Annotated in this window: 51 protein-coding genes (1 of these 51 only partly in view); 19 read left to right on the forward strand and 32 right to left on the reverse strand. The window is 73.7% G+C overall.

Annotated features, from left to right (window positions below; translation table 11 throughout):
- Together ACYVO2_RS29305 and rarD are read left to right on the forward strand one after the other, a co-directional pair.
- On the forward strand, positions 1–693 hold a 693-nt coding region (locus ACYVO2_RS29305; RefSeq protein WP_461011050.1), incomplete at its 5' end, for a thiamine pyrophosphate-dependent enzyme.
- A 153-nt stretch (positions 694–846) separates the two neighbouring features.
- Complete coding sequence (rarD, locus tag ACYVO2_RS29310) at positions 847–1833, forward strand: EamA family transporter RarD (RefSeq protein ID WP_461011051.1); 987 nt, start codon at positions 847–849, stop codon at positions 1831–1833.
- A gap of 35 nt (positions 1834–1868) precedes the next feature.
- Here rarD and ACYVO2_RS29315 read toward each other — a convergent pair whose 3' ends face one another.
- Complete coding sequence (locus ACYVO2_RS29315) at positions 1869–2519, reverse strand: TetR/AcrR family transcriptional regulator (RefSeq protein ID WP_461011052.1); 651 nt, start codon at positions 2517–2519, stop codon at positions 1869–1871.
- 203 nt (positions 2520–2722) lie between these two features.
- Between ACYVO2_RS29315 and ACYVO2_RS29320 the strand changes: the two genes are divergently transcribed.
- The gene (locus tag ACYVO2_RS29320) at positions 2723–3124 is read left to right on the forward strand and encodes a VOC family protein (RefSeq protein ID WP_461011053.1); all 402 of its coding nucleotides are present in this window, start codon (positions 2723–2725) and stop codon (positions 3122–3124) included.
- 12 nt (positions 3125–3136) lie between these two features.
- On the opposite strand, the gene ACYVO2_RS29325 is transcribed toward ACYVO2_RS29320, so the two are convergent.
- Positions 3137–3769, reverse strand: coding sequence for a TetR family transcriptional regulator (locus tag ACYVO2_RS29325; RefSeq protein WP_461011054.1), 633 nt, complete (start codon positions 3767–3769; stop codon positions 3137–3139).
- 202 nt (positions 3770–3971) lie between these two features.
- Between ACYVO2_RS29325 and ACYVO2_RS29330 the strand changes: the two genes are divergently transcribed.
- Both ACYVO2_RS29330 and ACYVO2_RS29335 read left to right on the forward strand, forming a co-directional pair.
- The gene (locus tag ACYVO2_RS29330; RefSeq protein WP_461011055.1) at positions 3972–4130 is read left to right on the forward strand and encodes a hypothetical protein; all 159 of its coding nucleotides are present in this window, start codon (positions 3972–3974) and stop codon (positions 4128–4130) included.
- A 77-nt stretch (positions 4131–4207) separates the two neighbouring features.
- Positions 4208–4534, forward strand: coding sequence for a DUF4190 domain-containing protein (locus tag ACYVO2_RS29335; RefSeq protein ID WP_461011056.1), 327 nt, complete (start codon positions 4208–4210; stop codon positions 4532–4534).
- Here the strand turns inward: ACYVO2_RS29335 and ACYVO2_RS29340 are convergent.
- The 20 genes from ACYVO2_RS29340 to ACYVO2_RS29435 all read right to left on the reverse strand — a co-directional run bounded on the left by ACYVO2_RS29340 (position 4518) and on the right by ACYVO2_RS29435 (position 27613).
- Positions 4518–5210, reverse strand: coding sequence for a hypothetical protein (locus ACYVO2_RS29340; RefSeq protein WP_461011057.1), 693 nt, complete (start codon positions 5208–5210; stop codon positions 4518–4520). The genes ACYVO2_RS29335 and ACYVO2_RS29340 overlap by 17 nt on opposite strands.
- Before the next feature lie 37 nt (positions 5211–5247).
- The gene (locus ACYVO2_RS29345; protein WP_461011058.1) at positions 5248–6540 is read right to left on the reverse strand and encodes an ABC transporter substrate-binding protein; all 1293 of its coding nucleotides are present in this window, start codon (positions 6538–6540) and stop codon (positions 5248–5250) included.
- 207 nt (positions 6541–6747) lie between these two features.
- A complete protein-coding gene (locus ACYVO2_RS29350; protein WP_461011059.1) occupies positions 6748–7650 on the reverse strand; it encodes an ABC transporter permease in 903 nt (300 codons plus the stop codon).
- Positions 7637–8620 (reverse strand): ABC transporter ATP-binding protein, encoded by a 984-nt coding sequence (locus tag ACYVO2_RS29355; protein WP_461011113.1) that lies wholly within the window; start codon positions 8618–8620, stop codon positions 7637–7639. The genes ACYVO2_RS29350 and ACYVO2_RS29355 overlap by 14 nt, the downstream gene beginning before the upstream one ends.
- Positions 8621–8637: 17 nt before the next feature.
- Positions 8638–9873 (reverse strand): LolA family protein, encoded by a 1236-nt coding sequence (locus ACYVO2_RS29360; RefSeq protein ID WP_461011060.1) that lies wholly within the window; start codon positions 9871–9873, stop codon positions 8638–8640.
- A 345-nt stretch (positions 9874–10218) separates the two neighbouring features.
- Positions 10219–11223 carry a polyprenyl synthetase family protein gene (locus ACYVO2_RS29365; protein ID WP_461011061.1) on the reverse strand — a complete coding sequence of 335 codons (1005 nt, stop codon included), beginning with the start codon at positions 11221–11223 and terminating at the stop codon, positions 10219–10221.
- 201 nt (positions 11224–11424) lie between these two features.
- On the reverse strand, positions 11425–13074 hold the full coding sequence (gene nuoN / locus ACYVO2_RS29370; protein ID WP_461011062.1) for an NADH-quinone oxidoreductase subunit NuoN: 1650 nt from the start codon (positions 13072–13074) through the stop codon (positions 11425–11427).
- Positions 13071–14732 carry an NADH-quinone oxidoreductase subunit M gene (locus ACYVO2_RS29375; protein WP_461011063.1) on the reverse strand — a complete coding sequence of 554 codons (1662 nt, stop codon included), beginning with the start codon at positions 14730–14732 and terminating at the stop codon, positions 13071–13073. The genes nuoN and ACYVO2_RS29375 overlap by 4 nt, the downstream gene beginning before the upstream one ends.
- A gap of 1 nt (position 14733) precedes the next feature.
- Entirely contained in the window at positions 14734–16680 is a 1947-nt protein-coding gene (gene nuoL / locus ACYVO2_RS29380; protein ID WP_461011064.1) for an NADH-quinone oxidoreductase subunit L, read from the reverse strand.
- A gap of 11 nt (positions 16681–16691) precedes the next feature.
- Positions 16692–16991 carry an NADH-quinone oxidoreductase subunit NuoK gene (nuoK, locus tag ACYVO2_RS29385; RefSeq protein WP_461011065.1) on the reverse strand — a complete coding sequence of 100 codons (300 nt, stop codon included), beginning with the start codon at positions 16989–16991 and terminating at the stop codon, positions 16692–16694.
- Positions 16988–17836: an NADH-quinone oxidoreductase subunit J gene (locus tag ACYVO2_RS29390; RefSeq protein WP_461011066.1), complete on the reverse strand. Its 849-nt coding sequence runs from the start codon at positions 17834–17836 to the stop codon at positions 16988–16990. The genes nuoK and ACYVO2_RS29390 overlap by 4 nt, the downstream gene beginning before the upstream one ends.
- Positions 17833–18468 (reverse strand): NADH-quinone oxidoreductase subunit NuoI, encoded by a 636-nt coding sequence (gene nuoI / locus ACYVO2_RS29395; RefSeq protein ID WP_461011067.1) that lies wholly within the window; start codon positions 18466–18468, stop codon positions 17833–17835. Before nuoI ends, ACYVO2_RS29390 begins: the two co-directional genes overlap by 4 nt.
- A complete protein-coding gene (nuoH, locus tag ACYVO2_RS29400) occupies positions 18461–19852 on the reverse strand; it encodes an NADH-quinone oxidoreductase subunit NuoH (RefSeq protein ID WP_461011068.1) in 1392 nt (463 codons plus the stop codon). The genes nuoI and nuoH overlap by 8 nt, the downstream gene beginning before the upstream one ends.
- Positions 19849–22389, reverse strand: a complete 2541-nt coding sequence (locus ACYVO2_RS29405; RefSeq protein WP_461011069.1) for an NADH-quinone oxidoreductase subunit G — start codon at positions 22387–22389, stop codon at positions 19849–19851. The genes nuoH and ACYVO2_RS29405 overlap by 4 nt, the downstream gene beginning before the upstream one ends.
- Entirely contained in the window at positions 22386–23738 is a 1353-nt protein-coding gene (gene nuoF, locus ACYVO2_RS29410; protein WP_461011070.1) for an NADH-quinone oxidoreductase subunit NuoF, read from the reverse strand. The genes ACYVO2_RS29405 and nuoF overlap by 4 nt, the downstream gene beginning before the upstream one ends.
- Complete coding sequence (gene nuoE / locus ACYVO2_RS29415; protein ID WP_461011071.1) at positions 23735–24589, reverse strand: NADH-quinone oxidoreductase subunit NuoE; 855 nt, start codon at positions 24587–24589, stop codon at positions 23735–23737. Before nuoE ends, nuoF begins: the two co-directional genes overlap by 4 nt.
- Positions 24586–25917 (reverse strand): NADH-quinone oxidoreductase subunit D, encoded by a 1332-nt coding sequence (locus ACYVO2_RS29420; protein ID WP_461011072.1) that lies wholly within the window; start codon positions 25915–25917, stop codon positions 24586–24588. The genes nuoE and ACYVO2_RS29420 overlap by 4 nt, the downstream gene beginning before the upstream one ends.
- Positions 25917–26630 carry an NADH-quinone oxidoreductase subunit C gene (locus ACYVO2_RS29425; protein WP_461011073.1) on the reverse strand — a complete coding sequence of 238 codons (714 nt, stop codon included), beginning with the start codon at positions 26628–26630 and terminating at the stop codon, positions 25917–25919. The genes ACYVO2_RS29420 and ACYVO2_RS29425 overlap by 1 nt, the downstream gene beginning before the upstream one ends.
- The gene (locus tag ACYVO2_RS29430) at positions 26627–27181 is read right to left on the reverse strand and encodes a NuoB/complex I 20 kDa subunit family protein (RefSeq protein WP_461011074.1); all 555 of its coding nucleotides are present in this window, start codon (positions 27179–27181) and stop codon (positions 26627–26629) included. The genes ACYVO2_RS29425 and ACYVO2_RS29430 overlap by 4 nt, the downstream gene beginning before the upstream one ends.
- Positions 27182–27253: 72 nt before the next feature.
- Entirely contained in the window at positions 27254–27613 is a 360-nt protein-coding gene (locus ACYVO2_RS29435) for an NADH-quinone oxidoreductase subunit A (RefSeq protein WP_461011075.1), read from the reverse strand.
- A 514-nt stretch (positions 27614–28127) separates the two neighbouring features.
- Here ACYVO2_RS29435 and yidD point away from each other — a divergent pair.
- Positions 28128–28568 (forward strand): membrane protein insertion efficiency factor YidD, encoded by a 441-nt coding sequence (gene yidD / locus ACYVO2_RS29440; protein WP_461011076.1) that lies wholly within the window; start codon positions 28128–28130, stop codon positions 28566–28568.
- Between the two features lie 55 nt (positions 28569–28623).
- On the opposite strand, the gene ACYVO2_RS29445 is transcribed toward yidD, so the two are convergent.
- Entirely contained in the window at positions 28624–31071 is a 2448-nt protein-coding gene (locus ACYVO2_RS29445) for an FtsX-like permease family protein (protein ID WP_461011077.1), read from the reverse strand.
- A 229-nt stretch (positions 31072–31300) separates the two neighbouring features.
- Between ACYVO2_RS29445 and ACYVO2_RS29450 the strand changes: the two genes are divergently transcribed.
- The 3 genes from ACYVO2_RS29450 to ACYVO2_RS29460 all read left to right on the forward strand — a co-directional run bounded on the left by ACYVO2_RS29450 (position 31301) and on the right by ACYVO2_RS29460 (position 33736).
- On the forward strand, positions 31301–32539 hold the full coding sequence (locus ACYVO2_RS29450; protein ID WP_461011078.1) for a sensor histidine kinase: 1239 nt from the start codon (positions 31301–31303) through the stop codon (positions 32537–32539).
- Complete coding sequence (locus tag ACYVO2_RS29455; protein ID WP_461011114.1) at positions 32539–33171, forward strand: response regulator; 633 nt, start codon at positions 32539–32541, stop codon at positions 33169–33171. The genes ACYVO2_RS29450 and ACYVO2_RS29455 overlap by 1 nt, the downstream gene beginning before the upstream one ends.
- Before the next feature lie 187 nt (positions 33172–33358).
- Positions 33359–33736, forward strand: coding sequence for a hypothetical protein (locus tag ACYVO2_RS29460; RefSeq protein WP_461011079.1), 378 nt, complete (start codon positions 33359–33361; stop codon positions 33734–33736).
- 60 nt (positions 33737–33796) lie between these two features.
- Here the strand turns inward: ACYVO2_RS29460 and ACYVO2_RS29465 are convergent, their stop codons facing one another.
- Together ACYVO2_RS29465 and ACYVO2_RS29470 are read right to left on the reverse strand one after the other, a co-directional pair.
- The gene (locus ACYVO2_RS29465; protein WP_461011080.1) at positions 33797–35083 is read right to left on the reverse strand and encodes a geranylgeranyl reductase family protein; all 1287 of its coding nucleotides are present in this window, start codon (positions 35081–35083) and stop codon (positions 33797–33799) included.
- Between the two features lie 149 nt (positions 35084–35232).
- A complete protein-coding gene (locus tag ACYVO2_RS29470) occupies positions 35233–35928 on the reverse strand; it encodes a demethylmenaquinone methyltransferase (protein WP_461011081.1) in 696 nt (231 codons plus the stop codon).
- A gap of 62 nt (positions 35929–35990) precedes the next feature.
- Here ACYVO2_RS29470 and ACYVO2_RS29475 point away from each other — a divergent pair, with 62 nt between their 5' ends.
- From ACYVO2_RS29475 to ACYVO2_RS29490, 4 genes are all read left to right on the forward strand, one after another.
- Positions 35991–36419: a type VII secretion target gene (locus ACYVO2_RS29475; protein ID WP_461011082.1), complete on the forward strand. Its 429-nt coding sequence runs from the start codon at positions 35991–35993 to the stop codon at positions 36417–36419.
- A gap of 6 nt (positions 36420–36425) precedes the next feature.
- A complete protein-coding gene (locus ACYVO2_RS29480; RefSeq protein WP_461011083.1) occupies positions 36426–38690 on the forward strand; it encodes a hypothetical protein in 2265 nt (754 codons plus the stop codon).
- A gap of 4 nt (positions 38691–38694) precedes the next feature.
- Positions 38695–39285, forward strand: coding sequence for a hypothetical protein (locus ACYVO2_RS29485; protein ID WP_461011084.1), 591 nt, complete (start codon positions 38695–38697; stop codon positions 39283–39285).
- A gap of 86 nt (positions 39286–39371) precedes the next feature.
- Positions 39372–40436, forward strand: a complete 1065-nt coding sequence (locus ACYVO2_RS29490) for a questin oxidase family protein (protein WP_461011085.1) — start codon at positions 39372–39374, stop codon at positions 40434–40436.
- A gap of 3 nt (positions 40437–40439) precedes the next feature.
- Here the strand turns inward: ACYVO2_RS29490 and ACYVO2_RS29495 are convergent, their stop codons facing one another.
- Both ACYVO2_RS29495 and mqnC read right to left on the reverse strand, forming a co-directional pair.
- Positions 40440–40883 carry an imidazolonepropionase-like domain-containing protein gene (locus tag ACYVO2_RS29495; protein WP_461011086.1) on the reverse strand — a complete coding sequence of 148 codons (444 nt, stop codon included), beginning with the start codon at positions 40881–40883 and terminating at the stop codon, positions 40440–40442.
- Positions 40883–42091, reverse strand: a complete 1209-nt coding sequence (mqnC, locus tag ACYVO2_RS29500; protein ID WP_461011087.1) for a cyclic dehypoxanthinyl futalosine synthase — start codon at positions 42089–42091, stop codon at positions 40883–40885. Before mqnC ends, ACYVO2_RS29495 begins: the two co-directional genes overlap by 1 nt.
- Before the next feature lie 252 nt (positions 42092–42343).
- Between mqnC and ACYVO2_RS29505 the strand changes: the two genes are divergently transcribed.
- Genes ACYVO2_RS29505 through ACYVO2_RS29525 form a run of 5 tightly spaced genes read left to right on the forward strand, consistent with a single transcriptional unit; the run spans position 42344 to position 50729 of the window.
- On the forward strand, positions 42344–44638 hold the full coding sequence (locus ACYVO2_RS29505; protein ID WP_461011088.1) for a fibronectin type III domain-containing protein: 2295 nt from the start codon (positions 42344–42346) through the stop codon (positions 44636–44638).
- A gap of 34 nt (positions 44639–44672) precedes the next feature.
- Entirely contained in the window at positions 44673–45668 is a 996-nt protein-coding gene (locus ACYVO2_RS29510; RefSeq protein ID WP_461011089.1) for an AAA family ATPase, read from the forward strand.
- Complete coding sequence (locus ACYVO2_RS29515; protein WP_461011090.1) at positions 45668–46819, forward strand: DUF58 domain-containing protein; 1152 nt, start codon at positions 45668–45670, stop codon at positions 46817–46819. Before ACYVO2_RS29510 ends, ACYVO2_RS29515 begins: the two co-directional genes overlap by 1 nt.
- Positions 46816–49176, forward strand: a complete 2361-nt coding sequence (locus tag ACYVO2_RS29520) for a DUF3488 and transglutaminase-like domain-containing protein (RefSeq protein ID WP_461011091.1) — start codon at positions 46816–46818, stop codon at positions 49174–49176. Before ACYVO2_RS29515 ends, ACYVO2_RS29520 begins: the two co-directional genes overlap by 4 nt.
- A gap of 59 nt (positions 49177–49235) precedes the next feature.
- A complete protein-coding gene (locus ACYVO2_RS29525; protein ID WP_461011092.1) occupies positions 49236–50729 on the forward strand; it encodes a serine/threonine protein kinase in 1494 nt (497 codons plus the stop codon).
- Between the two features lie 40 nt (positions 50730–50769).
- Here the strand turns inward: ACYVO2_RS29525 and ACYVO2_RS29530 are convergent, their stop codons facing one another.
- The 5 genes from ACYVO2_RS29530 to ACYVO2_RS29550 all read right to left on the reverse strand — a co-directional run bounded on the left by ACYVO2_RS29530 (position 50770) and on the right by ACYVO2_RS29550 (position 54380).
- The gene (locus ACYVO2_RS29530; protein ID WP_461011093.1) at positions 50770–51477 is read right to left on the reverse strand and encodes a hypothetical protein; all 708 of its coding nucleotides are present in this window, start codon (positions 51475–51477) and stop codon (positions 50770–50772) included.
- A complete protein-coding gene (locus ACYVO2_RS29535; protein ID WP_461011094.1) occupies positions 51474–52118 on the reverse strand; it encodes a hypothetical protein in 645 nt (214 codons plus the stop codon). The genes ACYVO2_RS29530 and ACYVO2_RS29535 overlap by 4 nt, the downstream gene beginning before the upstream one ends.
- 128 nt (positions 52119–52246) lie before the next feature.
- Positions 52247–53620, reverse strand: a complete 1374-nt coding sequence (locus ACYVO2_RS29540) for a Z-ring associated ZapG family protein (protein WP_461011095.1) — start codon at positions 53618–53620, stop codon at positions 52247–52249.
- A gap of 57 nt (positions 53621–53677) precedes the next feature.
- Positions 53678–53971 carry a hypothetical protein gene (locus ACYVO2_RS29545; protein WP_461011096.1) on the reverse strand — a complete coding sequence of 98 codons (294 nt, stop codon included), beginning with the start codon at positions 53969–53971 and terminating at the stop codon, positions 53678–53680.
- 112 nt (positions 53972–54083) lie between these two features.
- Positions 54084–54380 (reverse strand): WXG100 family type VII secretion target, encoded by a 297-nt coding sequence (locus ACYVO2_RS29550; RefSeq protein WP_461011097.1) that lies wholly within the window; start codon positions 54378–54380, stop codon positions 54084–54086.
- 539 nt (positions 54381–54919) lie between these two features.
- On the opposite strand from ACYVO2_RS29550, the gene ACYVO2_RS29555 reads away from it, so the two are divergent.
- Positions 54920–56772 carry the 5' portion of an FtsK/SpoIIIE domain-containing protein gene (locus tag ACYVO2_RS29555; RefSeq protein ID WP_461011098.1) on the forward strand. The gene runs 2536 nt beyond the window's last position, so the window shows 1853 of its 4389 coding nt (coding positions 1–1853); its start codon is at positions 54920–54922; the stop codon falls past the right edge of the window.

Consider the following 56772-nt stretch of genomic DNA (forward strand, 5'->3'; position numbering starts at 1 on the left):
AACCTCAAGATCCTGCTGTTCAACAACCGCATCTACGGGCTGACCAAGGGCCAGTACTCCCCCACCTCCGAGACCGGCAAAATCACCAAGTCCACCCCCATGGGCTCGCTGGACACGCCGTTCAACCCGATCTCCCTGGCCCTCGGCGCGGAGGCGTCGTTCGTGGCACGGACGATCGACTCCGACCGCAAGCACCTCACCAGCGTGCTCCGCGAGGCGGCCCAGCACCCCGGCACGGCGCTGGTGGAGATCTACCAGAACTGCAACATCTTCAACGACGGGGCGTTCGAGGCCCTGAAGGACAAGGAGAGCGCGGTCGAGACGCTGATCCGGTTGGAGCACGGGCAGCCGATCCGCTTCGGCGCCCCCGCCGCCGACGGCCTGGGCTCCAAGGGCGTGGTCCGCGACCCGGCCACCGGCGACCTCACCGTCGTCGACGTCACCGAGGCCGGCACCGACGCCGTCCTCGTCCACGACGCCCACTCCGCGAGCCCCACCACCGCCTTCGCCCTGTCCCGCCTCGCCGACGCCGACACGCTGCACCGCACGCCCATCGGGGTGTTCCGCAGCGTGGAGCGGACGGTGTACGACGAGGCCATGGCCCAGCAGCTCGACCAGGCGGTGACGCGCCAGGGCAAGGGCGACCTGTCGGCGCTGCTCGCGGGCGGCGACACCTGGACCATCCCGGGCTGAACGCCGGGCCGCCCGGGGCCGAACGGTTAAGCGATCCTGTAAGGACCGTTTTAGCGAAACAGCGATGACAACGGCCGCCTCGTGCTGGATAGTCTTCACCAGCGCGGGGCGGCTGCCGCGTGCGCGCGGACGCGAGGGGAGCAGGTGGTCGACATGGCGGCGGACAACGGGGGCGACCAGCGCGCCGGCCTCTGGTACGGCGTCACCGCGTACTCGCTGTGGGGGCTGTTCCCCCTGTACTGGCCGCTGCTCGAGCCGCTGGGCGCGGCCGAGATCCTCGCGCACCGCATGGCGTGGTCCCTGATCGCGGTCCTGGCCATTCTGGCGGTGCTGCGCCGCTGGTCGTGGGTGCCCGTGCTGCTGCGGCAGCCGAGGAAGCTGGCGCTGGTGGCGCTGGCCGCCGCGATCATCTCGGTCAACTGGGGCGTGTACATCTGGGGCGTCAACAGCGGCCACGTCGTCGAGACCTCGCTGGGCTACTTCGTGAACCCGCTGGTCACCATAGCCTTCGGGGTGCTGCTGCTGCACGAGCGGCTGCGCCCGGTGCAGTGGGTGGCCGTCGGCACGGGCGCGGCGGCCGTGGTGGTGCTCACGGTGGGCTACGGCAGGCTGCCCTGGATCGCGCTGGTGCTGGCGTTCTCGTTCGCCCTGTACGGCCTGATCAAGAAGAAGGTGGGCCTGGGCGGCCTGGAGTCGCTTTCGGTCGAGACCGCGGTGATGTTCCTGCCCGCGGTCGGCTTCATCGCCGTGCTGGCGGCGCGCGGCGACGGCACCTTCGGCACCGTGTCGGCGGGCCACACCCTGCTGGTGATGTCGTCGGGCATCGTCACCGCGATACCGCTGGTCGCCTTCGGCATGGCGGCGGTGCGGGTGCCGCTGAGCGTGCTGGGGCTGCTCCAGTACCTGGCGCCGGTGTTCCAGTTCGTGCTGGGCATCGTCCACTTCCACGAGGAGATGCCGGCGGAGCGCTGGGCGGGCTTCCTGCTGGTGTGGCTGGCGCTGAGCATGCTCACCTGGGACGCGCTGCGCGTGGCGAACCGCAACCGGCGGCTGGCGGCGAGCACGCGCCGGGCCGTGGCGCGGCAGCGGGCCGAGGCCGCGGGGCGGGCCGCTCCCGAGCAGCCCACCGCGACCCGCTGACGGGCCGCCGCGCCCTCCACCGCGGGAGCGGACGCTCAGCCCGGACGGCCGTAGACCTCGCCCAGGCCGCCCGCCAGCAGGTGGAACGCGCGGTCGGCGGCGGCCACGGCCCGCGGGTGCACCTCGTCGGCGGTGCGGCCCGCCACCAGCTCCCGCCAGTTGTCCTGGGCCAGCAGCCGGTTGGCGGCCACCAACTGGGCCGCGGCCAGGCGCGGGGCGAGCGTGTCGCCGCCGGGCACCGCCTCGGCCAGCGCGCCCGCCAGGGCCTCCTCGTCCCGGGCCGTGTAGGAGGCCAGGCGGGCCAGCAGGGCGGGGGTCTCCAGCAGCATCCGGTGGAAGGCGAGCACATCGGGGGAGTCGTTCAGGCCGGTGACCGGGTCGCGGGCGTCCAGGCCGGCGCGGAAGTGGCGGTGCAGCGCGGCCACCGGGGACTCGCCGGGGCGCCGCTCCCGCACCACGCGGGCGGCCTCGCCCCGGTGGTCGGCGATCCGCTGGAGCGCCAGGTCCTCCTTGCCGGCGAAGTAGCGGAACAGCGTCGGCTTGGACACCTCGGCGGCTGCGGCCACCTCGGCCACCGACACCGCGTCGAACCCGCGCTCCAGGAAGAGGCCGATCGCCGTGTCCGAGATGGCCTGGCGGGTGCGCTCCTTCTTGCGCGCGCGCAGTCCTGGCGTCCCCGGGCCCATGGCGGCCACTCTAGCAGCGGGCAACCGGATGACTTTTGTGACCGGGTTGCGTCGGGGGCGGGAGCGCGGGAGCCCACCGCGGGACCCGCGGCCGACGGGCACGAGGCCCAGGACCACCGGACGATGGCCCGGTGATCACCCCGGCCGTAGGGTCGTCGCACCGGGCCGCCGGGCAGCGGCGGCCCCACGGGGAGGAGAACGCCATGCCCGCCGACGCACAGGCACACATCCGCATCGCCCGGCCGTCGCGGGACCTGGCCGCGGCCGAGCGCTTCTGGGTGGCGGGGCTCGGTCTCGACGTGCTGTGGCGGCACGAGGGCGACGGCACCGCGGGCAACCACTCCCTGCTGATGGTCGGCTGGCCGGGCGCGGCCTGGCACCTGGAGCTGGTGCACGACCCGGCCGGGCCCCGTCCCGCCCCCGACGACCTGCTCGTGGTCTACCTCGGCGAGCCGGTCCCCGCGGACCTCGTCGCCCGCCTGGAGCGGCACGGCGGTGAGCGCGTGGCGGCGCACAACCCCTACTGGGACCAGTGGGGCGTGACCGTCCGGGACCCGGACGGCTGCCGCTTGGTGCTGTGCGAGCGCGAGTGGTCCGCCGTGTAGCCGGGCGGGCCGTCACTCCTCGCGCCAGTGGCGGCAGCCGAGGTTGATCAGGCGCAACTGCCGGCGCGCGGTGTTCACGATGCGCTCCTGGGCCGGTCCCGGGGACGCCTCCAGCAGGGCGCTCGCCGTCATCACCATGTGGTCGACGTACAGCTCGGCGAGCATGCCGAGGTCGTCGGCGCTCCAGTCGGCGTAGTCCGGGTGGACGGCGAGCGCGGCGGCGACCTCCGCCACGAACCGCTCCAGTTGCCCGGCGATGGCCTCCCGGACGGCCCGCACCCCGCCGTGGCGCTCCCTGGCGATGAAGCGCACATGGGAGCGGTGCCGCAGCACATAGGCGGTGATGGCCTCCACGGTGCGGTCGATCCGCCGGTCGGCGCCGTCGCCGTCGGCGAGGATCAGCCTGATCATCGCGTGCAGGCTGCCGAGGGCCTCCTCCACCAGGGCGACGCCGAGGTCGCTGATGTCCCGGAAGTGCCGGTAGAACGCGGTCGGGGCCACGCCCACCACCCGGGTGACCTCGCGCATGCCCAGGCTGCTCAGGCTCTGGTCCGCCAGCAGTTCGAGCGCCGCGTCCAGCAGGGCGCGGCGCGTCTGCTGCTTGCGGGCCTGCCGGACGCCGGTGGTGGTCGTGCTGTGACTCATGTCATTCAGTAAACACTTGTTCTCCGATTCGCGCCATGACGCGGACCGGGGTAGAGTGGATTTCAGTGAACAGTTGTAGCCACAAGTGTTGCTCCAACTGTTCACCCAAACCGGGAACCGAGACCCGGGCGCTGAGACCCGGGAACCGAGACCCGGAAACCGAGAACGGCAACGACAGGACGACGAAGGATCGAGGTCCGCCATGCTCTTCCTGGTCGCAGCCCTGCTCCTGCTGGGGATCCTCGTGGGCGCCGCCGCCCACCTGCCCCTGTCGGTGACGCTCGTCGCCGCCGCCGTCATCGCCGGCTGGCTGCTCGCCTTCGGCGTCCGGGAGCGCCTCGCGCAGGGCAGGAACCACTGACACCACATCCAGGCCCGCCCGGACCGGCGGCCCACGCGGCCCGCGGAGTCCGGCGCCCTGGGGAGAGGGAGCCGATCATGGATCTGCTGACCCCCGCCCGCACGCTCACCACGCACCCGCTCAGGACGGCCGGCAGGCCCGCGCGACCCGGGGCCGGGCCGCGTCGGCGCCCCGGCCGGGACGCCGACGCGATGGCCGTCACCTCGTTCGTCCTCGGGCTGGTCGGCCTGCTCGTCTTCAACATCGTCCTCGGCCCGTGCGCCCTGGTGCTCGGCGGCCTCGCGCTCGCCCGCCGCACCACCCGGCCCGCCCGCGCCCTGCTCGGCCTGACCCTCGGCGCCGCCGACCTGGTGGTCCTCGCCCTGCTGATCGCGGCGGACGGCACGGTCACCTGGAGCCTGTGACCCCCGCGCCCGGGTGCGCCGCGACCCGCGGCGGGCCGCCGTGCGGGGTGAGCCCGGCCCGGACGGCAACCCGCAGCGCCCCCGCCGCGTCGAACCCGCCGGGCACCAGCGCCTCCCCCGCCACGGCCAGCACCGCCTCGTCCACCTCCCGCGCCCACGCCCGCGCGGCCAGCTCCGCCAGGGCGCGCCCGGCCGCCTCGTCGTCCCGTCCCCGGGCGTACAGCGCCACCTCGGCGATGTCGTCCGCGGTGGCGAGCGTGCACACGTTGCGGTGGCCGTCGTCGCCGACCGCCTCCGGGTAGGCGGTCCGCCGCCACGGGCCGTCCTCGCCCTCCCACCAGTACACGAACCCCGTCCGCGCCGTGGCCACCCGGACGAACCAGGCGTGGGGGAACCACGCCGGGGCGCCCGCGAGCAGGTCGAGCGGCGGGTCGTGGTCGCCGGCCGAGGTGTCGCTGTACTCGTGGTCGTTGCCGATCGCCACGGCCCGGCCGCCCGCCACCCGGGCCAGCCGCCACCAGTTGCCGCCGCCGTCGTCGCAGGCGATGCCGTCGCCGTCCACGGCGCAGTCCGGCAGCAGGTCCACGCCGCCCGCGGCGAGCGCGGCGACCACCGCGCCCGCGGTCCACATGGCCTCCGGCGGCGCCAGGTGGCAGGTGTCGTCCGATGCGCGCATGGCCGCGAGCCTGCCAGGTCCCGGCCCCGGCGCGCCATCAGCGGGCGTGTCTGCGCGCCGCCTCCCCGAGCGCGTCCTGGAACCGGCCCAAGTCCCGGTCGCGCAGGCAGCGGCCCAGGGCGGCGCCGATCTCGCCGGCCCAGGCGGCGCCGGCCACCGCGCCGTGGGTGAGCGAGCCCACCACCGCGGTGCGCCGCCACTCCTCGCGCGCCCACCGCTGGTACGGGCCGCGGGCGCCCGCCTCGGCGTCGGAGCGCACCGGGACCGAGCCCTTGACCGGGTTGAACGCGTCCTGCCCCGACCTGCTGCCGCACGCCCTCAGCCAGGCGAGGGCGGCGTCGCGGTTGCCGGCCCCCTTCGGCAGGGTGAAGCAGTCCGCGAGGAACTGGTACACCCCGTCGGTGCCCGGCACCGCCGACCAGCCGTAGTCCGCGCCCGCCCGCCGCTCCAGGTCGCGGGTGAGGTACGGGTCCGCCCAGTCGCCCATGACGGTGAAGCCCGCCCTGCCGTCCGCCACCATCGCGGTGGCGTCCTGCCAGGTCAGCGAGGCGGCGTCGGCGTTGACGTACTCCAGCAGCCGCGCCCAGGTCCGCAGGGCGCCGCCGACCTTGTCCTGGCCCCAGTCCCCGCCGGGCCGCCACAGCGCCGTCCAGCCGTCCGCGCCGAGCGCCGCGAGCAGCACCGTCTCCAGCAGGTGCTGCACGGTCCAGCGCTCACCCGCCGCAAGACCCACCCTGCCGGTGCCGCGCACCTTCTCCAGCGCGTCGAGGAACGCGTCCGGGGTGCGCGGCGGCGCGGAGAGCCCGGCCTCCTCCAGCACCCGGACGTTGTGCCACAGCACGTTGGCGCGGTGGATGCCGAGCGGCACCGAGTGGATCCGGCCGCCGGTGGTCAGCAGCGGCAGCAGCCGCACGGGGAACAGGCGGCGCCAGCCCTCCTCCTCGTACAGGAAGGTGATGTCCTCCAGGTGCCCGGCGGTGACGTAGTCGGCGAGTTCGGCGCCGGCGTGGCTCTGGAAGGTGTCGGGCGGCTGCCCGTCGCGCAGCCGGGCGGCGAGCACCTGCCTGGCCCGGTCGCCCGCGCCGCCCGCCACCGCCTCGTTGACGAACCGGATGCGCCTGTTCCGCTTCTCGAAGTCGGCGACCAGCGCCCGCAGGCCCTCGCCCTCGCCGCCGCCGGTCCACCAGGACATGACCGACAGCCGGGTGGTGGCGCCGGCGCCGCCGTCACCGCCGCCGCGGCAGCCCGCGACCGTCCCGGCCGCGGCCAGCAGGCCGGGAGCCGCCAGGAAGCCCCGGCGGCTGATCGGCTGACCGGAACTGGTCGGCATGCGCGGTCTCCCTCGGCGTCACTGGGTCGGGAGTGCTGGTGGCTCCATCGAAGGGCTTATCCGACCGTTCGTGGCCAACGCGTGTCAAGGCGGTGGCGGCACGGCGGCGGAGTGCCCGGGACGGGGCACGGCGCGCGGACGCCCCCGCGCGCCTTCCGGGCCGCGCGGGAGCGGTGCGTCGGGGGCCGTCCGGCCCGTCCCCGCCGGTCAGGCGGTGATGTCCCGGGTGGTGAAGCGCGCCCACGCCGCCGAGCCGAACACGGCCGCGTAGACGGCCTGGAGGCCGAGGTTCTTCCACACCTCGTCCAGCAGCACCGGGTCCCTGACCAGGTCGGCGAAGCTGAACCAGTAGTGGGAGAAGAGGTACGGGTGGATCATGTCGAGCTGCGGGATGGTGTCCAGGATCTGCACGGTGATCAGCACCCCGACCGTGGTCGCCATGGCGGCGATCCCGCTGTTGGTGAGGGTGGAGACGAACAGGCCGATCATCGCCATGCCCACCAGCGACAGCGCCACCACCCCGGCGACGGCCAGCGCCCGCAGCAGCCCCTCGGAGAAGGGGACGGTGGTGCCCGACAGCAGCGTCACCTCGCCGACCGGGAACAGCGCCGCCCCCGTGGCCAGCGCCGCCACCGCCACCACCAGCACCCCGGTGGCGCAGAACACCAGCGTGGCGCACGCCTTGGCCAGCAGCAGCCTGGTCCGCCCGGCCGGGGCGACCAGCAGATAGCGCAGCGTGCCCGCGCTCGCCTCGCCCGCCAGCGCGTCACCCGCGACCACGCCGATCGCCATGGGCAGCAGGAACGACAGCGTCACCGCGAGGGAGGTGAACACCAGGAACAGGCCGTTGTTGGTGATCTGGCTGATGAACGCGGGGCCCTCCCCGCTGTCGCCCACCGAGCCGCCGTCGGAGGTCTCGATCTTGACCGCGATGCCGATCACCACGGGGATCACCGCGAGGATCGCCAGCAGCGCCGCGCTCCGCCAGCGGCGGAAGGTGATCCCCAGCTCGGACCGGAACAGCGACAGGGTGCGCAGCGCCGCGGGCGTGCCCGCCGCGGCCCGCGCCGCCCCGGCGCGCTCCCCGCCGCCCACCTCAACCAGCGACATCGAAGCCCTCCCCGGTCAGCGCCACGAACGCGTCCTCGAGCGAGCCCCGCTCCAGCCCGAACGACCGCACCCGCACCCCCGCGCGCACCAGCGCCGCGTTGAGGTCGGCGAGGTCCGGCTGGTCCTGCTGGGGCGGCTCCCCGTGCACCCGCTCGCCGTCCACGGCCAGCCCCGCGACGCCGTGCTCCTTCAGCACCCGCACCGCCTCCGCGGTGTCCGGCGTGCCCACGGTCAGCCTGCCGCGGGAGACGGCGGCGAGCTCGGCGACCGTGCCCTGCGTGATCAGCCTGCCCCGGTTCATCACCGCGGCGTGTGTGCAGACCTGCTCGATCTCGTCCAGCAGGTGCGAGGAGAGGAACACCGTGATGCCGTCGGCGGCCAGCTCCCTGATCAGCGCGCGGATCTCCCGCATGCCCTGCGGGTCCAGGCCGTTGGTCGGCTCGTCCAGCACCAGCAGTTGCCGGGGCTGGAGCAGCGCCGCGGCCAGGCCGAGGCGCTGCTTCATGCCCAGCGAGTAGGCGCGGGCCTTCTTGCCCGCGGCCGACGCCAGGCCGACCCGCTCCAGCGCCGCCGCGACCCGGGCGGCGCGGGTGCGCGGGTCGGCGTCCGGGTCCGCGGAGTCGAACCGCACCAGGTTGTCCCGGCCGGTCAGGAACCCGTACAGGGCGGGCCCCTCGATGAGGGCGCCCACCCGGGGCAGGACGCTGCGCGCGGCGCGCGGCATGGGCTCGCCGAGCACCCGCACGGCGCCCGAGGTGGGCGCCATCAGGCCCATCAGCATCCGGATGGTGGTGGTCTTGCCGGAGCCGTTGGGGCCGAGGAAGCCGAAGACGCTGCCGCGCGGCACGGTCAGGTCCAGGCCGTCCACGGCGAGCTGCCCGCCCCGGTAGCGCTTGGTCAGGCCGCGCGTGAACAGCGCGGCGTCCTCCGGCGGGGCCGGGGGTACCGCTTCGGGAGCGGGCAGCCGCATGGTCACTCGTCGTTCTCCTACTCGCCGTTCGCGGCTGTGACCAGGGCGTCCTTGGACACGGCCCCGGCGTAGACCACGCCGTCGTCGGTGATCAGCACATTGACGAGCCGGCTGGTGATGACCCGGCCGGTGCCGAATTCGCCCTTGACGCTGCTGCCGAGGCTGTCGAGCAGCGCCTGCGGGTCGAAGCCCTCCGGCGCGTCCTTCCCGCCGAACGCCTCGCCGCCGAGCAGCCCGGCGGGCAGCTTGATCCGGGCCACGGTGTTCCAGCCCTCACCGACCGTGCGCAGGTCGGCGGCGCTCAGCCCGTCCAGCAGGGAGCGGTCGGGGGCCCGGTCGGCGAGCTCGTCGGCCTCGGTGACCTTCGCGCCCTTCGGCGGGGTGAACGAGAAGTCCTTCGCGTCCGGCGCGTCGAAGTCGACGTCGGTGAAGCCGATGTCCACCGCGGCCTTGCCCGAGCCCTTCGGGGTGAGGGTGAACTTCAGCGGCGCCCCGTTGTCGGCGTCCACCGCGATGCGGATCTCCCCGACGGTGGAGTCCGCCTGCCTGGGCTTGATCAGCAGGTCGTAGGCGTCCTGGCCGGCGACGCGCGAGGTGCCGTCGACCGTGACGGACGTGGTCGGGTCGACCGCCTTCAGGGCCTCCTCGGCGGCCTCGCGCGGGGTGCCGGGCAGCGTGCGCCCGGTCGCGCCGCGGCCCGCGTCCTTCGCGGCCCGCTCACCGTCGGCGTGGAAGACCTGGTTGGCGGCGCTGTCGTAGGCCCACACCTCGCCGCCGTTCCTGATGACGGTGTACTCCGAGGTCTCCTCGACGATGGAGACGCGCTGCCGGTCCGGGCCGTCGGCGGCGACCCGCAGCGTGTGCGAGCCGGCCAGCAGCCCGGCGAGGCGGGAGGACGGGTCGGCGCCCGCCGCGTCCGCGCCGTCGTCCTCGCCCCCGCCGCCGAACGCGCCGCCGGTGGCGCCGCCCGCGATCAGGCCGGGCAGCCCCAGGTCGGCGCTGACGCGCACGGAGCCGGAGAAGGTGTCCACCTTCGACCCGGCGATGTCGGCGAGCAGCTCGGCGGCGGTGGTCCTGGGCAGCTCGGGGTCGGACCCGCCGGAGTCGGCGATCGCCGGGACGAGGCCGATCGTGCCCGCCGCCATCCCGGCCACCGCGACCGGGACCAGCAGCCGCACCGTGCGCCTTCTGCGCAGCGACCTGGTCTCGTCCAGCGGGTCGGGTTCCTGCGTGGTCGGTCGTATCCCTGCCATGTGGCGTCTACCTCCTGTGGCGGCGTCCGGTCCCCCGCACGGTGTCCTCATTGTGACCCGGATGGCGACCCGGGCACCGGCGGCGGCGTCATGACCATTGCAGCAAGTGCGGGCGGGCCGGCGCATCGGTCGCCGGGATCAAGTGCCCGTACTCCCACGGGATGACACCTCCCGGAAAGGTCCCCGTCCGGGAACGTCCGACCCGCGGCGGACGTTGACGCGCGGGCGGACGGGGACGGCACCGCGGGCGCGGGACGGCGTCGAGGGCACGGGCCGCCGCACCCGGGCGCGCTACGGCGCCGAGGGGCGGGACGAGGCGGAGGGGCGGGGGACGCGGGGCGCCGCTCAGCCCGCCCGGTGCACCACCGCGTCGCACAGGCCCTCCAGCGCCCGCTTGGCCGGGCAGTCCGGGAGCGGGGCCAGCAGGGCGCGCGCCTCGGCGGCGTAGCGCAGGGTGTCGCGGCGGGCCTGCTCCAGCGCCGGGTGGGCGCGCAGCAGGCGCAGCGCCTCGGCGTGCCGGGCGTCGTCGGTGAGGTCGCCGTCGAGCAGTTCCAGCAGCCGCGCGTCGTCCGGGTGCCCGCCGCTGCGGGCGCGCAGGTACAGCACCGGGAGGGTGGGAATGCCCTCGCGCAGGTCGGTGCCCGGGGTCTTGCCGGACTCGCTGGTGTCGCTGGCGATGTCGAGGACGTCGTCGGCGAGCTGGAAGGCGGTGCCGATCCGCTCCCCGTACTGGGTGAGGATGTCCACGGTGCGCTCGTCCGCGCCGGCCATCATCGCGCCGAACCGCCCGGAGACCGCGATCAGCGAGCCGGTCTTGCCCGCGATCACCTCCATGTAGTGGGCGATGGGGTCGGCGTCGGGCGCGGGCCCGGTGGTCTCCAGGATCTGCCCGGTGACCAGCCGCTCGAACGCCTCCGCCTGGATGCGCACGGCCTCGGGGCCGAGGTCGGAGAGGATGTTGGAGGCGCGGGAGAACAGGAAGTCCCCGGTGAGGATGGCCACCGAGTTGTCCCAGCGGGCGTTGGCGCTCGCGGCGCCGCGCCGCATCGTCGCCTCGTCCATGACGTCGTCGTGGTACAGCGTCGCGAGGTGGGTGAGCTCCACCACCACGGCGGACGGCACCACGCCGGGCGCGTACGGGTCGCCGAACTGCGCGGCGAGCAGGGTCAGCAGTGGCCGGAAACGCTTCCCGCCCGCCTCGACCAGGTGACGTGCCGCCTGGGTGATGAACGGGACGTCGCTCTTGGTGGCTTCGAGCAATCCCTGCTCGACCGCGGCCAAACCGGCGGATACGTCCGCATCCAGGGCGGCGTCCTGCACGCTCAGCCCGAAGGGCCCGACGACGGTCACCGTTGGTTCTCCTGTCGCTAGGTCGATACTCGGACTACGGACCACAGTCCCCAGCAGACTATCCGGTCGTCTCCGGCGCTCTCGCACAGGCATACCCATCCCGCGGCCGGGCCCCCGTGGGGTCCGTTCCGGGTACGCGAAGGCGCCGGGCACACGCGCGGCCCGCCCCCACTGTGCCGGGGCGGGCCGCGCGTGACCGGATCAGCGTGCGAACAGGGTTGCCTGGTCGGCCAGGTCGAGGAAGTACTGCGGCAGGATGCCGAGCACCACCGTGGTCGCCACGGCGATCCCGATCGTGGTCGTGGTGAGCACGCTCGGCACCGCGACCGTCGGCCCCTCGGGGGCGGGCTCGCTGAAGAACATCAGGACGATGACCCGGACGTAGAAGAACGCGGCGACGGCGCTGCACAGCACGCCGACGATGACCAGCGGCACCGCGCCGCCGTCGGCCGCGGCCTTGAACACCGCGAACTTGCCCGCGAAACCGCTGGTCAGCGGGATGCCGGCGAAGGCGAGCAGGAACACCGCGAAGGTGCCCGCCACCAGCGGCGAGCGGCGCCCGAGCCCGGCCCAGCGGGACAGGTGGGTGGCCTCGCCGCCCGCGTCCCGCACCAGCGTGACCACCGCGAACGCGCCCAGCGTCACGAACCCGTAGGCGCCGAGGTAGAACAGCACCGACGAGATGCCGTCCGGTGTGGCGGCCACCACACCGGCCAGGATGAACCCGGCGTGCGCGATGGAGGAGTAGGCCAGCAGCCGCTTGACGTCGGTCTGGGTCACGGCGATGATCGCGCCGACCGCCATGGTGAGGATCGCCACACCCCACATCACCGGCCGCCAGTCCCAGCGCAGCCCGGGCAGGGCCACGTACAGGAAGCGCAGCATCGCGCCGAACGCGGCGATCTTCGTGGCGGCGGCCATGAAGCCGGTGACGGGAGTGGGCGCGCCCTGGTAGACGTCCGGCGTCCAGGAGTGGAACGGGACGGCGCCGACCTTGAACAGCAGCCCCATCAGCACCATGGCGCCGCCGATGAGCAGCAGCGCGTCGGTGCCCGCGGTCTCGGCCAGCGCCGGGGTGGCCGGGGTCTCGCCGGAGACCACGTCCGCGATGCCGCCGAGGTTGACCGTGCCCGCGTAGCCGTACAGCAGGGCCACGCCGAACAGCAGGAACGCCGAGGAGAACGCGCCGAGCAGGAAGTACTTCACGGCCGCTTCCTGCGACAGCATCCGGCGGCGCCTGGCCAGCGCGCACAGCAGGTACAGCGGCAGCGAGAACACCTCGAGCGCGATGAACAGCGTGAGCAGGTCGGCCGCCGCGGGGAAGACCATCATGCCGCCGATGGCGAACAGCGCCAGCGGGAACACCTCGGTGGTGGTGAAGCCCGCCTTGACCGCCTCGCGCTCCTGCTCGCTGCCGGGCACCGCGGCGCCCTGGGCGGCGAACGCGTCCACGGGCTGCCCCTCGACGCGGGGTTCGAGGCGCCGCTCGGCGAAGGTGAACACCGCGGCCAGGGAGACCAGCGCGATGGTGCCCTGGAGGAACAGGGAGGGCCCGTCCACGGCGACCGCGCCCATCGCGGCCAGGTGCGCCTTGTCGGTGGCGTACCCGTCGGCGGCCAGCCAGACGACGGCGCCGAACGCGCCGATCAGGGCGGCCACGGACAGGGCGAGCTGCGAGGCGTAGCGGTGCCTGCGGGGCACGAACGCCTCGAGCAGGATGCCGACGACGGCCGCGCCGAGCACGATGAGGATCGGGGAGAGCTGGGCGTACTCGATGTGCGGAGCCGGGATCTGCTGCTGCTCCTCGGCCGCCGTTGTCCACAGGGTGTGGACGCTTGCGCCGACGGTCACTTGTCACCTCCATGGGTGTCGTTGGCGGCGTGCTCCGCACCCTGGTCGCCGTGCCCCGCGTCCCGGTGCACCGCCTCCAGGTCGACGTCGGGCTCGGGGTCGCTCTTGCGCACGTCGGAGAGCGTGTGCCCGACGGCCGGGTCGATCACGTCGAGCACCGGCTTGGGGTAGGCGCCGAGGAAGATCAGCAGGGCGATCAGCGGGGTGACCACGGCCAGCTCCCTGGCCTTCAGATCCGGCATGCCCTCGATCCCGGCCTTCACCGGGCCGGTCATGGTGCGCTGGTAGAGCACCAGCACGTACAGCGCCGCCAGCACGATGCCGACGGTGGCGATGACGCCGAGCGCCGGGTTGCGGCTGAACGTGCCCACCAGCACCAGGAACTCGCTGACGAACGGCGCGAGCCCGGGCAGCGACAGCGTGGCGAGCCCGCCGACCAGGAACGTCCCCGCGAGCACCGGGGCCACCTTCTGCACCCCGCCGAAGTCGGCGATGAGCCGGCTGCCGCGCCGCGAGATCAGGAAGCCCGCGACCAGCATCAGCGCGGCGGTGGAGATGCCGTGGTTGACCATGTACAGCGTGGCGCCGCTCTGGCCCTGGCTGGTCATCGCGAAGATGCCGAGGATGATGAACCCGAAGTGGGAGATCGACGCGTAGGCGATCAGCCGTTTGATGTCCTTCTGCCCGACCGCGAGCAGCGCGCCGTAGATGATGCTGATCACCGCGAGCACCAGGATCACCGGCGTCGCCCAGTCGCTGGCCTCCGGGAACAACTGGAGGCACCAGCGCAGCATCGCGAACGTGCCGACCTTGTCCACGACCGCCGTGATCAGCACCGCGATCGGGGCGGTGGACTCGCCCATGGCGTTGGGCAGCCAGGTGTGCAGCGGCCACAGCGGCGCCTTGACCGCGAAGGCGAAGAAGAAGCCGAGGAACAGCCACTTCTCGGCGTTGGAGTTGATGTCCAGCTCACCGGAGGCCCGGGCGGCGAGGATCTCCTGGAGGGAGAAGGTGCCGCCGATCTGGTCGGCGGTGACCGCGTACAGGCCGATCACCGCGGCGAGCATCACCAGGCCGCCGAGCAGGTTGTAGAGCAGGAACTTGACCGCCGCGTAGGAGCGCTGCTTGGCCGCCTCGGCCTCGCCGTGCGCGCCCGCCCGGTCCCCGAAGCCCCCGATGAGGAAGTACATCGGGATGAGCATGGCCTCGAAGAAGATGTAGAAGAGGAAGACGTCGGTGGCCGCGAACGACATGATCACCATGGCCTCGACCATGAGGATCAGCGCGAAGAAGCCCTGGGTGGGCCGCCAGCGGCGGTTGGGGGTGGCGTCCTCCAACGGGTCGGCGTCGTTCCAGCCCGCGGTGATCACGAACGGGATGAGCAGCGCGGTCAGCGCGATCAGCGCCACCCCGATGCCGTCCACGCCGAGCTCGTAGCGGACCCCGAACTCGTCGATCCAGCCGTGGGACTCGGTGAGCTGGTAGCGGGCGCCCTCCGGGTCGAACCGGCCCAGCGCCACCCCGGCGAGCACCAGCGTGGCCAGGGAGAACAGCAGCGCCGTCCACTTGGCGGCGGAGCGCCGCGCGGCCGGCACCGCTGCCGTCACCACCGCGCCGACGGCCGGGGTGGCGGCCGTTGCAGTGAGCAGGAATGACATATCAGGCGACCGCCCTCATCAGCAGGGTCGCGGCGACGAGCACCGCGGTACCACCGAACATCGACACGGCGTAGGAGCGTGCGTAGCCGTTCTGGAGGCGCCGCATCCGGCTGGACAGGCCGCCGACCGCGGCGGCGGTGCCGTTGACCACGCCGTCCACGCCCTTGTGGTCCACGTAGACCAGGCCACGGGTCAGGTACGAGCCGGTCTGGACGAACGCCACGTGGTTGAAGTCGTCCTGGAGCAGGTCGCGGCGGGCGGCCCGGGTGAGCAGCGAGCCGCGCGGCGCCACGGCCGGCACCGGCGACCTGCCGTACATCAGCCAGGAGATGGTGACCCCGACCACCATGGCGGTGACCGTGGAGGCGGTCACGGCGGTGGCGCTGAGCGGCGAGTCGCCGTGGTCGTGGTGGGTGACCGGCTCCAGCCAGTTCACGAAGGCGTCGTTGATCGTAAACAGCAGGCCGGCGAAGACGGAGCCGAACGCCAGCAGGATCATCGGCACCGTCATGCTCCACGGGGACTCGTGCGGGTGCGGCACGTCCTTGGCGCCCCCGGTCTCCGCGGCGGGCTCCGCGCTCGGCGCCCGCTGCGGGTCGGGCGTGGGGCCCCAGCGCTTCTCGCCGAAGAACGTCATCAGCATCACCCGCGTCATGTAGAACGCGGTGATCGCGGCGCCGAGCAGGGCGACCGAGCCGAGGATCCAGCCCTCGGTGCCGCCCTTGGCGAACGCCGCCTCGATGATCTTGTCCTTGGTGAAGAAGCCCGAAAGGCCGGGGAAGCCGATGATCGCCAGATAGCCGAGGCCGAAGGTGGCGAAGGTGATCGGCATGTACTTGCGCAGCCCGCCGTACTTGCGCATGTCGACCTCGTCGTTCATCCCGTGCATCACGGAACCGGCGCCGAGGAACAGGCCCGCCTTGAAGAAGCCGTGCGTGACCAGGTGCATGATGGCGAACACGTAGCCGATCGGGCCGAGGCCCGCCGCCATGATCATGTAGCCGATCTGCGACATGGTGGACCCGGCCAGGGCCTTCTTGATGTCGTCCTTCGCGCAACCGACGATCGCACCGAAGATCAGCGTGACCGCGCCCACGGTGACCACCGCGGTCTGGGCGGCCGGCGCCCCGTTGAAGATCTCGCCGGAGCGGGTGATCAGGTAGACGCCCGCGGTGACCATGGTGGCGGCGTGGATGAGGGCGGAGACCGGGGTCGGGCCCTCCATGGCGTCGCCGAGCCAGGACTGGAGCGGCACCTGCGCCGACTTGCCGCACGCGGCGAGCAGCAGCATCAGGCCGATCGCGGTGAGCTGGCCCTCGCTGGCCTCCCCGGCGTTCGGCAGCACCTCGTCGAAGGCGAACGAGCCGAAAGTGGTGAACATCAGCATGATCGCGATCGAGAGGCCGACGTCGCCGACCCGGTTGACCAGGAACGCCTTCTTCGCCGCCGTGGCCGCGCTCGGCTTGTGCTGCCAGAAGCCGATCAGCAGGAACGAGGCCAGGCCCACGCCCTCCCAGCCGACGTACAGCAGCAGGTAGTTGTCGGCGAGGACGAGCAGCAGCATGGCCGCGAGGAACAGGTTCAGGTAGCCGAAGAAGCGCCGCCTGCGCTCGTCGTGCTCCATGTACCCGATCGAGTACAGGTGGATCAGCGTGCCGACGCCCGTGATCAGCAGCACGAACGTCATCGACAACTGGTCCAACTGGAAGGCGACGTCCGCCCGGAAGCCCTCCACCGGCACCCAGGAGAACAGGTGCTCGGTGTAGGTGCGGTCCTCGCCGTCGCGGCCCAGCATGTCGGCGAAGAGCACGCACCCGATGGCGAACGAGGTGGCCGCGAGCAGCGTGCCCAGCCAGGGGCCGATCCGGTCGGTCCTGCGCCCGAGCGAGAGCAGGACCAGCGCCCCGAACAGCGGCGCCCCGATGAGCAGTCCGATGAGGTTCTCCACGTCCAGCCCCTCTACAGCTTCATCAGGTTGGCGTCGTCGACCGAGGCCGAGTGGCGGACACGGAAGATCATCAGAATGATCGCGAGACCCACCACGACCTCCGCCGCCGCGACGACCATCACGAAGAACGCGATGATCTGGCCGTCGAGGTTGCCGTGGATCCGGGAGAAGGTGACCAGCGCCAGGTTGCAGGCGTTGAGCATCAGCTCCACGCACATGAAGACGATGATCGCGTTCCGCCTGATCAGCACGCCCGCGGCGCCGATGGTGAACAGCAGCGCGGACAGGTACAGGTAGTTGACCGGGTTCACTTGGTGGCGCCCTCCGACTCGGACTCCTCGCCGTCGCGCGGCCGGCCCGGCGCGGCCCGGCCGAGCCACATCTCGGCCTGCCCCTCGAGCTCGGCGACGTCGGCCAGCGGCTCGTTCCTGACGTCCCGCATCTGGCCGCGGGCCCGCAGGGTGCGGTTCACCGACGCCTCGGCGATGGTGCCGTCGGGCAGCAGGGCGGGGATGTCGTTGGCGTTGTGCCGGGCGTAGACGCCGGGCGCGGGCAGCGGGGTGAGCTGCTTGTTCTCCCGGACCCTGCGCTCGGCCAGCTCCCGCTGGGTCGGCGCCTTGGTGATCCGCTCCCGGTGGGTGAGGACCATCGCGCCGACCGCCGCGGTGATCAGCAGCGCGCCCGTCAGCTCGAACGCCCACACGTACCGGTTGAAGATCAACTGGGCCAGGCCCTCGACGTTGCCGCCGCTGTTGGCCTCGCCGAGCCCGGTGAAGGAGTCGATGGAGGCGTTCCCGATCCCGGCGGCGAGCAGGATCCCGAAGCCCACCCCGCAGAGCGCGGCGAGCCAGCGCTGGCCCTTGAGGGTCTCCTTCAGGGAGTCCGCCGCGGTGACGCCGACCAGCATCAGCACGAACAGGAACAGCATCATGATCGCGCCGGTGTAGACGACGATCTGCACGATGCCCAGGAAGTAGGCGCCCTGGGACAGGTAGAACACAGCCAGGATGATCATGGTGCCGGCGAGGCTGAGCGCGCTGTGCACGGACTTCTTCATCGTGACGGTGCACAGGGCCCCGACCACCGCGATCGTGCCCAGGATCCAGAACTGCACCGCCTCGCCGGTGGAGGTGCCGGTCTGCGCAAGGGCGTTCACGAGTCGGCCTCCGAACGGGCGGCTGAGGCGTTCCCCGCGGCCTCGCGCACGGGAGCGGCCACATTGCCCTCGTCGTCGGGCTGGTCGATGCGGGAGCTCGGGGTCTGCGTCCCGGTCCCCGGCGCCGCCTCGGTGACCAGGCCGCGGTAGTAGTCGTCGTCCGTCGTCCCCGGGTACATCGCGTGCGGCGGGGCGACCATGCCGTCCTCCAGGCCGACGAGCAGCTCCTCCTTGGTGTAGATGAGCGACGCCCGGCTGGAGTCGGCCAGCTCGTACTCGTTCGTCATGGTCAGCGCCCGGGTGGGGCACGCCTCGACGCACAGGCCGCACAGGATGCAGCGCAGGTAGTTGATCTGGTACACCGCGCCGTAGCGCTCCCCTGGGGAGTAGCGCTCCTCCTCGGTGTTGTCCGCGCCCTCGACGTAGATCGCGTCGGCGGGGCAGGCCCAGGCGCACAGCTCGCAGCCGATGCACTTCTCCAGCCCGTCCGGGTGCCGGTTGAGCTGGTGGCGGCCGTGGAAGCGCGGCGCCGTGGGCTTCTTCTCCTCGGGGTACTGCTCGGTCAGGGGCTTTTTGAACAAACCCTTCAGCGTGACGCCGAAGCCCGAGACCGGGCCCAGGAAATCAGGCACCGTCTGTCTCCTTAGCTGTGTTGTCCGCGCCCGCCTGCGTGCCGGCGCCGCCGGACGAGGCGGTCCCGACCAGGTGGGCGTCCGCCTCCCGGGCCGCCCGCGGCTTGCGGCGCGGCACCGGCGGCAGGGTCTGCCCCGGCAGCGGCGGGACGGGGAAGCCGCCCGCCATCGGGTCGAAGGGCTGCTGCGGCGCGAGCGCCTTCGCCGCCTCCTCCTCGCGTTCGCCCCCGCCGCGGACGAAGTCCACGACGAAGGACAGCAGCGCCACCACCAGTACGCCGCCCGCCACGTACAGGGCGATCTCCTGGAAGTCGTAGCCCTCGTTGCGCAGCGCGCGGACGGTGGCCACCAGCAGCAGCCAGACCATGGAGACCGGGATGAGGATCTTCCAGCCCAGGTGCATGAACTGGTCGTAGCGCATCCGTGGGAGCGTGCCGCGCAGCCAGATGAACAGGAAGATCAACACCTGGAGCTTGAGGAAGAACCACAGGATCGGCCACCAGCCCTGGTTCGCGCCCTCCCAGAAGCCGCTGATCGGCCAGGGCGCCCGCCAGCCGCCGAGGAACAGCGTGGTGGCGACGGCCGAGACGTTCACCATGTTGATGTACTCGGCGAGCATGAACATCGCGAACTTGATCGACGAGTACTCGGTGTTGAAGCCGCCGACCAGCTCGCCCTCGGCCTCCGGGAGGTCGAAGGGGGCGCGGTTGGTCTCGCCGACCATCGCGATGATGTAGACGATGAAGGACACCGGCAGCAGCACCGCGAACCAGCGGTCCTGCTGCGAGTTCACGATCTCCGAGGTGGACATCGAGCCGGAGTAGATGAACACCGCCGCGAACGACAGGCCCATGGCGATCTCGTAGGAGATCATCTGCGCGGTGGAGCGCAGACCGCCGAGCAGCGGGTACGGCGAGTTGGACGACCAGCCCGCCAGCACGATGCCGTAGATGCCCACGGACGCGGTCGCCAGGATGTACAGCACGCCGACGGACAGGTCCGTGAGCTGCATCGTGGTGCGCTCGCCGAACACCGAGATCTGGTGGTCGGCCGGGCCGAACGGGATGACGGCGAACGCCATGAACGCGGGGATCGCCGCCACGATGGGCGCCAGCAGGTACACCGCCCGGTCGGCGCCCTTGACGACGATGTCCTCCTTGAGCATCAGCTTCACGCCGTCCGCGAGGGACTGGAGCGTCCCCCACGGGCCGTGCCGGTTGGGCCCGATGCGCAACTGCATCCACGCGACGACCTTGCGCTCCCACACGATGGACAGCAGCACGGTCACCATCAGGAAGGCGAAGACGAAGACCGCCTTCAGGCAGACCAGCCACCACTCGTCGGTCCCGAAGAGCGACAGGTCCTCCGCCGCGGTCACGGTCATGAGTCCTCCTCCGCACCAGCCGTCGCGGCCGCGCCGGCCGTCCCCGCCGCCTGAACCGGGGCGGCGCCGTCCGGCCGCGCCGGGCCGATCGTCACCAGCTCGCCGGGCACCCGGCCCAGCTCGTGCGCCGCGCCGCGGCCCACCGAGTTCAGCGGCAGCCACACCACCCGGTCCGGCATGGCCGCCACCTTCAGCGGCAGCTCCACCGAGCCCGCGGGGCCGGTGACCCGCAGCGGCTCGCCGTCCGCGACGCCGGCCTCGGCCGCGGTCGCGGGCGAGAGGTGCGCCACGGCAGGGTGCCGGGTGCCGGACAGGTGCGGCTCGTGCTCCTGGAGCCTGCCGTTGTCCAGCAGCAGCCGGTGCCCGGCCAGCACCGCCTCCCCCGCGCCCGGCCGCACGGGCTGGCGCCCCGGCTCGGTCGGCGGGGTCACCCAGCCGCCGGTCCACGCGCCGAGCCGGTCCAGCTCGCGCCGGGCGGCGGCCACGTCGGGCAGGCCCAGGTGCACGTCCATGGCGTCGGCCAGCATGTTGACCACGCGCAGGTCGGGCAGCAGGTGCCGGGTGGTCATCTGGTCGGGCTTGAGCGCGGCCTCGAACAGGCGGGCACGGCCCTCCCAGTCCAGGAACGTCCCCGACTTCTCCGCGACCGCCGACACCGGCAGCACCACGTCGGCGCGCCGGGTGACCTCCGAGTGCCGCTGCTCCAGGCTGACCAGGAACCCGACCGCGTCCAGCGCCTCCAGGGCGCGCCGCGGGTCCGGCAGGTCGTCCACGTCCACACCGCCGACGACCAGCGCGGCGAGCTCGCCCGCGGCCGCGGCGCCGAGGATGCCCGCGGTGTCCCTGCCGAAGCGGTTCGGCAGCTCCGCGGTCCCCCACACCAGGGCGGTCTCCTCGCGGGCCACCGGGTCCAGCGCCGGGCGCCCGCCGGGCAGCAGCCCCGGCAGCGCCCCGGCCTCCAGCGCGCCGCGCTCGCCCGCCCGGCGCGGGATCCAGGCCAGGGCCGCGCCGGTCGCCGCGGACAGCCGGCCCGCGGCGGTGAGCGCGCCGGGCACCCCGGCGAGCCGCTCGCCGACCAGCACCACCGCGCCCGGCTCGCGCAGCGCCTCGGCGGCGGCCAGCGCCCCCTCGGGCGGCTGGGAGCCCGCCAGCGCGTCCAGCCACTCCGGCTCGGTGCCGGGCGCGGCCGGGAACAGGGTGCCGCCGAGCTTGGCCAGGCCGCGGGTCGCGACCGGGGCGACCGACCAGATCCGCAGGCCCTTCCTGCGGTGCGCCTTGCGCAGCCGCAGGAAGACGATCGGCGACTCCTCCTCCGGCTCGAAGCCGACGAGCAGCACCGCCGGGGCCTGCTCCAGCGCGGCGTAGGTGACACCGGAGCCGTCCAGGGACACGCCCCGCCCGGCGACCTCGGCGGCGAGGAACTCCGCCTCCTCGGCGCTGTGCACCCGGGCGCGGAAGTCCACGTCGTTGGTGTGCAGGGCGACGCGGGCGAACTTCGCGTACGCGTAGGCGTCCTCCACCGTCACCCGGCCGCCGGTGAGCACCCCGGCCCGACCGCGCGCCCCGGCCAGCCCTTTCGCCGCCACCTCGAGCGCCTCGGGCCAGCCGGCGGGGGTGAGCTCACCGGTGGCCGGGTCGCGCACCAGCGGGGTGGTGATCCGGTCGCGGCCCTGGGCGTAGCGGAAGGCGAACCGGCCCTTGTCGCAGTTCCACTCCTCGTTGACCTGCGGGTCGTCCGCGGCCAGGCGCCGCAGGACCTTGCCGCGCCGGTGGTCGGTGCGGGTCGCGCAGCCCGAGGCGCAGTGCTCGCACACGCCGGGCGAGGAGACCAGGTCGAACGGACGCGAGCGGAAGCGGTACGCCGCCGACGTCAGCGCCCCGACCGGGCAGATCTGGATGGTGTTGCCGGAGAAGTACGACTCGAACGGCGCCTGGTCGCCGGTGCCGACCTGCTGGAGGGCGCCGCGCTCGAGCAGCTCGATGAACGGGTCCCCGGCGATCTGCTGGGAGAAGCGGGTGCAGCGCGCGCACAGCACGCAGCGCTCGCGGTCCAGCAGCACCTGCGAGGAGACCGGCACCGGCTTGGCGAAGGTGCGCTTCTTCCCCTCGAACCGGGAGTCCGGGTCGCCGACCTGCATCGCCTGGTTCTGGAGCGGGCACTCGCCGCCCTTGTCGCAGACGGGGCAGTCCAGCGGGTGGTTGATCAGCAGCAGCTCCATCACGCCGCGCTGCGCCTTCTCGGCGACCTGCGAGGTGAACTGGGTCCTGACCACCATGCCGTCGGTGCAGGTGATGGTGCAGGAGGCCATCGGCTTGCGCTGGCCCTCGACCTCCACGATGCACTGGCGGCAGGCGCCCGCCGGGTCCAGCAGCGGGTGGTCGCAGAACCGGGGGATCTCGACCCCGATGAGCTCGGCGGCCCTGATGACGAGCGTGCCCTTGGGCACGCTGACCTCGATCCCGTCGATGGTCACCGTCACGAGGTCCTCCGGCGGGACCGCCGGGGCGCCCGCCCGCGAACCGGTCGTGACCGTCATGCGTTCACCTCCTGGGGAGCGGGGTTGGCCCGGTCCGCCCACGCGGTGGACGCTGCCGGGTCGAACGGGCAGCCGCGCTGCTCGATGTGCGCCTCGTACTCGGCGCGGAAGTGCTTGAGCGACGACAGGATGGGCGCGGCGGCGCCGTCGCCGAGGGCGCAGAAGGACTTGCCGAAGATGTTGTCGGAGATGTCCGACAGCTTCTCCAGGTCCTCCGGCTTGCCGTCGCCCGCCTCGATGCCGCGCATCAACTGGACGAGCCAGTAGGTGCCCTCCCGGCAGGGGGTGCACTTGCCGCAGGACTCGTGCGCGTAGAACTCCGTCCAGCGGGTGACGGCGCGCACCACGCAGGTGGTCTCGTCGAAGCACTGGAGGGCCTTGGTGCCCAGCAGCGAGCCGGCGGCGGCCACGCTGTCGAAGTCCAGCGGCACGTCCAGGTGCTCGTCGGTGAACAGCGGCGTGGACGAGCCGCCGGGCGTCCAGAACTTCAGCCGGTGGCCCTTGCGCATGCCGCCGGACATGTCGAGCAGTTGCCGCAGGGTGACGCCCATGGGGGCCTCGTACTGGCCGGGGTTGGTGACGTGCCCGGACAGCGAGTAGAGGGTGAAGCCGGGGCTCTTCTCGGTGCCCATGGAGCGGAACCACTCCTTGCCGCGCGCCAGGATGGCGGGCACCGAGGCGACGGACTCCACGTTGTTGACCACGGTCGGGCAGGCGTACAGGCCCGCCACGGCCGGGAACGGCGGGCGCAGCCGCGGCTGGCCGCGCCGCCCCTCCAGGGAGTCGAGCAGCGCCGTCTCCTCGCCGCAGATGTAGGCGCCCGCGCCGGCGTGGACGGTGATCTCCACGTCCAGGCCGGAGCCGAGGATGTCCTTGCCGAGGTAGCCCGCCTCGTACGCCTCGCGCACCGCGTGGTGCAGGCGCCGCAGCACCGGCACCACCTCGCCGCGCAGGTAGATGAAGGCGTGGTTGGAGCGGATCGCGTGGCAGGCGATGACCATGCCCTCGATCAGGGCGTGCGGGTTGGCGAACAGCAGCGGGATGTCCTTGCAGGTGCCCGGCTCGGACTCGTCCGCGTTGACCACCAGGTAGTGCGGCTTGCCGTCGCCCTGCGGGATGAACTGCCACTTCATGCCGGTGGGGAAGCCCGCGCCGCCGCGGCCGCGCAGGCCCGCGTCCTTCACCAGCGCGATGACGTCGTCGGGCGGCATGGCCAGGGCCTTGCGGAGCCCTTCGTAGCCGTCGTGGCGCAGGTAGGTCTCCAGCGTCCAGGACCTGGGGTCGTCCCAGAACGCGGAGAGCACCGGCTGGAGCAGCTTGTCGGGACCGAGCGTGTCGGAGGTGGTCATCGGCCCTCCCCCTGCTCTCCGCCGGCGACCGGGCCCGCGGGGTTCGCCGGGTCGGACGCCGAGGTGGGCCGCGGGGCGTCGTGCGAGCTGGGGCTCGGCGGGGCGTCCTGCACGGCCTCGGCCTGCGGCGGGACCTTGCCCCTGGCCGGGGCGGGCCCGGCGGGGGCGGCCTCGCCCCGGTGCAGCCTCAGCCCGGCGAGCGAGGCGGGGCCCGCGCCGCCGGTGGCCTCCACGGCGCCGGGGCGCGGGTCCGGGAACCCGGCGAGGATGCGGGCCGTTTCCTTGAACGTGCACAGGGGCGCGCCCCGGGTGGGCTCGGCGCCGCGCCCCGCCCGCAGGTCGTCCACCAGTTTCTTCGCCGATTCGGGGGTCTGGTTGTCGAAGAACTCCCAGTTCACCATCACCACGGGCGCGAAGTCGCAGGCCGCGTTGCACTCGATGTGCTCGAGGGTGATCGCGCCGTCCTCGGTCGTCTCCTGGTTGCCGACGCCCAGATGACGCTTGAGCTCCTCGAAGATGGCGTCCCCGCCCATCACCGCGCACAGGGTGTTGGTGCACACCCCGACCTGGTAGTCGCCGGAGGGGCGGCGCCGGTACATGGTGTAGAAGGTGGCCACGGCGGTCACCTCGGCCAGGGCCAGGTCCAGCATCTCGGCGCAGAACCGCATGCCGGTGCGGCTGACGTAGCCCTCCTCGGCCTGCACCAGGTGCAGCAGCGGCAGCAGCGCGGAGCGGCTGCCCGGGTAGCGGGCGATGACCTCCTTGGCGTCCGTCTCCAGACGGGCGCGCACCTCGGGCGGGTAGTCCGGAGGCGGCAGCTCCGGCAGTCCGAGATCCACCTGAGCCGTCATCGGTCCACGCCTCCCATCACGGGGTCGATGCTCGCCACGGCGACGATGACGTCGGCGACCTGGCCGCCCTCGCACATCGCCGACATCGACTGGAGATTGCTGAACGACGGGTCGCGGAAGTGGACCCGGTAGGGCCGGGTGCCGCCGTCGCTGACCACGTGCACGCCGAGTTCGCCCTTGGCGGACTCCACGGCCGCGTACGCCTGGCCCGGCGGCACGCGGAAACCCTCGGTGACGAGCTTGAAGTGGTGGATCAGGGCCTCCATGGAGGTGCCCATGATCTTCCTGATGTGGTCCAGGGAGTTGCCCAGCCCGTCCGGGCCGAGGGCGAGCTGCGCGGGCCAGGCGATCTTCTTGTCGCCGACCATGACCGGGCCCGGCTCCAGCCGGTCCAGGCACTGCTCGACGATGCGCAGGGACTGCCGCATCTCCTCCAGCCGGATCAGGAACCGGCCGTAGGCGTCGCAGGTGTCGGTGGTCGGCACGTCGAACTCGTAGGTCTCGTAGCCGCAGTAGGGCTGCGCCTTGCGCAGGTCGTGCGGCAGTCCCGCGGAGCGCAGGACCGGTCCGGTGGCGCCGAGCGCCATGCAGCCGGTGAGGTCCAGGTAGCCGATGTCGCACAGCCGGGCCTTGAAGATCGGGCTGCCGGTGGCGAGCTTGTCGTACTCCGGGAGGTTCCGGCGCAGGGTCTTCACCAGCTCGCGCAGGTGGTCCACGGCGCCGGGCGGCAGGTCCTGGGCCAGTCCGCCGGGGCGGATGTAGGCGTTGTTCATCCGCAGGCCGGTGATCAGCTCGTAGGCGTCCAGGATGTGCTCGCGGTCCCGGAAGCCGTACACCATGACGGTGGTGGCGCCGAGCTCCATGCCGCCGGTGGCGATGCACACCAGGTGCGAGGAGAGCCGGTTGAGCTCCATCAGCAGCACGCGGATGACGTTGGCGCGGTCCGGGATCTCGTCCTCGATGCCCAGCAGCTTCTCCACGGCCAGGCAGTAGGCGGTCTCGTTGAAGAACGGGGTGAGGTAGTCCATGCGCGTCACGAAGGTGACGCCCTGGGTCCAGGTGCGGTACTCCAGGTTCTTCTCGATCCCGGTGTGCAGATAGCCGATGCCGCAGCGGGCCTCCTGCACGGTCTCGCCGTCGATCTCCAGGATCAGGCGCAGCACACCGTGCGTGGAGGGGTGCTGGGGGCCCATGTTGACCACGATGCGCTCGTCGTCGTGGCTGCCGACGGCCTTGACGACCTCGTCCCAGTCGCCGCCGGTGACGGTGTAGACCGGGCCCTCGGTGGTCTCCCTGAACTCCGCCTGGTGGGTGCTGTTCGTACTCATCAGCTGTACGACCTCCGCTGGTCGGGAGCCGGGATCTGGGCGCCCTTGTACTCGACGGGGATGCCGCCGAGCGGGTAGTCCTTGCGCTGGGGGTGGCCCTGCCAGTCGTCCGGCATCATCAGCCGGGTCAGGGCCGGGTGGCCGTCGAAGATCAGCCCGAAGAAGTCGTAGGTCTCCCGCTCGTGCCAGTCGTTGGCCGGGTAGACCTCCACCAGCGACGGGACGTGCGGGTCGGCGTCGGGGGCCGTGACCTCCAGCCGGATCAGCCGGTTGTGGGTGATCGAGCGCAGGTGGTAGACGGCGTGCAGCTCGCGCCCGGCGTCGTCGGGGAAGTGCACGCCGCTGACGCCCAGGCACAGCTCGAAGCGGAGCGCCGGGTCGTCGCGCAGGGTCCTGGCCACCTGCACCAGGTGCTCGCGGCGCACATGGAAGGTGATCTCGCCGCGGTGGACGACGACCTTCTCGACGGCCTCCTCGTAGGCGGCGCCCTGCTCCTCCAGCGCCCCGTCGAGCTCGTCGGCGACCTCGTCGAACCAGCCGCCGTAGGGGCGGGGGGAGGGCGCGGGCAGGCGGACGGTGCGGACCAGGCCGCCGTAGCCGGAGGTGTCGCCCGGCCCCTCCGCCCCGAACATGCCGCGGCGGACGCCGACCGCCTCGCCCTCTTCACCGCGGGGGGCGGGTACGGCCCCGCCGGTCAGGTGCGGCTCACTCACCGGAGAAGCCCCTTCATCTCGATCGTCGGCACCGCCTTCAGCGCGGCCTCCTCGGCCTCCTTGGCGGCCTGCTCGCGGTTCGCCCCGAGCGGCGAGTGGCGGATCTTCTCGTGCAGCTTGAGGATCGCGTCCATGAGCATCTCGGGGCGCGGCGGGCAGCCGGGCAGGTAGATGTCGACCGGCACGATGTGGTCCACGCCCTGCACGATCGCGTAGTTGTTGAACATGCCGCCCGAGGAGGCGCACACGCCCATGGAGATGACCCACTTGGGCTCGGGCATCTGGTCGTAGATCTGCCGCAGGACCGGCGCCATCTTCTGGCTGACCCGGCCGGCGACGATCATCAGATCGGCCTGCCGCGGTGAGGCGCGGAACACCTCCATGCCGAAGCGGGCCAGGTCGTACCGCCCCGCGCCGGTGGTCATCATCTCGATCGCGCAGCACGCGAGGCCGAACGTGGCCGGGAAGACCGACGACTTCCGTGCCCAGCCCGCGGCGTTCTCGACCGTGTCGAGCAGGAAGCCGCTCGGCAGCTTCTCCTCAATACCCATCCGAATCGCCCCTATCGCGAATGCCGCGGGCTCGCGCCCGACGGCGGCCCGGCTACCGTCCCGCTGGTCCGGTCAGTCCCACTCGAGCCCTCCCCGGCGCCACACGTAGGCGTAGGCGACCGCCACCGTGAGCGCGAAGAGCACCATCTCGACCAGGCCGAACAGGCCCATGGCATCGAAGGACACCGCCCACGGGTAGAGGAAGATGATCTCGATGTCGAAGATGATGAACAGCATCGCCGTCAGGTAGTACTTGATCGGGAAGCGCCCGCCGCCGATCGCCTGCGGCGTCGGCTCGATGCCGCACTCGTACGCCTCGAGCTTGGCCCGGTTGTAACGCCTGGGCCCGATGAGGACGGCCAGGATCAGCGACCCGATCGCGAAGGCGGCCGCGAGGCCTCCGAGTACGAGGATCGGCGCGTAGGCGTTCACGTCCTCGGCTCCTCTCTCCAGTCGGCGTTGACTGCGGACGGGCCATATGTGAGTCAGTTCACAAGCCCGGATCGCCTGCATCCTATTCCCCCAGCTCTGTGATCTGCGACACGGGGTCGCGCCCCAGGTTTGTGATCTTTGACACCCGGGGTCGGGGGTTGAGCGCGAGGCGGTCCGGATACTCGTACCTCAAGCGCACACATGATCACCTGTGGTGAACTTTTGCCTGGTCAGCAGGGGTGCGAGCGGCGAGTCCACTATCAAGCCGGGCAGTGCGGCGCAAATTTGATCGGCCTCGAGCGCCGTGCTAGCGGCCGGGCCCCTCCGGGGCGGGGCGAGTCGCCGCGGCGAGGATGTCCGCGGATTCACAAGCGGCCCGCCGCCGGTCCCGGTGGTGCCGGACTGTGCCGGTGGCCGAAATGCTGCGATCATGAGCCGGGCGGGCGCGCGACACGCGACGCCCGGCAGGAGCACGGCGCCGCGCGGGAGACGCGGGAGAACGGGGAGGCTGAGGATGGCAGACGGCTGCCTGGGGCGGAAGAGAAAAGACAAAAAGAAGAAGAACAAGGGAGACGCGTCCGACTGCGGCTGCGACGGCCTGGACTGTTGCAGCTTCCAGCTCTGGACGCAGGTGCACATGCTCGGCGCGGTGGTCTGCGCGGTGCTGGGCGTCGGCCGCACGGTGCGGGCCATCAACGCCGAGGCCGCGGGCCGGGTCGGAGCCGCGCCCCGCGGGTTCCTCGCCCGCCGCATGCACACCGCGGTGCGCTACTACCAGCTCCGGATCAGCCCCCGCTACGGCGCGCGCTGCCGCTACACCCCGACCTGCTCGGCCTACGCGGCCACCGCCCTGCGCCGCCACGGCGCCCTGCGCGGCGGCCTGCTCACCCTGCGCAGGCTGGCCCGCTGCACCCCGAACGGGGGCCGCGGAGCCGACCCGGTGCCCGGCATGTGAGGCGGGCGGCACACGCACGCGCGGGGGCGGGCCGGACGGCCCGCCCCCGCGCGCGTCAGACGGCCGGGACCGCCCCGCGCCGCCGGCCGCGCCGCAGCGCCACCCACGCCGCGGCCACCGCCGCCGCCACCGACAGCGCCGCGCACCCCCCCGTCACCCCGCCGAGTTCCGGCCACGGCACCACCACCGCGCTGTCCACCGACAGCACCGCCAGCGCCAGTTGCAGCCCCAGCAGTTGCACCGCGACCACCCCCGCCCCGAGCACCGCGCCGACCACGGCGACCAGCAGCGCCTCGGCGGCGGCCACCCGCACCGCCTGCCCGGCCGTGGCCCCGGCCAGTCGCAGCGCGGCCAGCTCCCGCGTCCGGTCGGCCACCGCCATGGCCTGGGTGTTCACCAGCGAGAGCGCCGTGTACAGCAGCGCGATGCCCAGCACCAGGAACACCCCCAGCCTGGTCTGCTCCCCGGTGCGGGGATGGGTGGCCGCGACCCAGCGGGAGGCCGTCGCCACGGTGGCGCCGTAGGGCCGGGCCGCCTCGCGCAGCCCCGCGGCGACCGCCTCCCGCCCGGCGCCTTCCCGCACCCGCACCTCGACCCGGGTGACCTCCGCCCCGCCGGCGTTGCGCGGGGTGACGTACACCCCGTTGTCCCCCGTCCCGGCCCGCATCACCGCCACGATCCGCAACCGCGCCGCGCGCCCGTCGCCCAGCCGCACCGGCACCCGCTCGCCCACGGTGCGCCGGGTCCACTCCTCGTTGACGACGATCCCGCCGTCGTCCAGGTCCGCCAGGGAGCCCGCCACCAGCGGCGGCCTGGCCAGCGCCCGCAGTTCGGCGGGCTCCGCGGCGTGCGCCCGCGACCGGATCACCGCGGGCCCCTCCCGCGCGTACACCCGTCCCTCGGCGAACGCCGCCGTCCGCGCGCCCGCCACCGCCCGCACCCGCCGCACCAGGTCCGCGGGCAGCGCCGCGCCGTCCGCGGCGACCACGAAGTCCGCCGCGGTGCGCGCCCTCGCCTGCGCGGCCCTGGCCTCGCCGGCGGTGGCCGCCGCGCCGAGCAGGCAGCCGGTGAGGGCCACGGTGAGCAGCACCGGGGCGGCGGCGGCCGCGGTGCGCCGGGCGCCCGCGGACGCGCCCGCCGCGGCGAGCCTGCCGGTGACGCCGGGCAGCCGGGACAGCGGCCGGGCCAGCGCCGCCACCAGGGGGCCCGCCAGCGCGGGCGCGAGCAGCGCGCACGCCCCGGCGAGCAGCATGGGCCGGGTGGTGTAGGTCTTGCGGTGCAGCAGGTCACCGGGGTCGGTGACCAGCCCGACGGCCATCACCCCCACCGTGCCCGCGGCGAGCGCCGCGCCGCACAGCAGTCGCCCCAGGGGCCGGAACCGGTCGTCGGCGGCGGCCTGCCGCAGCGCCTCGGCCGGGGCGACCCGGCCCGCGCGCGCCGTCGCCGCCACCACCCCGGCCAGCGCCACGAGCAGCCCGGTCCAGAACGCCACGTGCAGCGGCCACCGCTGGTCGCCCACCGCGAACCACTCGGGCGCCGCCCCCCGCTCCACCAGCCACGACGCCAGGACCGGCGCGCCCGCCGCGCCGAGCGCGCACCCCGCGGCCGACGCCGCCGCCCCGACCACCGCGGCCTGGCCCAGCACCACCGCCCTGACCTGCCCCGGTGTGGCCCCGGCGAGCCGCAGCAGGGCGAACTCGCGCCGCCGCCGCGCCACCGAGAAGGCGAACGTGGACGCCACCACGAACACCGACACGAACCCGGTCACCCCGGCCGCCGTGCCCAGCAGCGCGTTCACCGTCACCAGCGCCCGCGCGTCCCGGTCCGGGTCAGGGTCGGCGGCGCGCCGGGCGTCCCCGGTGAGCACCCGCAGCCCGGGGGCGTCCCGCACCGCGGCGCGCACCGCGCCCGCCGGCGCGCCGTACACCGCGACCGCCTCCACCCGGGGCGCGATCCGGGCCGCCTCCGCGTCGGGGAGGAACACCGCCGACTCGAACGGCCGGTCCGCGACCACGCCCACCACGGTGCGCCCGCCCACTCCCGCGGGCGTGACCAGGCGCACCCGCTCCCCCACCCGGACCCCCGCGCCCGCCTCGACCACGACCTCGCCCGCCACGGCCGGCGCCCGCCCCCGCAGCAGGTGGTACGGGGTGAACGCGTGCGCCGCCCACGGGTGCCCCACGGTGCCTCGCGGCAGGCCGTCCATCCGCACCGGGAAGGTGCGGTCCGGCACCACCCGGCCGGTTCCGGCCAGTTGCCGCAGCACCTCGTCCGGCACCGCCGCGGCCCGCTCCAGCGGCACGGTCCTCTCCCCCACCCGCGCCTCGTCAGCGCCGCGCACCACCACCGGCGCCGCGGCGAACCGCTCGGTGCCGCGGCGGGGCGCGTCGAAGGTGGCGGCCAGCGCCAGGCACATCGTCGCGATCACCCCGACGCCGAGGGCCAGGGCCAGGAACGTGCCGGTGAACGTCGTCCAGCGCGCCCGCAGCGCCACCCTCAGCACGTCGCCGCCCCCGCCGCCCCGCCGCGGGTCCGCGCCACCGCTGCGGGCCCTGCCCCGCCGCCCCTGCCGTGCTCCGTGCCGGTGCTGTGATCCATGGCGGCAAGCCAACCGGCCGCCCCCGGGCCGCCGCAGGAACCCGGGGCCCACTTCGGGGGTGGGGCCAGGCATACCCGGGAAGCGGCCCCTGCCCCCACCGCGCGCCGGCGGGGGACGGCTCTACCGTGGCCGGATGCCTCTCCTTCGCCGTCCGCCCCGCCCGCGCCCGTGGCGCTCGGCCCTGTACCTGCTCGGCTCCGCCCCCGTGGGCGCGGCCGCCCTGGTGGCGCTGGTGGTGCTCGCGGCGGTGGGCGCGGCGCTGTCCGTCGTCCTGGTCGGCCTGCCGCTGCTGGGCGCGCTGTGCCTGGGCGGGGTGCCGCTGGCGGCGGTCGAGCGGCGGCGGCTGCGGCTGGTGGACGGCGCGCCCGCGCCGAGCCCGCACGCGGAGCCGGACCGGCCGGGCCTCGCGGCGTGGGCGCGCACCCGGTTCCGGGAGGCCGCCACCTGGCGGGAGCTGGGGTTCGGGGTGCTGTTCGCGGTCGTCCTGTGGCCGCTCGACCTGCTGGCCGCGTTCCTGGCCGTCGCGGTGCCCGCGGGCCTGGTGGCCACGCCCGTGCTGTTCGCCACCGTCGGCGAGGGCGAGGAGGCCACCGTCGTCAAGGAGTGGACGGTCACCTCCTGGCCGCAGGCGCTCGCGGTCGCCGCCCTGGGCGCGGTCGCCTTCCTGCTGCTCGCCCACCCGCTGACCGCCCTGGCCCGGGCCAGGGCCGCGCTCACCCGCGCGGTGCTGGTCCCGCGGGACGCCGAGCGGAAGCTGCCCGAGGTGGTGCGCTCCCGGGCCCGCCTGGTGGACGCCTTCGAGGCGGAGCGGCGCCGCATCGAGCGGGACCTGCACGACGGCGCCCAGCAGCGCCTGGTCGCCCTCACCATGACACTGGGCCTGGCCCGCCTCGACGCCCCGCCCGGACCCCACGCCGACCAGTTGGCCCGCGCCCACGAGCAGGCCCAGGCCGCCCTCGCCGAGCTGCGCGAGCTGGTCCGGGGCATCCACCCGCGGGTGCTCACCGACCTGGGTCTGGCCGCCGCCGCGGCCGACGCCGCCGACCGCTGCCCCGTGCCGGTGGACACCGACGTGGAGCTGCCCTCCCGGCTGCCGCCCGCCGTGGAGTCCGCCGCCTACTTCGTGGTCTGCGAGGCCCTGACCAACACGGCCAAGCACAGCGGCGCGGGCCGCGTCCGCCTGCACGCCCGCGTGCGCGACGGCAGGTTGCGGCTGGCCGTCCACGACGACGGCGGCGGCGGCGCCGACGCCTCCCGCGGCACGGGGCTGACCGGCCTGGCCGACCGGGTCGCCGTCCTGGACGGCACACTGTCCCTGTCCAGCCCGCCCGGCGGGCCCACCGTGCTGAGCGTGGAGATCCCTTGCGAGTAGTGCTGGCCGAGGACAGCGTCCTGCTGCGGGAGGGCCTGGCCGCCCTGCTGGAGCGGTTCGGCCACGAGGTGGCGGCGGCCGTCGGCGACCCGGCGGCGCTGGCCGAGGCCGTCGCCGCGGCCGCCCCCGACATCGTCGTCACCGATGTGCGCATGCCCCCGTCCTTCGCCGACGAGGGCCTGCGCGCCGCCGTGGCGCTGCGCGAGCGCCACCCGGGGCTGCCGGTGCTGGTGCTCAGCCAGTACGTGCAGCGCGCCTACGCCGGCGACCTGCTCGACTCCGGCGGCGGGCGGGCCGTCGGCTATCTGCTCAAGGACCGGGTCGGCCAGGTCGCCGAGTTCGCCGACGCGCTGGACCGGGTGGCGGCCGGGGGCACGGTCATCGACCCGGAGGTCGTCCGCCAGTTGCTGCGGCACCGCCGCGACCCGCTGGAGCGCCTCTCCCCGCGCGAGCGCGAGGTGCTGGCCCTCATCGCCGAGGGCAGGTCCAACGGCTCCATCGCCAGGGCCCTGGTCGTCAGCGAGGCGGCCGTCGGCAAGCACATCGGCAGCATCCTCACCAAGCTCGACCTCCCGCCCGCCGAGGACACCCACCGCCGGGTGCTGGCGGTACTGGCGTACCTGCGGGCGTGAGCCGGGCGCGGACCGCTGAGCGGCACCCGGGCACGCTCTTCTACCAGACCGGCGGCCACCGGCGGGGCGATATGCCGCAACTGCCCGCACCACACGGCGACCGTGCCAGTCTGAGTCCATTTCCGACCCGGAGGACACGGTGGCGATTCACGTCTGCGGCAGCACTTTGGCCGCACTTGAGGAGAAAGTGGAGCAGGGAGGGGGTGCGGTCGTCGTCAGCAACTTGACGATCCGGGTCCTGGAGGAGCGGGAACGGTTGCGGATCGAGCGCCTGCGGGCGGTCTGCGAACGGCTCCGCGGGCGCGATCTGGAGACCTTCCCGCAGGTGCAGCTGTGGCCGGACGAGTGGAAGACGCTGGTCATCTACAGGCCCGAGCTGACCACGGTCCGCCTCGGCGCCGTGGGCAAGAACCGCGACTCCCTCCTGTTCGTCCTCGACGCGCTGAACAAGCCGACCGCCGCCCAGCACGCCGTCTCCACCCACGCTTTCCGACGCTCCCTGCTCGCCCTGACCGCGGGGGCGCAGCGACCCCCGGCCGGGGCGCGCAGACTGAGGATCGCGTAAGGCGCGCGGTGTCCGCCCGTCGCCCAGGAGGGGCGACGGGCGGAGGTGACTCCGCGCGCCTCACGCCCGCGGCGTCACCTTCGACAGCCCGTTGATCACCCGGTCCATCGCGTCCCCGCCCCGCGGGTCCGTCAGGTTCGCCAGGAGCTTGAGGGTGAACCGCATCAGGGTGGGGTGGGTGAGCCCGCGCTGGGTGCACAGGCGCATGACCGTGGGGTTCCCGATGAGCTTCACGAACGCGCGGCCCAGGTTGTAGTACCCGCCGTAGGTCTCCTTCAGGGTCCGCGGGTACGCCTGGAGGGCCAGCTCGCGCTGTGCCGCCGTGGCGCGGGCGTGCGCCTGGGTGATCACCTCGGCGGCGATCTGCCCGGACTCCATGGCGTAGGCGATGCCCTCGCCGTTGAACGGGTTGACCATGCCGCCCGCGTCGCCGACCAGCAGCAGCCCGCGGCCGTAGTGCGGCTGGCGGTTGAACGCCATCGGCAGGGCCGCGCCGCGGATCGGGCCCGTCATGTGCTCCTCGTCGAAGTTCCAGTCCTCCGGCGTGGACGCGCACCAGGCCCGCAGCACCTCCCGCCAGTCCAGCTCCTTGAACGACGAGGAGGTGTTGAGCACCCCGAGCCCCACGTTCGCCGTCCCGTCGCCCATGCCGAACACCCAGCCGTAGCCGGGCAGCAGCCGCTCCTGCCCGTCGCGGCGGTCCCACAGCTCCAGCCAGGACTCCAGGTAGTCGTCCTCGTGGCGGGGGCTCTCGAAGTAGGTGCGGACGGCCACGCCCATCGGCCGGTCGTCGCGGCGGTGCAGGCCCATGCCCAGCGACAGCCGGGTGGAGTTGCCGTCGGCGGCCACCACCAGCGGCGCGTGGAAGACGACCGGCGTCTTCTCCTCGCCCAGCTTCGCCCGCACCCCGGTGATCCGGCCCGTGCGGTCGTCCAGGACCGGCTCGGTGACGTTGCACCGCTCGTGCAGGCGCGCGCCCGCCTTCTGCGCCTGGCGAGCCAGGATCTCGTCGAAGTCGGCGCGCTTGCGGACCAGGCCGTACTCGGGGAACGCGGACAGCTCCGGCCAGTCCATCTCCAGGCGCATGCCGCCCGCGATGACCCTCAGGCCCTTGTTGCGCAGCCACCCGGCCTCGGGCGAGACGTCCACGCCCATCGCCACCAACTGCTTCACGGCGCGCGGGGTGAGCCCGTCGCCGCACACCTTCTCGCGCGGGAACGCCGTCTTCTCCAGCAGCAGGACGTCCAGCCCGGCCCTGGCCAGGTGATAGGCGGTGGCGGAACCCGCCGGGCCCGCGCCGACGACGATCACATCGGCAGTGTGCTCGGACGCAGGGGTGTCGGTCACGTTCGCATCTCCCGCAGGAAGGCTGGGCGACGGTCCGGACCAGACCGGCGCAGGACAGTTCCCAGGAAGTTTATTCCCCCGCCGTCACCGGCCACCCGCCGCGCCCTGCCTGCCCCCGCCCGCCGCGCCCTGCCTGCCCCCGCCCGGCCCTACTCGGGCCGCACCGCCCGGTGCAGCGCCACGATCCCGCCGCTGAGGTTGCGCCAGGCCGCCCTCCCCCAGCCCGCGTCCCCGATCCGGCGGGCCAGCGCCGGCTGGTCGGGCCAGGCCCGGATCGACTCCGCCAGGTACACATAGGCGTCCGGGCTGCTGCTGACCGACCTCGCCACCGCCGGCAGCGCCCGCATCAGGTACTCGGTGTAGACGGTGCGGAACGGCGCCCACACCGGGCTGCTGAACTCGCACACCACCAGCCGACCGCCCGGGCGGGTCACCCGCAGCATCTCGGCCAGCGCCGCGTCGGTGTCCTGCACGTTCCGCAGCGCGAAGGAGATCGTCACCGCGTCGAACGCGCCGTCCCGGAACGGCAGCCGGGTCGCGTCGCCCGCGGCGAACCGCAGCCCCGGGTACCGGCGCCGGCCCTCCCGCAGCATCCCCAGCGAGAAGTCGCAGGACACCACCCGCGCCCCCGCCTCCGCGAACGGCAGCGAGGAGGTGCCCGTCCCCGCGCCCAGGTCCAGCACCCGCTCCCCCGGCCGCGCCGCCACGGCCTCGGCCACGGCCCGCCGCCACAGCCGGGTCTGGCCCAGCGACAGCACGTCGTTGGCGATGTCGTACTTCGCCGCCACGTCGTCGAACATCGCGGCGACTTCCTGCGGCTGCTTGTCCAGGGAGGCTCGGGTCACGGCGCCATTGTCCCACCCCGCCCTTCCGCGGGGACCGGGGGCGGGCGCTACCCTCACAGCGGGTGAACGTCCGACCACGATCGGGGAGCAGCGTGTCGTTCGAGCAGGAGTGGGCGCGGATCCGCGACGAGGCCGCGCGCGAGCGGATCGGGACCCGCCTCAACCAGGCGGGCGGCGGGGGCGGCGGGGAGAGGCTGAAGGTGACGGCGGGCGTGCTGACGAAGCGCGCGGAGCACGCCGACCGGGTGCGCGCCAACCTCGCCAAGGCCGACGACGCCGCGATGAAGGAGACCGAGCAGGTGCCGGACGGCCTGAAGGGCTTCGCGTCGGCCGCCGCCTTCGACACCTTCCGCACCCGGTGGCAGGGCCAGATGTCCCACCTGCTCAGCGTGCTGGAGGAGGGCGTCGCCGGGGCGCTGCGCGCGGCGGCGACCGACTTCACCGCCGAGGACGCCGCGCAGGGCGGCAACCTCAACGAGCCGAGGATCTGAACCGCGATGACCCTCGGCTACCGCACGGTCCGCGACGCCGACCTGACCCCGCTGTCCGAGGCCGTCGCCAAGTGGCGCAACCTGCCTGGGCAGTTCGACACGGTCGCCGAGTCCTTCAGGAACGACGTGGCCAAGGGGCTGCGCGACTCCGACTGGGAGGGCAAGGCGGCCGACGCGGCCTTCCGGAGGTTCGACACCGTCGAGAAGGAGCTGAAGGCCGCCGCCGACGAGGCCAGGGACGTCCACCGCCTGCTGGACGACGCCCTGCGCACCCTGCGCGACGTCCAGCGGCGCCTGAAGGACGTGGAGGCCGACATCGCGGCCAACGAGCACCTGCGGCTCTCCGCCGAGGGCCAGGTCTCCTACCACCCGCCCGCCGACGCGGACGGGCACACGGCGGCGCTCGTCAAGAGCCACCAGGACACCGTCCGCGCCTACCAGGAGCGCATCCAGCGCGTCCTGGACGACGCCGCGGACGCCGACACCGCGCTGCACTGGGCGCTCACCCAGGACGGCAACGGCCGCCGCAAGGGCTTCGACCCGGGCGCGTTCTCCAGCCTGGAGGCCGCGGAGCGGGGCCGCCGCACCGCCCGCGAGGACGCGCGGGCCGCCACCGAACTCCTCCGCCTCGGCGACGGCGCGAGCGACCGGCAGTTGGCCCGCCTCAACAAGCTGCTGTCCACCCACGAGGGCGACCCGTACTTCGCGGAGCTGTTCGCCACGAGGACCGGGGCGGCGGGCACCCTGGACTTCTGGCGGAGCGTCGCCGACAAGGAGCACCTGCCCGACTCCCGCCGCACCACCCTCGAACGCCTCCAACGCTCCCTCGGCTTCACCCTGGCCACGGCCACGCACTCGGAGAGCGGGGCGATGCGGGGGTGGAAGCGGGAGATGATCGAGCTCGGCGAGCAGCGGTCGGTGTCCATGGACACGCGGAGCAACCGGGCGGTGGGGTCGTACGGATTCCAGGTGATGAGCAGCCTGATGCGATACGGGACCTACGAGACGGAGTTCCTGAAGGACTACGGCAGCAAATTGATCGCCTTCGAGAGGGATCAGACCGGAGGCAAGGGCAAGATCGGCGACTTCTGGAACCCGACCGGCGAGCGCTCCTACCTGAACCGGGGCGGCGAGGACTGGGGCAACGACCCCATGGCGGGCTTCATGGAGGCGCTGGGGCACAATCCGGAGGCGGCCAAGGAGTTCTTCCATTCGGATGAGAAGATCGACCCGGAACTGAAGTATCTGCTGGAAGAACGGCAGTGGCCGGGCGACGCCGTCTCGGAAAAGGGAAAGGAAAGTGGCTTCGGGTATGGAGAGTTGGGTCACGCACTCGAAGCCGCCACCCTGGGAGTACCGTACGACCAGCAAGAACTCGGGCATCGGCGAGACCCCGCCACCGCTGACATCGCCAGGCACATCATCAGCACCGTCACCTCGGACATGACGTTCGTCAGCAGCAGGCCGGAGATCAGCGAGAGCCTGGCCAGGATCGGGGCGGGTTATCTCGACGACTTGAACTGGGCCGCGTCCAACTTCGGTGACGCTTCCCACGACCAGGACGTGCGCGCCAGCGCGTTCGCCCTGCCCGGGCAGGGCGAACGAGGCGACGAAGCAGCCAGCCACGTGAATCTGAAGCACGAAACCGCCATCGCGTTCCTGGAGGCGGTGGGTAAACAGGAGGGCGCTTACGAGATCCTCTCGGCCGCCCAGCAGACATACACGGTGAACGGGTTGAAGGCACACCTTCAGCCCGACGCGAGTACCGCCTGTCTCATCGAAACCGGAGCGAAGGTCCACGGCATCCTCGACCAGGCCCGCATCAACGACATCGATGAAACATACGGCGCAATGACAGAACAAGCCAACCGAAAGCTCGCAGAAGCGGCGGAGTGGAAGAAGTTCGGCATCGGCACGGGACTGGGTGTCACGGCGGGGCTGGCGACTGCGCCCTTCGGAGGGCCCACCACGTCGGCGGCAGTCGCGTTCGCCGTTCCGGCGGCCGCCGACACGGTGATGGGAGCGTTGGACACCAAGCTCGGCATCGACATCGACCGCAAGCTCGAACAGAACGCGGCCAACTTCAACCAAAAGGAAAGCATGGAGAAGAGGGAATTCTTGGAGGAAGGCAGAAGGGCGGCGATGGCCCCGGCTGACGCCTATATCCAGGCCCTCGACCTGCCCAGCGAAAGCCCATGGCTGCAATCTCTGGACGTCGAGGGGCGCTACAACGACGGACAGAACGCGCTCGACCAATCGGACACGGACTGATCGGATGTCTTTCAAGGCGAACTCGCCAGCCCTGGTGTCGGCCGTCTGCGCTTCCGCGCTGGTAGCCGTGGCCGTTTCCTCGTGCAGCAGCAGCAAGGAAGGCATACCAGCGGAAGAGGTGTGCGGCGGACTGTCGCAGAAGGCTGCCAACGCGCTCAGAGAGCTCGCCGGCGGGGATCGGTTTGCCGAGTCGTCCACCGGCGATGTCGAGAAGTTCGCCAGGAGCTTCCGAGACGGCGCAGCCACGCATCGCTTGTGTGCCTTCATCCTCGCCGAGGAGGGGAAGGAGAAGCGCACCACGGCTTATGTGACATTCAGAGAGGTGAAGAGGGCTCCTCCCGAGTCCGAGGGTGAGGCGTGGGATGTCCGTTCCTTCCCCGGGGTCGGGCTTCGGGCGCTGTCGTATGCACGGTCGGCGGAGGTCTACTTCTCCTGCGGAAAGGGAGCCGTCGTCCGGGGACGCCTCGCCTACGGCCTGCCCACCTACCGCGACAGCAACCGCATCGAGAACCAGATGACCGTCCTCCAAGACCTCTCCCACCGCGTGGCCGAAGCGCTCGGCTGTCCCGGGGGTGGTGGGGTGGCGGAGCCGTAGTCGGTCCTGGGACCTACGTCCGGGGTGCCGGGGGGACACGTCGTGGGGCCGATGCCGGGGGGTGGGGGGCGTCCTAGCGTGGGGCCATGAGTGATGTGGAGCGCACCGGAATCCTTGACGAGGCCCTCGAGCGGCTGCATGCCACCGGACCGGAGTTCCGGGGGTGGTTGTCCAATCACGCGCCGATGGCGGTGGAGTCGATGGTGCGCCACGGGTTCGGCCCGCGGGTGCACTCCTGGGTGGACGCCTACACCGATCGGCTGGAGGAGCTGCCGCGGGCCCGGGTGCCGGTGGACGCCCGGGAGTGGCGGCAGGCGCTGGGCGATCCGGGGCGGCTGCCGGAGTGGCTGGAGCTCTTCCGGGTGGAGACGGCGGAGCGGCCCTGGCGGGAGGTGCTGCGCACCTGGTGGCCGCGGCTGCTGCCGGGGATCGCGGCGGGCGCCACGCACGGGGTGATCCGGACGGGGCACGCGGTGCGGGTGCTGCTGCGGGACGGGGAGAGCGGGCCGCGGGTGGCGGAGCTTGGGCAGGCGCTGGGCTACTGGGCGGCGCGGTGGCAGGCCGTGCCGGGGGCGGCGGCGCCGGGCGGGACGGCGGAGCCGGACCTGGCGCTGGACGGGGTGCCGCCGGTGCCGGACCAGTCCGGGGGGATCCTGCACCGGCTGCCCCAGTTGGAGGGGCTCCCGGGGTGGCCGGAGGCGCTCGGCGGGCTGCGGCCGGCGGCCACGCCGGGGCAGGCGCGGGAGCTGCTGGCCGGGGTGGCCGATGCGGCGACGGTGCGCTATCTGCGGTTCGGGCACGGCGAGGAGGTGATGCTGGTGCACGCCGCGACCGCGCCGACCGCGGTGCTGCGGACGCTGCCCGCGCTTCCGGAGGAGATGTGGGAGCCGAGCCTGCGGGCGGCGTGGGCGGCCTGCGCCGCGGTGACGGCGGCGTACACCCCGGCCGAGGCGGTCTCCGCGGCGGAGGAGCGGCGGCTGACCGCGGCGGCCGGTGACCCCGGGGAGCTGGTGGCCCGCGCGGTCCGGCACGGCGACGCGCACGCCATCAAGCTCGCGGACACCGCGGTGGAGGTGTTCGAGCGCCGCGGTGATGTGCGGGCGCTGGCGGCGGGGCTGCGCGGGGTGGAGCTGATCGTGCCGGAGGAGTGACGGTCAGGCCCTGCGGTGGACGAGGCGTCCGGCCAGCACCGTGGCCACGCACGCGTCGCCGGCGTCGAGCACGGCGAAGTCGGCGCGCGCGCCGGCGGCCAGGGTGCGCGGGCCGGGCGCGGGCAGCACGGTGAGGCCGGCGCGGGCCACGGCGGAGCGCAGCTCCTCGTCGGAGGCGACGCAGGAGGCGAGGACGGCGGTGCGCCCGGCCCGCAGCAGCGCGTGGACCCGCTCCCTCGGGGTGGGCGCCGCGGGCAGCGGCCCCGTGTGGACGAGCCCGGGGACCAGCACCCCGGGCCACCGCCGCACCCGGGCCCGCGGGTGCGCCCCGGCCAGCTCGTCCACGGGCCCGACGGCGGTGATCCGGTCGCCGTCGACCAGGACGGCGCCGCCCGCGGCGGGCCCGTCCGCCGTGCGCACCTGGTCGGCCGCGTGGATGGTGAGCATCAGGGCGCGTCGATGAGCTTCAGCTCCGGGTGGGCGGTGCCGCCGTCCAGCGCGGTGGACGACAGGTGGGAGACGACCTGGTCGTCGACGGGGTCGTGGGCGGGGTCGTCGTGCACCACGAGGTGCTGGTAGGTGGTGGAGCGCTGCGCCGGGACGCGGCCCGCGGCGCGGATGAGGTGCAGCAGCTCCATCCGGTTGGAGCGGTGCCTGGCCCCGGCGGAGGACACCACGTTCTCCTCCAGCATCACCGAGCCCAGGTCGTCGGCGCCGTAGTGCAGGGACAACTGCCCGGCCTCCTTGCCGACGGTCAGCCAGGAGCCCTGGATGTGGGCGACGTTGTCCAGGAACAGCCGGGCGACGGCGATGATCCGCAGGTACTCGAAGAGCGTGGCCTGGGTGCGGCCCTTCAGGTGGTTGTTCTCCGGCTGGTAGGTGTACGGGATGAAGGCGCGGAAGCCGCCGGTGCGGTCCTGCACGTCGCGGATCATCCGCAGGTGCTCGATGCGCTCGGCGTTGGTCTCGCCGGTGCCCATGAGCATCGTCGTGGTGGACTCCACGCCGAGCCGGTGCGCGAGCTCCATGATCTCCAGCCAGCGCTCGCCGGACTCCTTCAGCGGGGCGATGGCCTTGCGGGGCCGCTCCGGCAGCAGCTCTGCGCCCGCGCCGGCGAAGGAGTCGAGCCCGGCGTCGCGCAGGCGGCGGATGGCCTCCTCGGCGGTGACGCCGGAGATCCGGGCCATGTGCTCGACCTCGGACGCGCCCAGGGAGTGGATCACCAACTGGGGGAACGCGTCCTTGATGGCGCGGAAGTGGCGTTCGTAGTACTCGACGCCGTAGTCGGGGTGGTGGCCGCCCTGGAACATGATCTGGGTGCCGCCGAGCTCGACGGTCTCCGCGCAGCGCCGCAGGATGTCGTCCAAGTCCCGGGTCCAGCCCTTGTCGCTCTTGGGCGGGGCGTAGAAGGCGCAGAACTTGCACGCCGTCACGCACACGTTCGTGTAGTTGATGTTGCGCTCGATGATGTACGTCGCGATGTGCTCGGTCCCGGCGTACCGGCGGCGGCGCGCGGCGTCGGCCGCCGCGCCGAGGGCGTGCAGCGGTGCCCGCCGGTACAGTTCGAGCGCCTCGTCGGGGGTGATCCGGCCGCCCGAGGCGGCCCGGTCCAGCACGGACCGCAGGTCGTCGGGGGTGGAAACCTGCGCTGTCACCTGGGGTGTCCTTCCCTCGTGGCCCGAGTGCTCCGACGTGTCCCGGCCAGCCTACGCCAGCCCTCCGCGCACCCTCCCGGTCCCCTTCCACCCCACCGGTCCCGGGCACGTCACGCCCGTGTCACAGCCCCGCGCTCGGGCGCGACACGCCGACCGGACGGCGGCTAACCTGCTCAGTTGACCGACCGCGCAACGCCAGGAGTGCGCCGAGACGGCGCCCGGGGGCATGGAACACGCGACAGGGAGCACCACATGACGGGGGAGAACGGCACGCCCGGCCTGCGTCCGCGCAGGCTCGTGGAGGAGCCGGCGCCCGGCGCCGGACCCGCCCGGGGCGTGCGGGTGAGGCGGCGCGCGCTCACCGCGCTGTCCGCGGCGTGGACCGCCGTGCGGCCGACCCGCAGCCGCGGCACCGGGTACGTCGCGCTGGGCGCGGTGGGCGCCCTGATCGGCACGTCCGTCGCCGTCGGTGTCGGCACCTCGGGCTCGGTGCCCGAGCTCGCCGACGTGGGCGCCTGGCTGAGCAGTTCGCAGAAGGGCTCGGCCGCGCACGCCAACGGCCTGACCGGCGAGGTGGACGGCAAGGTCGATCTGCCGACGGGCAAGAACCCGGTGTCCGTCTCGCAGGACGGCAAGACCGTTCTGGTGCTGGACAAGAAGACCGGCAAGGTCGTCCGGATCGACCCGGCGCAGCTCACGGCGGAGCAGTCCACCGACTACAGCTCCAGCGACCTCCAGTTGGTCGCGGGCGGCTCGTTCGCGTACGTGGTGAACCCGGTCAAGGGCACGGTGCAGCGGATCGACCCGGTGCGCACCTCCCCCATCGGCGCCCCGGTGGACCTCGGCGCGAAGCCGCTGGGCCGGGCCGTGGTGGACCCCAGGGGCACGCTGTGGGTGCCCGAGCCCACCGAGGGCAAGGTCGTCCCGTTCCCCGGCGGGAAGCGCGGCACCCCGCTGACCGTCGCCGAGCCGGGCGCCAACCTGGAGCTCACCCTGGCCAACGGGCAGCCGGTGGTCACCGACACCTCGGCCGCGCGGATGACGGTGCTGGCGGCGCACGGCCCCGGGCTGCGGGTCAACCTGCCGTCGTTCGTGGACGACGCGTCCCCCGAGACGGTGCTGGTGCCGCACACCACCGACGGCGCCGTGGTGCCGGTGCTGGCCTCCCGCAGCGGGCAGATGGCGCTCATCGACGTCACCGGCGGGCAGCCGAGGACCGCGGTGCTCGGCCGCGCCGAGCGCGGCTACGGCGCGCCGCAGGTGCTGGGCACCAAGGTGTACGTGCCGGACGAGAACGGCACCCTGAAGGTGTACGACACCGCCGACTCGGCGCTGGAGCAGCCGATCGAGGTGACCGGCGAGCCGGGCGAGCTGGAGCTGTTCGTCCGCAACGGCCTGCTGTGGGTGAACGACCAGGACAACTCGGCCGCCGCGGTCATCAAGCCGTCGGGTGACGTCAACCGCATCGGCAAGTACAAGGACGACGTCCCGTCGGCGAAGAAGCCCGAGAAGGACACGCCCCCGGCGAAGGACAACACACCGAACGACCCGGTCCCGGAGACGCCGGTGGTGCCGGATGTGCCGGAGACGCCGGAGAAGCCCGAGGAGCCGGAGAAGGAACCGGAGAAGAAGCCGGAGAAGCCGGAGGGCCCGAAGGAGCCCGAGAAGAAGCCGGAGCGGCCGAAGGACCCCGAGCCGTCCACCCCGGCCACGCCCGAGCCGCAGCCGTCCCCGCCGGGCACCCCGCAGGCCCAGGCCGGCAACGGCTCCGTCACGATCAGCTTCTCCCCGTCCTCGGGCACCCTGAGGCCGACGGGCTACCGGCTGAACGGCGCGCCGGCCGGTGCCCGGGTGGCGCCGGCGCGGGTGGCCGCCGACGGCCCGTTCCAGTTCCAGGTGAGCGGCCTGTCGTGCGGTGCCGAGTACAGCTTCATCGTGATCGCCGAGTTCGAGGGCGGCGAGACCCGGGAGTCGGGCGCGTCGGCGCCGGTCATGCCCTGCACCGCGCCGTCTGCGCCGCAGGGGCTGAACATCGTGATCCCGCAGGGCGGCAAGGCCGCGGACGTCGCCTGGCAGCCCCCGGCGAACGCGAGCGGCACCCTCACCTACACGGTCACGTGGCCGGGCGGCAGCCGGCAGACCAGTGAGACCGGCCTGCGGATCACCGGCCTGAGCAACGGCAGACAGTACGCGATCACGGTCGCCAGCAACAACGAGGCGGGCGGCGGCGCGTCCGTGAGCGGCACCGCGGACACCACGCCGCCGACCAGGACGATGAACATCGCGCACAACGACAACGACGCCGAGGTGCTCGCCATCCGCAACCAGCCCAGCACCCAGGCCGGGGGCCGGGCGGGCACGATCCCGGGCAACAGCAGCCCGCCGGTGACCGTGTACTGCAAGACCACGGGCACCACCGAGACCCACGAGTACAGCGGCGTCAGCAGCAACGTGTGGGCCCGCATCACCTACAACGGCACCACCGGCTACGTCGCCGACATCTACCTGGACTCCCGCACCAACCCCGACGTCTGGGAATGCGAATGAGCCCCAGCCGCCTTCACACGAGAGCAGCAGCACCGTGACCGTCCCGCCCCAGCACCCCCAGTACCCCGCCGGTGATGCCATCGGCCTGTTCGCGCAGTGCTTCCACGCGCTCGGCGACAACGTCGAGCGCGTGGTGAAGGGCAAGCGCGACGTCGTCGAGCTCGCCCTGACCTGCCTGTTCTCCGAGGGCCACCTGCTCATCGAGGACGTGCCCGGCACCGGCAAGACCACCCTGGCCCGGTGCCTGGCCGCGTCCATCGAGGCCACCTGGCACCGGGTGCAGTTCACCCCGGACCTGCTGCCGTCCGACATCACGGGCGTGACGATCTACCGGCAGAACACCGGCACCTTCGAGTTCCTGCCCGGCCCGGTCTTCGCCAACGTGGTGCTCGGCGACGAGATCAACCGCGCCTCCCCGAAGACGCAGTCGGCGCTGCTGGAGGTGATGGAGGAGCGTCGCGTCACCGCCGACGGCAAGACCCACCCGGTGCCGCGCCCGTTCATGGTGATCGCCACCCAGAACTCCGTGGACATGGGCGGCACCTACCCGCTGCCCGAGGCGCAGTTGGACCGGTTCCTGATGCGGGTGACGGTCGGCTACCCGGACCACGCCTCGGAGGTGGCCGTCCTCACCGGCGCCGCCGGCGGCGCCTCGCCCGAGGCGCTGTCCACGATCGCGACGGCGCAGCACATCTCGGAGTTCATCCAGGTCGCGGGCCAGGTGCAGGTCGCGGAGCCGCTGTACGACTACGTGGTGCGGGTGGTGGCCGCCACCCGGCAATTGCCGGACGTCCGTCTGGGCGCGAGCCCGCGCGGCTCGGTGGCGCTGCTGCGGGCCGTGCGGGTGCGCGCGGCGTCGCAGGGGCGGGCGTACGCGCTCCCGGAGGACGTCAAGGCGCTGGCCGGGCCGGTGCTGGCGCACCGGCTGATCCTCACTCCCGAGGCGGAGCTGAGCGGGCGGACGGGCGCGGACGTGGTCGCCGAGGTGCTGGCCACCGTGCCGGTGCCGCAGGCCGGGGCCCGGGTCTGATGCTCTCCGCGACTGGCTGGGGGGTGCTGGTCGGCGGGGTGGCGCTGACGGGGGCGGGGTACGGGCTCGGCTACGGCGAGCCCGTGGTGCTGGGGGCGGCGTGCCTGCTGGCGGTGGTGGTGGCGCTGGTGTGGACGGCGCCGCGCCCCGACCTGGCCGCGCGCCGGCGGATCGCGCCCCGGAAGGTGTCGCGCGGCGACGACGCGGACGGCGTGGTGACGCTGACCAACTCCGGCGGCCGCACCCGCAGGGGCCTGCGGGCCGCCGACCGGTGCGGGGACGTGGCGCTCGCCGTGGACGTGCCCGTGCTGCGGCCCGGGGAGTCGCACGAGGTGCGGTACGCGCTGCCGACGTCGCGGCGCGGCCGGATCCCGGTGGGCCCGCTGCGTCTGGAGCGCACCGACCCGCTGGGCCTGGCCCGGCGGGTGCGGGCGTACGGCGGCGCGGACACGCTGGTGGTGCGCCCGCGGGTCTGCCTGCTGCCGGTGCTGCCGTCGGGCAAGGCGCACCATGTGGAGGGGCCGACGTCGGACACGGCGGACGACGGCTCGCTGACGTTCCACGCGCTGCGCGAGTACGTGCTCGGCGACGACCTGCGGCGGGTGCACTGGCGCTCGTCCGCGCGGACGGGGACGCTGATGGTGCGGCAGATGGTGGACGTGTCCCTGCCGCACACCACGATCGTGCTGGACACCCGTGCCGTGGCCTACCGCGACGAGGACGACTTCGAGCTGGCCGTGGACTGCGCCGCGTCGATCGCGTACGCGGCGGCCCGCTCCAACTTCCCCGTGCACCTGGTGTCGGAGGCGGGCGCGCTGCTGCACACGGACGGCTCGGGCAGCGACGCGGACGCGGTCCTGGACCGGCTGGCGCTGGTGCGGCCCTCCGCGAAGGAGTCGGCCGCGGCGGCGTTCGACGACCTGGAGCAGTCCCGCGGCGGCGGCTCGCTGACGGTGGTGACGGGCACCGGCGACACCGGGGGCCTGGCGGCGCTGGGGCGGGTGCGGCGGCGGTTCGAGCGGGTGGTGGTGCTGCGCGCGGGCTCCCAGGAGGCGGGCCCCGGGCAGGGCGTGGCGGTGGACGTGCCGCAGTTGCACGTCGCGGGCCTGGACGCGCTGCTCGCGGGCTGGCGCTGGGAGGCCGTGCGATGACGGCGCCGGCCAGGACCGCGCGGCCCGCCCGGCCCGCGGCGTTCACCGGGAGCGGCTACGACGGCCCGTCGTGGGCGCCGCCCCGGCCGACCGCGCCCGCGCCCCGGCGGCCCGATCCGGCCCGGGAGCGGGGGGAGCGCACCCTGACGCGGGCGCGCCGGCTGTGGTCGCTGCTGCCCGTGGCGGGCCTGGTGGCCACCGCCGGGTCCGCCTTCCACCGGGTGTTCGAGACCTCCGCGCTGCTGCCGGTGCTCGCGGTGGCGGTGGCGGCGCCGCTGGTGCTGTCGCTGCTGCTGTCCGGTCTGGTCACGCGCAAGGGGCGCCCGGCGCCGCTGTGGCCCTCGCTGCTGGTGACGGTGGTGGCGTGGCTCGCGGTGGTGTGCGCCACCCTGTTCCGGGAGGACGGCGGGCCGCTGCCGACCCCGGACGCGCTGCGCGCCGTGTGGTCGTCGCCGCTGGACGCCCCGCACGCGATCCTCAGCACGATCCTGCCGGTGCCGGACGAGGCCGCGCTGCTGGTGCTGCCGCACGCCGTGGTGTGGCTGGCCGCGTTCACCGCGGCGGAGCTCGCGCTGCGCACCCGGGCGGCGCTGCTGCCCGCGGTGCCCGCGGTGCTGGCGTTCGGTGTGCCGCTGGTGCTGGGCGTGGACGGGCCGGGGTCCAACACGCCGCAGGCCGCGGCGCTGGTGGCGTTCGCCGCGCTGCTGGTACTGGTGCGCTCCCGGGCCGCGGCCTCCGGGGCGCGCGGGCTCGCCGTCGCGCTGCCGCTCGCCGGGGTGCTGGCCGTGCTGGCGGGGCTGCTCGGCCCCCACGCGCCGGGCCTGGACGGGCGGCAGCCGCTCGATCTGCGCGACGACGTCGAGACCCCGGTGCGCCACCCGGAGACCACCAGCCCCCTGGACCATGTGGCGGCGTGGCTGCGGCAGCCGCAGACCGAGCTGTTCACGGTGCGCGCCGAGGGCGCGGGCGCGGCCGACGCCAACTGGCGGCTCGCCGTGCTGGACCGGTACGACGGCGCCACCTGGACCTCGGGCGCCGAGCTGGCCCGCTCCGGCGGCCGGGTGCCCGAGGAGGACGGCGCCGACCCGGGCGGGCGCCGCCGGGTCACCCAGACGTTCACCATCCGCGACCTGCCCGGCATCTGGCTGCCCGCCGCCGACCGGGCCCGGTCCGTGGACGCCCCGTCCGGCACCGAGTTCTTCGTGGACCCGCTCAGCGGTGTGCTGGCCACCGGCGCGGACGGCTCCACCGGCGCCAGGGCCAACGCGGGCCTGACCTACACGGCCGTGTCGGGGCTGCCCGTCTACGACGTGGGGCGCCTCCAGACCGCGCGGACCGCGGACGACCCGGCCGCCGCCGAACTGCCCCGCGTCGACGCCGACGGCCAGCCGATCCCGGCCGTCGAGACCTTCCGGGAGCTGGCCGCCGAGGCCACGCGGGGCGCCACCTACCCGTACCAGCAGGCGGTCCGCCTCGCCGACTGGCTGCGCGGCAACTACCGGTTCGACCCGAACGCGGTCTCCGGGCACACCTACCGCAACCTGGAGTTCTTCCTCACCGAGGGCAGGCGCGGCACCTCCGAGCAGTTCGCCGCCTCCTTCGCGGTGCTGGCCCGCTCGCTCGGGCTGCCCGCGCGGGTCGCGGTCGGGTTCCGCTCCGGCACGGCCGAGGGCGGGGTGCGGCAGGTCACCGGGGCGGACGCGCTGGCCTGGCCGGAGGTGCGGTTCGAGGGGATCGGCTGGGTGCCGTTCTACCCGACCCCGGGCAAGGCCGCGAAGGAGGGCACCTCGGTGGCGCCCGCGGGCCAGCCCAAGGAGCGGGAGAAGGTGGACGAGCAGATCGAGGAGGCCCCGCGCACCTCGACCCCGCCGCAGCGGGACTCCGCGCGGGCCGCGCCGGGCGGCGGCGGGGGCGACGGCGGGCCGCCGGTGTGGGTGTACCCGCCGCTGGCGGTGGTGCTGCTCACCGCCGGGTACGTGCTGTACGCGCTGTGGCTGCCGCGGCGCAGGCGCGCCCGGCGGCGGGGCGCGGCCGACCCGGCGGGCCGGGTGCTGGGCGCCTGGGAGCAGATCGTGGAGCGGCTCACCGAGATCGGGCTGCCGCCGACGTCCGCGCACACCGCCACCGAGGTCGCCGCGTTCGGCGCGGGACGGGTCGGCGGGGCCGCCGGCGAGCACCTGCCCGCGCTGGCGCGGCTGGTCAACGAAGTCGGGTACGCGGGCCGGCGCCCCGACCCGGGCGCGGCGGACGCGGCGTGGCAGCACTGCGACGCCGTCGAGCGGGTGGTGCTGCGCTCGGTGTCCCGGCGCGAACGGGTGCGCCGTACCCTGCACCCGCGGGCGCTGCGGCGGCGGTGATCCACGTGCCGGTGCCCGAGTTTCCCCCCACCCCACCCACCACCACGGCAGGAGTCGCAGTGAACGTGCCCGGCACCGCCCACGCGCCCGGTCCGGGCCCCGGTCCGTACCCCGGCGCGGGCGCGCCCTCGCTGCCCGCCGGCTACCGGCTGCTGCGCACCGTCGGGCAGGGCAGGTACGCCACGGTCCACCTGTGCCTGGAGGAGGCCACCGGCCACGAGGTGGCGGTGAAGGTCGCGGACTTCACCGTGGCCAGCAGCTCGAGGCGCCTGGCCGCCCACTCTGAGCTGCTCGCCGCGGGCGCCGCCGCCGGGCACCCGTGCGCGGTGACGGTGGAGGACGCGGGGTTCACCGAGGACCGGCGGGCATACCAGGTGATGCGGTTCTGCCGGGGCGGCACCGCGGAGGGGAGGCTGGCCGCCTCCGGGGCGTTCCCGGTCGAGGAGGTGCTGATCGTCGGGGTGCGGCTCGCCCTGGCGCTGCACGCCTCGCACCGCGCCGGGGTGCTGCACCTGGACGTGCGGCCCGGCAACGTCCTGTACGACGAGCACGGCGACGCGCTGCTGGCCGGGCACGGGGTGACCCGGGTCTTCCAGCGGTGCGCGCCCGAGCTCGGCGTGGTGTTCGACCCGCTGTTCGCCGCGCGGGAGATGTTCGGCTGGGAGGCGCCGGGGCCCGCCGCGGACGTGTACGCGCTGGGCGCCACCCTGTACACGCTGCTCACCGGGCGGCCCCCGCACGCGGACGCGGTCCCGCGGGGGTGGGCGGAGCTGTACCGGCGGGTGCTCTCCGGCGAGCTGCCGCACCCCGGCCGCCACGATGTGCCGCCGCCGCTGCTCGACCTGCTGGCCCGGATGATGTCGCCGCAGGCGGAGGGCCGGCCGCCGCTCACCGAGGTGCACCGGGTGCTGCGCGGCCTGGTGCCGCCGGCCCTCGCCGCCCGGGTGCCGTCCCTGGAGCCCGAGCCGGCGCCCGAGCCGCCGCTCCCCGGCTGGGACCCGGCCGAGGACGCCCTGCTGGAGCGGGACGCCGCGGGCGAGGACGCCGACCGGATCAGCTCCGAGGCGGAGGCGGCGATCCGCAGGCGCAACCGCAACCGGATCCTGGCGGCCACCACCGCGCTGGTGCTGTTCGCGGGCGCGGCCACGGCGATCGCGCTCACCCGGGGCGGGGACGGGGAGGAGCCGAAGGCGAAGCCGTCGTCCTCCCCCGGCCAGGGCGCCGCCGCCCAGCAGGTCCCGGCGAAGGACCTGCCGAACCTGCGGCCGGGGGGCATCTCCCTGGCCGCGGTGGACAGCAGCGTCCAGGTCACCTGGCAGGCGCCGAGGAACGAGGCCGCGGTGGCGGGCTACGTCGTCTCGGCGGTCTCCCCCGACGGCAGGACGCTGTCCACGAAGAGCACCACGAAGGACGAGCTGCAAGTCGTCTTCACCAAGCCCCCGGTGGCCTCCGACACCTGCTACCTGGTGATCGCGACGGTGGCCACGGAGAACGAGGAGCTGAAGCTGGCCCCGGCGGAGCAGGTGTGCGGGGAGGGCGGGAAGGACGGGTGACGCGGCGCGGGGGCGCCCGGCCCCGCGCCGCTCGCCGGGCTCAGCGCGCCCGGCCCCCGTCACCCCGCTCTTCCCCGCCGGCCTCGTCCTCGGCCTCGTCGTCATACGCCGGGACGGCCGCGGCGGCCGCGTCGCGTTCGCCGTCGTCGCGCACCCGTACCGTGCGGGCCAGGTCGTCGAAGTCGTCCATGGCCACCGCCAGCCACCCGAGGTGGCCCGTGACGCTCCACAGGTGCAGGTCGAAGCCGTGCTCCTCCAGCCGCCAGGCGTAGTTGAGGGAGCAGGCCAGCTCCCCTTCCGCGGGGTCGGTGAAGTACCGCACCGCCCGCAGGCCGTCGCCCAGGTGCTCGGTGGGGAACGGCTCCACGATCGGCTTCTCCACCGCCTCGTCGTCGTCGGCGCGCACGATCTCGCGCAGGCGCTGCTCACGGGTTCCCTCGATGGGCCACACCTGCACGTACAGGGGCAGCGGCAGCCGGCGCGGGTCGGGCACGTAGCAGTAGACGGAGTTGAGGTAGGGGGTCTTGCGGGGGAGCGCCTCGGTGATCCGCTCGGCGAGCATGGCCAGCGCCCGCTCCAGGTCCTCCACCACGACCTCGTCCGCGGGCTCCTCCTCCTGGAGCTCCCACAGGGCGTCGGCGTAGACGCGCGCCCAGTCCTTGGGGCTGTCGAACGGCTCGTCCCGCCCCCAGGAGGTGGGCATCCACAGCCACTTGTCCTCGTCGTAGTCGACGTCGATCCAGCTCACGGCCGCCTCCAGCGGAAGGTCGTCATGACGGCGTCGAACAGCTCGACGAGGGCGTCGGCGAACTCGCCGCTCGGGTCGCCGTCCGCGACCGTGCCGAAGCCGACGACCACCCAGCGCTCCGGGTCCCTGGGCACCGGCAGCACGTACTCCACGCGCCGGGAGGCGTGCTCGATCTCCTGCTTGATGTGGGGTCTGCCGATCCGGTCGACGCGCAGCCCGCTCGCGCCGTCCACGGTGGTCTCCTCCGCGTTCTCGGTGGTGCCGAGGATCCGCTCGGCGACCCGGGCCGGGTTCAGCGGCACCACGGAGGTGAGGGAGAACTCGGCCACCAGGAACGAGGCGGGCACCACCGTGCCGTGGATCTCCCTGACGGGCAGGTACAGGTCCAGGCCCGCGTTGTCCCTGGCCTGTCTGACGGAGCCGCGCAGGCGCTTGGTCAGCTCCATCCGGGCGGCGGTCAGCTTGTCGCGCGGGACGTCGTCGGGCAGGCCGCGGACCGCCTCGTCGACGATCTTCTTGACCGCTTCGTCGGTGCCCTCGCGCAGCGGCACCCGCTCCCAGCCGGGCGGGAGCATGAGGGTGTAGCCGGTGGGCGGGGCGGTGTGCGGGAGGGACTCGGTGGGGTGGGGCTGCACGGACATGGACGGGTGCGCTTCCGATCGCTGCCGGGTGGGCGGTGGGTGTGCGGACGCGGCGGCCGCCTGACGGCGGCGGGCGCCGGGCCGGGGCCGGCCCGCCGGGGGCGGGCCGGGGCGTCACGGCGACGGCGTCACCAGGACGCTTCGACGGGAGCCTTCCAGGACTCCTCCTTCCACTCCGTGTACCCCTCGTCGTACGGCTTCTGCGCCCAGCCGTGCTGCTCGCTGAGGTACGCCGACAGGTCGCTCTTGCCCATGATCTTGTCCATGGCGTCCAGGCCGAGGCCGGTCCAGGCCGTGCCCACGGAGGCGCTGTAGCCCAGGTACGCCTTGCCCGTGGCGACCTCGGGGAACTTCTGGGCGTGCTTGCCGACCCAGCGCATCCACTCCAGGCCCTCGGTGTCGTTCTGGTTGAGGATCCGGCCGAGGCGGCCCACCTTGGGCACCTCGTTCCTGGGGAGGCTGGGCACGCCCTTCTTGTGGGACTTCTTCAGCTCGGCGAGCCGCTTCTGCGCGCCCCGCCTGGCGGCGGCGGAGGTCCTGGGGTCGCTCGCCTTCCTGGCGAGTGCCATGCGCTCCGCCCTGGTGCTCGCCTTGTTGGTGGCGATCCTCGAGGCCCGGGAGGCCTTCGCCGTGTTCCTGGCGGCGACGCCCGCGCCGCGCAGCATCCGCATGCCCGCCTTGCCCACGCCGAACAGGAGCAGCCCGGCCGCGTCCATCAGGACTTCCTTCAGGCTGGCGTTGCCGGTGGCGTACAGCAGCAGTCTGCCCGCCACGACGAGGGCGCCGAGGCCGAGCACGATGAGGTTGAGGCCGGGGACGAACATGGCGATCACGCCGAGGACCGTCACGACGATGCTGATGGCGTCGAGCAGGACCTTGATCTTGTCCGCGTGCTTGTCGATGAACGCGTCGACGCCCTGCCAGCGGTCCTCCCACCAACTGTCGGCGACGTCGTCGTCGATCGACTTGCGGATCTTCGCCGCGTACTCGCCCTCCTTGGTGTCGCGGTGGTTGACGGCGTTGTTCAGCCGGTGCCTGGCGGCCTCAAGTTGGCCGTTGGCCGCGCCCTCGGCGCGCTTGCGGCTCTCCTCCGCGTCCCGCTCCGCCTTGGTGGGCGGCGGGTCGTCCGGCTTCCGCTGCGGCGCCGGGCCGAGCTGCTGGAGCCTGTCGTCCGCGGCCTTGGCCTCGTTGAGTGCCTTGACCGACTCGTCCTGCGCGTACCTCAGCTCGTTCGCCCAGGCGCTGAGGTGGCCGGACACCTCCTGGTAGCGGCCGGCGGTCTTGTCCAGCATGCCCGCGAGCTCGTCCGCCGAGTCGCAGATCTTGTCCTTGTACTTGCCTACGAGGTTGGTGGCCCTGGCGATCGTGCGCAGCCGGTCCACCTGCTCGCGGATGGTGCCCGCCACCCTGCTCATGCGGAGGGCTTCGTCCGCGACGGCCTGCGCGTCTCCCGGAACCGGGTCACTGCTCGCCAGCGGCTGCCAGTCGGTCGGCCTGCCCATGGGTCTCCTTGTTGCCTCGTGCGGTGGGTCGGCCCCGCGCGCCCTTACGGGCGCCTGTCACTTCTTGCCGCTGACGTTGTCCGCGAGCTTCTGGTCGGTGTCCCGGAAGGTGTTGATCGTCTCCTCGACCATCTTCAGGAGCGCCCCGATGCTCTCCAGCAGGTCCTTGCGGTGGTAGTCCCAGTTGTCGACGAACTCGTCCATGGCCGAGGCGACCTCGCCCGAGCCGAGGGAGCCGCGCACCGCGTCCTTGTGCCTGGAGGCGTTGTCGAACTCGTTCTTGATGGTGGTCAGGTCGGTCTTGGACTTCTCCAGAACGCTGTAGTCGACGCAGAGGTCCCTGTCGCCCACCGTGTCTCCTCCCCCGTGGCCGGAGCCGGCCCGCCCTGGCGGCGGGCCGGCTCCGGCGGTGTCCCATCCGGAATGCGCGCGGGACCGCTGCCGGTCCCGCGCTCCAGGATCCCTACTTGCCCAGGCCCTTGGCCAGCTCCTCGTCCGCCTGCTGGAACGCGTTCGCGGCGCTCTCCAGGAACTGGCCCATGCCGTCCAGGCCCTCGATCGTCTTCCTGGCGCCCTCGTTGAACTCCTCGTAGGACTGGTCGAACGCCTTGGACGAGCGGTCCGTCACGTAGCCGCCGTTCACCAGGCCGTTGACCAGCTTCTTCAGGTCGGCCAGCTTCTGCTCGATCTCGGCCTGCCCGTCACGGAGCCGCTTGCCCGCGTCCCGCATGTCCTGGTAAGTGACGTTTACGTTTGACATGCCCGAAACCTTCCCATGACCTTGCCGCAGGGCCTTCCCCCGTGGCTCCTGTGCGACCACCGCGACACCGCCGTGACGACCCTGGTGACGACTCGTCGTGACGACACCGCCGTGATGATCCGTTGCGACAGCTTAGGACGGGGTCCGCGGCGGCCGCACCGCCCGTTCGCGGAGAAACGGTGAACCGCCGCCCGACGCCCGCACCTGCGGCGCGCCCCCGGCGCGGGCCCGTCGGGACCCGTGCCGGGGCGCACGTCGCACCGGACTGCCGGAGGAGACGAACGGCGCGGCGGAGTTGGTTCCGGAGCGCGGCGACAAACGCCCGTGTGGGTGACGGGGTGCCTGTCCGGGCCGGGTGCGGGGCGGTTGTCCACAGGCGGCGCGGCCCGGTTGTCCACAGGCCCGAGCCCGGTGGCGGCGGCCTGATGCATGATGTGGTGGTCGCCACGGGGCCGCCGAGGACCGCACGCGGCGCGAACATCACCGAGCAGCATCGTGCGCCCCGCCACCGGGGCGCTTCCGCCCAGGGGGAGGGCACCGTGGAACTTCAGCTCAGCGTCGTCGACCCGGCCCGCGACGACCGCGCCGACCTGCTCGTCGAGGCGGATCCGGCCGCCCCCGTCGGCGCGCTCGCCGCCGAGATCGCGCGGCAGCTCGGGCGGCTCGCGGACGGCGCCGGGCCGCCGGCGCTCCATGTGGGCGGGTTCCCGCTGGACCCCTCCGTCCCGGTGGAGGCCTCCCCGCTGCGCGACGGAGCGGTCGTCAGCGTCGCCGAGCCCACGGCCTGCCCGCCGCCGCAGGCGCAGGGCATCGTGGAGGTGCGGGTCGTCGGCGGGCCGGACGCCGGAGGGGTGTACCGGCTCGGCCCCGGTGTGGCCGTGGTCGGCAGGGGCGGCGACGCCTGGATCCGCCTGGACGACCCCCACCTGCCGGAGACCGCCGTCGAGGTGGACGTGGCCGTGGACGGCACCGTCACCGTGCGCCCGGTCTTCGGCAGCTCGGCGAGCCTGGACGGGCAGCCGCTGGCCGAGCCGAGGCCCTGGCGGCACCGCAGCGTCGTCTCCGCCGGGCACACCCTGCTTGAGCTGGCCAGGCCGACGTTCCCGGACACCGCGCTCAAGCCGTCCGAGGACGGCACCGGCCTGGACTACAACCGCCCCCCGCGCATCACGCCGCCGCCGCTGCCCACCACGTTCCAGTTGCCCACCCGGCCCAAGGAGTCGGAGAACCGCCCGCTGCCGTGGATCATGGCGCTCACCCCGCTCGTCGGCGCGGTGACCATGGCGCTGGTCACCGGGCGGATGATCTTCCTGATCCTGGCCTTCCTCAGCCCGATCGCGATGATCGGCAGCTACTTCTGGGACAAGAAGCACGGCAAGAAGTCCTTCCGGAAGACCCTGGCGGAGTACGAGCGGGCCAAGGAGTCCATCGAGCGGCAGGCCCGCAGGGCGATGGCCGCCGAGACCGGCGCCCGCCGTGCCGCCGCCCCCGACCCCGCCGAGCTGTTCCTCGCCGCCACCGGCCCCGGGCAGCGGCTGTGGGAGCGCCGCCTGACGGACGAGGACCACGGCCTGCTGCGGGTCGGCACCGGCTCGCTGCCCTCTCAGGTGGAGGTCGCCGACCCCAACCAGGAGGAGCACAGGCGCCGGGCGCCGCGCGACCTGGCGGACGTGCCGGTCGCCGTCCCCCTGCGCACCCACGGGGTGGTCGGCGTCGCGGGCCGCGGCGAGCTGCCCCGCGCCATCGGGCGCTGGCTGGTCGCCCAGGCGGCGGTCCTGCACACCCCCGCGGACCTGACCATCTGCGTGCTCACCGAGCCGGCCGGGCGCGAGTCGTGGGAGTGGGTGCGCTGGCTGCCGCACGCCCGCGCCCGCGAGGGCCAGAGCGCGGTGGCGCTGCTGGGCACCGACGCCGACAGCGTGGCCCGGCGCATCAGCGAGCTGCTCGCCATGGTCAGCGCCCGCCAGGAGGCCGCGCGCGAGGCCAGGCTCAACCCCAACCAGGCGTGGAGCGGCCCCGCCGTGCTGGTGGTCCTGGACGGCTCCCGGCGGCTGCGCGCCCTGCCGGGCCTGACGCAGGTGCTGCGCGAGGGCCCCGGCGTCGGCATCCACCTGATCTGCCTGGACGCCGACCGCAGGCTGCTGCCCGAGGAGTGCCGGGCACTGGTCGAGGAGGACTACTACGGGCTGCTCCAGGTCGCCATGGCGGGCGAGCAGCCCGTCACCGGCGTCCGGCCGGACTGCGTGAGCCCGGCCTGGTGCGAGCAGGTCGCCCGCGCCATCGCCCCGGTCCGGGACGCCAGCGGCGACGACAGCTCCTCCCTGCCCGACTCCTGCCGCCTGCTGGACGTGCTCGGGATGGAGCCGCCGGAGGCGGACCGGGTGGCCGCGGT

This window comes from Streptomyces capparidis (assembly GCF_054782095.1).

Excerpts from the sequence above, each read along its gene's own strand:
- rarD (WP_461011051.1), top strand. The coding sequence starts at position 847 with ATGGCGGCGGACAACGGGGGCGACCAGCGCGCCGGCCTCTGGTACGGC.
- ACYVO2_RS29315 (WP_461011052.1), bottom strand. The coding sequence starts at position 2,519 with ATGGGCCCGGGGACGCCAGGACTGCGCGCGCGCAAGAAGGAGCGCACC.
- ACYVO2_RS29320 (WP_461011053.1), top strand. The coding sequence starts at position 2,723 with ATGCCCGCCGACGCACAGGCACACATCCGCATCGCCCGGCCGTCGCGG.
- ACYVO2_RS29325 (WP_461011054.1), bottom strand. The coding sequence starts at position 3,769 with ATGAGTCACAGCACGACCACCACCGGCGTCCGGCAGGCCCGCAAGCAG.
- ACYVO2_RS29330 (WP_461011055.1), top strand. The coding sequence starts at position 3,972 with ATGCTCTTCCTGGTCGCAGCCCTGCTCCTGCTGGGGATCCTCGTGGGC.
- ACYVO2_RS29335 (WP_461011056.1), top strand. The coding sequence starts at position 4,208 with ATGGATCTGCTGACCCCCGCCCGCACGCTCACCACGCACCCGCTCAGG.
- ACYVO2_RS29340 (WP_461011057.1), bottom strand. The coding sequence starts at position 5,210 with ATGCGCGCATCGGACGACACCTGCCACCTGGCGCCGCCGGAGGCCATG.
- ACYVO2_RS29345 (WP_461011058.1), bottom strand. The coding sequence starts at position 6,540 with ATGCCGACCAGTTCCGGTCAGCCGATCAGCCGCCGGGGCTTCCTGGCG.
- ACYVO2_RS29350 (WP_461011059.1), bottom strand. The coding sequence starts at position 7,650 with ATGTCGCTGGTTGAGGTGGGCGGCGGGGAGCGCGCCGGGGCGGCGCGG.
- ACYVO2_RS29355 (WP_461011113.1), bottom strand. The coding sequence starts at position 8,620 with ATGCGGCTGCCCGCTCCCGAAGCGGTACCCCCGGCCCCGCCGGAGGAC.
- ACYVO2_RS29360 (WP_461011060.1), bottom strand. The coding sequence starts at position 9,873 with ATGGCAGGGATACGACCGACCACGCAGGAACCCGACCCGCTGGACGAG.
- ACYVO2_RS29375 (WP_461011063.1), bottom strand. The coding sequence starts at position 14,732 with ATGTCATTCCTGCTCACTGCAACGGCCGCCACCCCGGCCGTCGGCGCG.
- nuoH (WP_461011068.1), bottom strand. The coding sequence starts at position 19,852 with ATGACCGTGACCGCGGCGGAGGACCTGTCGCTCTTCGGGACCGACGAG.
- ACYVO2_RS29405 (WP_461011069.1), bottom strand. The coding sequence starts at position 22,389 with ATGACGGTCACGACCGGTTCGCGGGCGGGCGCCCCGGCGGTCCCGCCG.
- nuoF (WP_461011070.1), bottom strand. The coding sequence starts at position 23,738 with ATGACCACCTCCGACACGCTCGGTCCCGACAAGCTGCTCCAGCCGGTG.
- nuoE (WP_461011071.1), bottom strand. The coding sequence starts at position 24,589 with ATGACGGCTCAGGTGGATCTCGGACTGCCGGAGCTGCCGCCTCCGGAC.
- ACYVO2_RS29420 (WP_461011072.1), bottom strand. The coding sequence starts at position 25,917 with ATGAGTACGAACAGCACCCACCAGGCGGAGTTCAGGGAGACCACCGAG.
- ACYVO2_RS29430 (WP_461011074.1), bottom strand. The coding sequence starts at position 27,181 with ATGGGTATTGAGGAGAAGCTGCCGAGCGGCTTCCTGCTCGACACGGTC.
- yidD (WP_461011076.1), top strand. The coding sequence starts at position 28,128 with ATGGCAGACGGCTGCCTGGGGCGGAAGAGAAAAGACAAAAAGAAGAAG.
- ACYVO2_RS29450 (WP_461011078.1), top strand. The coding sequence starts at position 31,301 with ATGCCTCTCCTTCGCCGTCCGCCCCGCCCGCGCCCGTGGCGCTCGGCC.
- ACYVO2_RS29480 (WP_461011083.1), top strand. The coding sequence starts at position 36,426 with ATGACCCTCGGCTACCGCACGGTCCGCGACGCCGACCTGACCCCGCTG.
- ACYVO2_RS29485 (WP_461011084.1), top strand. The coding sequence starts at position 38,695 with ATGTCTTTCAAGGCGAACTCGCCAGCCCTGGTGTCGGCCGTCTGCGCT.
- ACYVO2_RS29490 (WP_461011085.1), top strand. The coding sequence starts at position 39,372 with ATGAGTGATGTGGAGCGCACCGGAATCCTTGACGAGGCCCTCGAGCGG.
- ACYVO2_RS29495 (WP_461011086.1), bottom strand. The coding sequence starts at position 40,883 with ATGCTCACCATCCACGCGGCCGACCAGGTGCGCACGGCGGACGGGCCC.
- ACYVO2_RS29505 (WP_461011088.1), top strand. The coding sequence starts at position 42,344 with ATGACGGGGGAGAACGGCACGCCCGGCCTGCGTCCGCGCAGGCTCGTG.
- ACYVO2_RS29515 (WP_461011090.1), top strand. The coding sequence starts at position 45,668 with ATGCTCTCCGCGACTGGCTGGGGGGTGCTGGTCGGCGGGGTGGCGCTG.
- ACYVO2_RS29520 (WP_461011091.1), top strand. The coding sequence starts at position 46,816 with ATGACGGCGCCGGCCAGGACCGCGCGGCCCGCCCGGCCCGCGGCGTTC.
- ACYVO2_RS29535 (WP_461011094.1), bottom strand. The coding sequence starts at position 52,118 with ATGTCCGTGCAGCCCCACCCCACCGAGTCCCTCCCGCACACCGCCCCG.
- ACYVO2_RS29540 (WP_461011095.1), bottom strand. The coding sequence starts at position 53,620 with ATGGGCAGGCCGACCGACTGGCAGCCGCTGGCGAGCAGTGACCCGGTT.
- ACYVO2_RS29550 (WP_461011097.1), bottom strand. The coding sequence starts at position 54,380 with ATGTCAAACGTAAACGTCACTTACCAGGACATGCGGGACGCGGGCAAG.